Source organism: Streptomyces desertarenae (assembly GCF_042681365.1).
GTDB lineage: Bacteria > Actinomycetota > Actinomycetes > Streptomycetales > Streptomycetaceae > Streptomyces > Streptomyces desertarenae.
The window spans coordinates 1-57,671 of record NZ_JBHUFU010000014.1 but is presented as its reverse complement, the minus strand read 5'-3'; the positions used below and the strand labels follow the sequence as shown (position 1 = coordinate 57,671).

Annotated in this window: 22 protein-coding genes (1 of these 22 running past the window's edge); 15 read left to right on the top strand and 7 right to left on the bottom strand. The window is 76.1% G+C overall.

Going from position 1 to position 57,671, the window contains the following annotated elements; genetic code table 11:
• From ACFSJS_RS21630 to ACFSJS_RS21620, 3 genes are all read right to left on the bottom strand, one after another.
• Window positions 1-158, bottom strand: partial view of a DUF488 domain-containing protein gene (locus ACFSJS_RS21630; protein WP_380902938.1) — the start only. 388 nt of this gene lie to the left of the window's left edge; 158 of the gene's 546 nt are visible here — the first part of the coding sequence; its start codon is at window positions 156-158; its stop codon lies off the left edge, out of view.
• A 55-nt stretch (window positions 159-213) separates the two neighbouring features.
• Window positions 214-498, bottom strand: a complete 285-nt coding sequence (locus ACFSJS_RS21625; protein ID WP_380902936.1) for a hypothetical protein — start codon at window positions 496-498, stop codon at window positions 214-216.
• Between the two features lie 122 nt (window positions 499-620).
• Window positions 621-1,241 (bottom strand): L-threonylcarbamoyladenylate synthase, encoded by a 621-nt coding sequence (locus tag ACFSJS_RS21620; RefSeq protein ID WP_380902934.1) that lies wholly within the window; start codon window positions 1,239-1,241, stop codon window positions 621-623.
• A gap of 216 nt (window positions 1,242-1,457) precedes the next feature.
• On the opposite strand from ACFSJS_RS21620, the gene ACFSJS_RS21615 reads away from it, so the two are divergent.
• The gene (locus ACFSJS_RS21615) at window positions 1,458-2,312 is read left to right on the top strand and encodes an SCO6745 family protein (RefSeq protein WP_380902932.1); all 855 of its coding nucleotides are present in this window, start codon (window positions 1,458-1,460) and stop codon (window positions 2,310-2,312) included.
• Window positions 2,313-2,360: 48 nt separating this feature from the next.
• Here the strand turns inward: ACFSJS_RS21615 and ACFSJS_RS21610 are convergent, their stop codons facing one another.
• Entirely contained in the window at window positions 2,361-2,894 is a 534-nt protein-coding gene (locus ACFSJS_RS21610) for a DoxX family protein (protein WP_380902930.1), read from the bottom strand.
• Between the two features lie 602 nt (window positions 2,895-3,496).
• Here ACFSJS_RS21610 and ACFSJS_RS21605 point away from each other — a divergent pair.
• Both ACFSJS_RS21605 and ACFSJS_RS21600 read left to right on the top strand, forming a co-directional pair.
• On the top strand, window positions 3,497-4,030 hold the full coding sequence (locus ACFSJS_RS21605) for an EF-hand domain-containing protein (RefSeq protein WP_380902928.1): 534 nt from the start codon (window positions 3,497-3,499) through the stop codon (window positions 4,028-4,030).
• A gap of 263 nt (window positions 4,031-4,293) precedes the next feature.
• Window positions 4,294-5,190 carry an SAM-dependent methyltransferase gene (locus ACFSJS_RS21600; RefSeq protein WP_380902926.1) on the top strand — a complete coding sequence of 299 codons (897 nt, stop codon included), beginning with the start codon at window positions 4,294-4,296 and terminating at the stop codon, window positions 5,188-5,190.
• Window positions 5,191-5,321: 131 nt separating this feature from the next.
• On the opposite strand, the gene ACFSJS_RS21595 is transcribed toward ACFSJS_RS21600, so the two are convergent.
• Together ACFSJS_RS21595 and ACFSJS_RS21590 are read right to left on the bottom strand one after the other, a co-directional pair.
• Complete coding sequence (locus ACFSJS_RS21595; RefSeq protein ID WP_380902924.1) at window positions 5,322-5,678, bottom strand: STAS domain-containing protein; 357 nt, start codon at window positions 5,676-5,678, stop codon at window positions 5,322-5,324.
• Window positions 5,675-6,997 (bottom strand): PP2C family protein-serine/threonine phosphatase, encoded by a 1,323-nt coding sequence (locus ACFSJS_RS21590; RefSeq protein ID WP_380902922.1) that lies wholly within the window; start codon window positions 6,995-6,997, stop codon window positions 5,675-5,677. Before ACFSJS_RS21590 ends, ACFSJS_RS21595 begins: the two co-directional genes overlap by 4 nt.
• A 423-nt stretch (window positions 6,998-7,420) precedes the next feature.
• On the opposite strand from ACFSJS_RS21590, the gene ACFSJS_RS21585 reads away from it, so the two are divergent.
• The 4 genes from ACFSJS_RS21585 to ACFSJS_RS21570 all read left to right on the top strand — a co-directional run bounded on the left by ACFSJS_RS21585 (window position 7,421) and on the right by ACFSJS_RS21570 (window position 14,898).
• Entirely contained in the window at window positions 7,421-11,398 is a 3,978-nt protein-coding gene (locus tag ACFSJS_RS21585; protein ID WP_380903144.1) for a SpoIIE family protein phosphatase, read from the top strand.
• Window positions 11,398-11,760 (top strand): STAS domain-containing protein, encoded by a 363-nt coding sequence (locus ACFSJS_RS21580; RefSeq protein WP_380902920.1) that lies wholly within the window; start codon window positions 11,398-11,400, stop codon window positions 11,758-11,760. Before ACFSJS_RS21585 ends, ACFSJS_RS21580 begins: the two co-directional genes overlap by 1 nt.
• Window positions 11,761-11,935: 175 nt before the next feature.
• Window positions 11,936-12,163 (top strand): DUF5302 domain-containing protein, encoded by a 228-nt coding sequence (locus ACFSJS_RS21575; protein ID WP_380902918.1) that lies wholly within the window; start codon window positions 11,936-11,938, stop codon window positions 12,161-12,163.
• A 335-nt stretch (window positions 12,164-12,498) separates the two neighbouring features.
• Window positions 12,499-14,898, top strand: a complete 2,400-nt coding sequence (locus ACFSJS_RS21570) for an Orn/Lys/Arg family decarboxylase (RefSeq protein WP_380902916.1) — start codon at window positions 12,499-12,501, stop codon at window positions 14,896-14,898.
• A gap of 117 nt (window positions 14,899-15,015) precedes the next feature.
• Here ACFSJS_RS21570 and ACFSJS_RS21565 read toward each other — a convergent pair whose 3' ends face one another.
• The gene (locus tag ACFSJS_RS21565) at window positions 15,016-16,440 is read right to left on the bottom strand and encodes a M20/M25/M40 family metallo-hydrolase (RefSeq protein WP_380902914.1); all 1,425 of its coding nucleotides are present in this window, start codon (window positions 16,438-16,440) and stop codon (window positions 15,016-15,018) included.
• Window positions 16,441-16,627: 187 nt separating this feature from the next.
• On the opposite strand from ACFSJS_RS21565, the gene ACFSJS_RS21560 reads away from it, so the two are divergent.
• The 8 genes from ACFSJS_RS21560 to ACFSJS_RS21525 all read left to right on the top strand — a co-directional run.
• Window positions 16,628-19,264 (top strand): SpoIIE family protein phosphatase, encoded by a 2,637-nt coding sequence (locus tag ACFSJS_RS21560; RefSeq protein ID WP_380902912.1) that lies wholly within the window; start codon window positions 16,628-16,630, stop codon window positions 19,262-19,264.
• Between the two features lie 271 nt (window positions 19,265-19,535).
• Window positions 19,536-20,123, top strand: coding sequence for a PadR family transcriptional regulator (locus ACFSJS_RS21555; RefSeq protein WP_380902910.1), 588 nt, complete (start codon window positions 19,536-19,538; stop codon window positions 20,121-20,123).
• A gap of 59 nt (window positions 20,124-20,182) precedes the next feature.
• Window positions 20,183-21,904, top strand: coding sequence for an acyl-CoA dehydrogenase family protein (locus tag ACFSJS_RS21550; RefSeq protein WP_380902908.1), 1,722 nt, complete (start codon window positions 20,183-20,185; stop codon window positions 21,902-21,904).
• Window positions 21,905-22,854: 950 nt separating this feature from the next.
• Window positions 22,855-24,651, top strand: coding sequence for a fatty acyl-AMP ligase (locus ACFSJS_RS21545; protein WP_380902906.1), 1,797 nt, complete (start codon window positions 22,855-22,857; stop codon window positions 24,649-24,651).
• 164 nt (window positions 24,652-24,815) lie between these two features.
• Window positions 24,816-25,100, top strand: coding sequence for an acyl carrier protein (locus ACFSJS_RS21540; RefSeq protein WP_380902904.1), 285 nt, complete (start codon window positions 24,816-24,818; stop codon window positions 25,098-25,100).
• Between the two features lie 149 nt (window positions 25,101-25,249).
• Window positions 25,250-44,092 carry an amino acid adenylation domain-containing protein gene (locus ACFSJS_RS21535; protein ID WP_380902902.1) on the top strand — a complete coding sequence of 6,281 codons (18,843 nt, stop codon included), beginning with the start codon at window positions 25,250-25,252 and terminating at the stop codon, window positions 44,090-44,092.
• Window positions 44,089-50,496: an amino acid adenylation domain-containing protein gene (locus ACFSJS_RS21530; RefSeq protein ID WP_380902900.1), complete on the top strand. Its 6,408-nt coding sequence runs from the start codon at window positions 44,089-44,091 to the stop codon at window positions 50,494-50,496. The genes ACFSJS_RS21535 and ACFSJS_RS21530 overlap by 4 nt, the downstream gene beginning before the upstream one ends.
• Window positions 50,496-57,671: amino acid adenylation domain-containing protein (locus ACFSJS_RS21525; protein WP_380903142.1), on the top strand; the 7,176-nt coding region annotated here is incomplete at its 3' end. The genes ACFSJS_RS21530 and ACFSJS_RS21525, both read left to right, overlap by 1 nt.

Sequence of the window (57,671 nt, the reverse complement as noted above, 5' to 3'; positions counted from 1 at the left end):
CGGGCGAGCCGCTGCCGCAGCAGGTCCGGGTCGCGGCGGCTGCCGGGAGCCGTCCGCACGTCCACCACGGCGGCCACACCGGCGCGGTGCAGGAGCTCCGAGAGCGCTGCCCGGTCCGCGGTGCTGTGGCCGAACGTGATCAGCTCGAATCGGGACAAGGGCCGCCTCCTGCGGATCGCCGTGCACCGGGGCCGCGCGCCGGGCGGGGCGCCCTCAGGAGGCGGCCAGGCGCCGGCTCAGCTCGTCGACGTAGTCGTCGTAGGCGGCCGCGACGTCCTCCAGGTCCACCATCTGGGGGAGGTCGACGACCGACTGCCGTTCGGCGAGGTAGGCCACCGACTCGCGCACCACCCGCCGTTCGTCGGCCTCGGAGACCCGCAGCCGGTCGAGGACCGCCGGGTTGGCCCGGAAGCGCGACTCGACCACTCCGTCGCTGTGGCGGGCCCGCACGAGGTAGTCGTGATCGCCCATGGACTCGACCTGGAACTGTTCTGACATGGGTGATCTGATACCCGCACAACCGAGGTCCTACCGCCGGCGGTCCCCCCGATCGGCCGACGTGCCGCCCGCCGCAGCCCGCCGGCACACCCGTCCGGCGGTGCCGGCGGGCGGCGGCGCGGTTACTCGAACCGCGCGGGGTCGCCCGCTCCCCGCCGTACGATCTCGGCGTCGCCGCCGGAGAAGTCGACGACCGTGGTCGGCTCGGTGCCGCAGTCACCGGAGTCCACCACGGCGTCGATCACGTGGTCGAGGCGCTCCTTGATCTCCCAGCCCTGCGTCATCGGCTCGTCCTCGCCGGGCATGAGCAGGGTGCTGGAGAGCAGCGGCTCGCCGAGCTCGGCGAGCAGGGCCTGGGTGACGACGTGGTCGGGGATCCGGACGCCGACCGTCTTCTTCTTCGGGTGCAGCAGTTGACGCGGCACCTCGCGCGTGGCGGGGAGGATGAAGGTGTAGCTCCCGGGCGTCGCCGCCTTGAGCGACCGGAACACGTCGTTGTCGATGCGGACGAACTGGCCCATCTGTGCGAAGTCCTGGCACACGAGCGTGAAGTGGTGCCGGTCGTCGAGGTTCCGGATCGACCGGATCCGGGCGATGCCGTCGCGGTTGCCCAGCCGGCAGCCCAGTGCGAAACACGAGTCCGTCGGATACGCGACGAGTGCGCCGGAGCGGATGCTCTCCACCACGCTGCCGATGGTGCGCTGCTGAGGGTTGCGGGGGTGCACGTCGAAGTACTTCGCCATCCGCCGACTCTACGTGACCGCAGTGCCCCCGTCCCCGAGCACCCCCCGACACCCGCGACGCCCCCGCCCGCGGCACCCGCTTCCGCGCCCCGGCGGTGGGTCGCGGCCCCTCGGCCGGCGTCCACCGCCCGGCCGGGGTTTCCCCCCGGCCCCGCCGCGGGCAGCACCAGGAGGAGCACCCGGGGTGGCCGGAGGCGCGACGAGGAGGTGGCGAGGGTGGAGGAGGCGGAGCGGACGGCCCGCTCACTGTGGTCCGCGATCGAACCGGTGCACGCGGTGACCTACTTCGCACCGCAGGCCCGGGCCGCCTTCGAGGCGGCGGGGCTGCGCGGTTTCTGGCGGGGGTACTTCGCCGGGCGCGCCGCGCCGCTGGGCGAGGTGGGGCCGGGGCCGGTCACGGCCGCGTTCTTCGGTTTCGCCCCGGCCATGGTCGCGCGGGCGGTGCCCGGCGTCTGGGCGGCGGCGGCACCCGGGCGGGTCCTGGAGGCCCGGCGGACCGGCGCCGGCGCCGCCCTGGAGGGCCTGCTGTCCGGGTACGGCCCCCAGGTGGAGGAGGCCGCCGACCTCCTGGTCCCCGTGGCCGGGGAACTGGACTGCGCGGGGCGGGTGCTGGCGGCCGCCAACCAGGCCCTTCCGGTCCCGCGCACCGCCGTCGACCGCCTGTGGCACGCGGCGACCGTCCTGCGGGAGCACCGCGGCGACGGCCACGTCGCGGCCCTGGTCGCGGCGGGGCTGGACGGCTGCGAGGCCCTGGTGCTGCGGGCGGGCATCGACCTGCCGCGCGCCGAACTCCAGCCCTACCGGGGGTGGAGCGACGACCGGTGGCAGGCCGCGCGGGACCGGCTGGCCGCCCGCGGATGGCTGACGTCCGGCGGAACGGCGACACCGGAGGGGCGCCGGGCGCACCGCGCGGTGGAGGAGGCGACCGACCGGGCCGCCGCGCGCCCCTGGCAGGCCCTCGGCCCCACCGAGGCGGACCGCCTGGGCCGGGTGCTGGCCCCGCTGGCCCGCGCGTGCGCCGCCGTCCTGCGCTTCCCCAACCCGATGGGGCTCCCGGCCCCGGCCGCCTGAGGCCCCGCCGCCGGCGTCGGACGTCCGGTCCGCCGCGGGGGGCGGGGCTCAGCCGGGCAGCCTGGCACCGATGCGGCCCGCGGCCGCGGCCGGACGCGCGCCGGCACGGACGGAGCGGCGCACCAGCCGCACGTCGCGCCGCAGCGAGTCCGCGGCGTGGCGGCCGCGCCACACCAGCGACGGGGCACCGCCCGTGTCGTCGGCCGCGATCAGCAGCCCGCCGAGCATCGAGAGGTTCTTGAGGAAGTGGATGCGCTGCCGGGCGCGGTCGGAGGGGTCCTCGGCCTCCCAGAAGCGGTGCCCGGCCGCAGTGGTGGGCACGAGGGTGGCCGCGAGGGCCAGCGCGGACAGCCGGGGCATGCGCCCGAGGCCCAACAGGACGCCGGCCGCCACCTGCACGGCGCCGTTGAGCCGTACCATCTGCTCGGTGCGGTCCGGCAGGGCCTGGATCCTGTCGGCGACCGGCCGTACGACCGGCTCGGCGGCCGGTGCCACTGCTTCGGGGTTGCGGATGGAGTCCAGACCGCCGGCGATGAACATCGAGGCCAGCAGGGGGCGGCCGATCGCTCGCAAGAGACTCATGGGTCCTCTCCAGACATGTCGGTGCGGACGGCGCTTGCCGGGTTCCCCGTCCCAAGGGGAGCCAATCGACAGCCGGCGGCGCGGCCCCGAACGGCAGACCGCGTCCGTTCCGGCCGGATGGCGGGGAGGCCCGCCGCCGGAGGGCCGGATCCTTCGCGGCCGCCTCCGCGGACTCGCCGAGCGGGTTGCCGCGCGGACCCCAACGGCCCCGGAGCGCAGGCACGTCGCGGCCGACCCGGCCGACCCGGCTGACCCGGCCGATTCGGCGGTTCCGGGCCGGTGGCGGGCCGGAGCCCTCGGCCGGGGCGCGGACCGCGCCGGGGGAGTCCGGGGGCAACCGGCGTCCGCGCCTCCGGCCGCGGACGCCGGTGAGGGACGGTTCCGGCTCCCGGCCGGAGCCGGTGCGCAACCGGGGTCAAAATGCTTGCGTATCACGGTAGTTCACTCTTTCCGGTGAAAGGCGTGATGTGCCGTGTGCACGGGCCGGCAGCGGGACAGCAACAAGCGGGCCGGACACGGGATTCCGGCTGTGCCGGGCGGAGACGCCGGGACCGCCCGTCGAGGTCCGCACCGGAGACCGACCGAGGAAAGGTGACGGTGCCATGCGCACAGAGGCCACCCGGCGAGCCGCGCTCGTCTTCTCCCTGTTCGACGCCGACGGCAACGGCGTTCTCGAACCCGGCGACTTCACCCTCATGGCGGACCGCGTCGCCGCCGCGGCGTCCGGCTCCGACCAGGCGGCCAAGGACGCGATGCGCGCGGCCTTCCGGCAGTACTGGACGACCCTGGCCGCCGAACTGGACGCGGACGGCGACGGACGGATCACCCTCGACGAGTACACCGCCTGCGTCCTGTCGCCCGAGCGCTTCCAGGCGACGGTCGCCACGTTCGCCGAGGCCCTCGCCGCGCTCGGGGACCCGGACGGCGACGGGTTCGTCGAGCGCCCGGTGTTCATGGCGCTGATGAGGGCGATCGGCTTCGAGCGGGCCAACATCGACACCCTCTTCGACGCCTTCGCCCCCACGCCGGACGACCGCGTCCGGGTGGAGACCTGGGTGGCGGGGATCAAGGACTACTACGCCCCGGACAAGGCCGGCATCCCCGGGGACCACCTGGTCACCGGCCCGGCGGCCTGAGACCGGGCCGGGACGCCCGAGCACGCCGGAGCTGCTCGCCCGCCCGGGCACAGGGGCCCGCCCCGGGCGGGCCCCCGCCGGCACCCGTGCGGACTCCGCCGTCCGCGCGGGGTCCCGGAGGGACCGCCGCCGCACCGCCCCGGTGCCGCCGTCCCCGCCCTCCCGGCAGGCAGGCCCCGCCGTTCGCGCGCCGCGGCCGCGGCGCGCGCCACCGCCCGCGACCACGTGGCCGTCCGGCCACGGCAACCCGGAGAGGAAGAGGCATGGCCGACACCCCCGCAGAGACCGGCGGCGTGGAGGGAGGAGTCGGGCTGACCGCCCTCATGGTCGCCGCGGCCCGGGCCGTCGAGGCGGACCGCCCCGACGCGCTCGCCCGGGACGGCTACGCCGAGCACTTCGTCCGCGCGGCCCGGGCCTTCGCCGACTGGCCGGTGCGCCTGGACCAGGTGCCGGACGGGGACGCCGATCCGCTGTGGGGGCGGCTGGGCCGCTACTTCGGGCTGCGCACCAGGGTGTTCGACGACTTCCTGCTGGACCGGGCCGCCGAGGGGAGCCGCCAGGTGGTCCTGCTCGGCGCCGGGCTCGACTCGCGCGCCTACCGGCTGGAGTGGCCGGCCGGCAGCACGGTCTTCGAGATCGACCAGGCGGAGGTGCTCGACTTCAAGCAGCGCGTCCTCGACGAACTGGGCGACCCGCCGCGGGCAGGACGTGTCGCCGTCGCCGCCGACCTGCGTCTGGGGTGGGCCGAGGCGCTGGTCGGCGCGGGTTTCGTCCCGACGCGCCCGGCCACCTGGCTGGCCGAGGGGCTGCTGCTCTACCTGCCCGGGGCCGCGGAGCGGAGCCTCATCGACACCGTCGACGCGCACAGCGCCGCGGGCAGCGCCCTGGCCTACGAGGTGAAGACCGGCGCGGAGCCCGCCGCGGCCCGCCGCTCGCCCATCTACGCGGCGGCACGCGACCGGATCGGAATCGACCTGCTCGCCCTGTTCGACGGGGGGCCGCGGCCGGACTCCGCCGCGGAACTGGCCGCACGGGGCTGGTCCACGGCGGTCCGCACCCCGTTCGACTTCACCCGCCGCCACGGACGCGGACCGCTGCCGGAGGAGGACGACGCGCTGGCCACCAACCGGTGGGTCTTCGCCGTCCGGCCGCCCGCCTGACTTCCCCGCCACCGGCCCGCCGGGGCGGCACATCCGACGCGGGGGCAGGCGGGCGGTGCCGACCGCGCGCCGGGGGGCGGTCCCGCCGGGACGGTGCGGGGGGGGTGAACCCCGGCGGCCGCGGGGGCCGTTCAGGGAGCCAGGGCGTCGAGGGCCTGCTCGGCGGTGGGCATGAAGGCGAAGACCTGGTCGAGGCCGACGATGCGGAAGACGCGCAGCAGGTGGGGGTCGACCCCGGCCAGGAACAGGCGCGAGTCCGTGGCTTCGGCCCGCTGGTAGGCGGTGATCAGCACGGTGATGCCGGTGGAGTCGCAGTAGCCGAGCTCCGACAGGTCGATCACCAGGGGGGTGTCGGGGCCGAAGGGCGTCTCGTCGAAGGCGCGGGCGAGGCGGGGGGCGGTGTGGTGGTCGAGCTCACCGGACACGGTCAGCACGGTGGCACCGGAGGGGTGGTTCTGGCGGGCGACGGTCAGGGCGCGGTCGGTCACCGGTTCTCCTGGGCGGACGGGGCGGTGCGGTGGGACGGGACGGACAGGGCGAGCAGCGCGGTGTCGTCGCTGACTCCGGTGCCCAGTTCGGCGAGGAGTTTGTCCACCGTGTCCAGCAGGCCGTCGGCCCCCTGTGCGGCGGCGGCGGACAGCCGGCGGGCCAGCCCGTCCTCCCCGAGCATGGCACCGTCGGACGTACGGGCTTCGGTGAGGCCGTCGGTGTACAGCAGCAGGGCCTCACCGGGAAGGAGCCGCGTGGTGGCCTGCACGAAGTGGGGGCGGGGCAGCAGCCCGATCAACTGGCCGCCGGTGGTGGAGACCAGCTCGGCGGTGCCGTCGGCCCGCAGCGCCAGGGCCGGTGGGTGGCCGCCTCCGGCCAGGGAGACGGCGAAGGCCCCGCCGGGCGCGGGCTGGAGCACCCCGAACACGGCGGTGCAGTACCGGGGGGCGTCCCCCTGGTGCTCGCTCTTGAGGACGGCGTCGAGGTTGGCCAGCGCCGTGCAGGGATCGGGGTCGTAGATGGCGGCGGCACGCAGGGTGTAGCGGGTCAGCGAGGTCAGGGCGGCGGCCTCGGCCCCCTTGCCGCACACGTCGCCGATGAAGAACGCCCAGCGGCCGTCGTCGAGGGGGAACAGGTCGTAGAAGTCGCCGCCCACCTCGTCGACGGACGCGGGGTGGTACGCCGCGGCCGTGTCCAGACCGGGCACCACCGGCAGGGTGGGCGGCAGTAGGGCCCGCTGCAGGGCGCGGGCCAGGCGTTCCGCGGTGGTGCGCTGGGAGCGCTCGGCCGCGATGGTGCGGGCGGCGGACAGCCGCACCTCCAACTCGTTCATCACCAGTGAGGCCAGGTCCGCGAGGGCGGCCATCTGGTCTTCGGTCGCCTCACGGGGCCGGACGTCCAGCACGTTGACCGTTCCCAGGCACTCGCCGCGGGCGGTGGTGAGGGGGGCCGCGGCGTAGAAGCGTATGCCCGGCCCGCCGCGGACCAGGGGATGGGCCGCCGTGCGGGGGTCGCTGAGGGTGTCGGGCACCACGCACGGGGCGTCGTGCAGGAAGGCCGAGGCGCACCCACCCGGCTCACGGCTGATCTGGGTGACCCCGTCCAGCCCGTGCGCGGCCTCGAACCACACCCGGTCGGCGTCGACGATCGCCACGGAGGCCATCGGCGCGTCGAAGATGCGGGCGGCCAGGGAGGTGACCGTGTCGAACGCACCGTCGGACGGGGTGCCCAGGACGCGGTAGCGGCGCACCGCGTCCAGCCGGCGCCGCTCGTCGGCGGGGGGAGCTTCCGCACTCCGGCGGAGGGCGCTGTCCGTCACTGTCGTCTCCCGCCTGTCCCTGTGCAACCGACCCACGCGCCCACTGGTGGGGGCGGCTGACTTATCCTACGGACCACGTCACCGAGCTCCGATGGGAAGCCGGTCCGGTACCGGTTGCTTCTGGTGACGGCCGGACGGCGGTGCCGGTGCGCGCACCGCGAGCCGGCCATGAGCGGGGTCGGTGTGGGCGGTGGCTCCGGGAGTCGCCCGGAGCGAACGGGAGGATGTCGGGTGGCGCTTTCTGGAGACGACGAGCGCGAGTCGCCGGCAGCGGTGGGAGACGACGTGTTCGCCGTCGACCGTGAACACGTCGGCAGGGACCTCGCCGCGGTCGACTGGTCGGCGACCCCGCTCGGGCCGCCGGCCGGCTGGCCGCAGAGCCTGCAGACGGCGGTGAGCATCCTGCTGTCGTCCCGCTTCCCGATGTGGATGGCGTGGGGACCGGAGCTGACGTTCTTCTGCAACGACGCCTACCGGCGCGACACCCTGGGCCGCAAGTACCCGTGGGCGCTGGGCCGGCCGGCGAACGAGGTGTGGGCGGAGATCTGGGACGACATCGGCCCGCGGATCGACACCGTGCTGACCACGGGGAAGGCGACCTGGGACGAGGCGCTGCTGCTGTTCCTGGAGCGCTCCGGCTACCCGGAGGAGACCTACCACACGTTCTCCTACAGCCCCCTGCGGGACGACGCCGGCGCAGTGGTCGGCATGCTGTGCGTGGTCAGCGAGGACACCGACCGGGTCATCGGCGAGCGGCGGATGGCGACGCTGCGGGACCTGGGTTCCGACCTCAGCGTGGTCCGCACCGAGCAGGAGATGCTGGCCTTCGCCGGCCGGCAGCTCGAACGCAACCTGCGGGACCTCCCCTTCACGCTGACCTACCTGTTCCAGGACGACGGCTGCGCGCGGCTGGCGGACACGACCGGGATCCCGGCCGGCCACCCGGCCGCTCCGACGACGCTGCCGGCCGACGCCCCGGACGCGGTGTGGCCCGCGGCGGCGCTGGCCCGGGGGGAGGCGGCGCTGGTGGAGCTCGACGGGGCTCCCTTCACCGGCCTGCCGGCCGGGGACTGGCCGGAGCAGCCCGCGCAGGCCCTGGTGGTGCCGCTCCTCCAGCAGGGCAGCGCACCGTACGGGTTCCTGGTGGCCGCGCTCAACCGGTACCGGCTGCTGGACGACGGCTACCGCGGATTCGTCGAGCTGGCCGCCGGGCACATCGCGGCGGGGATCGCCAGTGCCCGCAGCTACCAGGCCCAGCAGCGGCGGGCCGAGGAACTGGCCGAGCTGGACCGCGCCAAGACCGCCTTCTTCTCCAACATCAGCCACGAGTTCCGCACCCCCCTCACGCTGATCATGGGACCGGTGGAGGAACTGCGCAACCGGCTCTCCGGGGCGGACGAGGAGGTCCGGGAGGAGCTGGAGGCCGTCCACCGCAACGGACTGCGGCTGAGCAAACTGGTCAACACGCTGCTGGACTTCTCCCGCATCGAGGCCGGCCGGATGCAGGCGAGCTACGAGCCGGTCGACCTGGCCTCCGTCACCGCCGAACTGGCCAGCGTCTTCCGCTCCGCCGTCGACCGGGCCGGCCTCTCCTTCGAGGTGGACTGCCCCCCGCTGGACGAACCGGTCCACCTCGACCGCGGCATGTGGGAGAAGGTGATGCTCAACCTGCTCAGCAACGCGCTGAAGTTCACCTTCGAGGGGTCGATCGGCGTCGCCGTGCGGGCCGAGGACGACCACGCGGTGGTCACCGTCACCGACACCGGCATCGGCGTGCCCGCGGCGGAGATGCCCAGGCTGTTCGAACGGTTCCACCGCATCGAGAACGCCCGCTCGCGCTCGAACGAGGGCAGCGGCATCGGGCTGGCGCTGGTGAAGGAGCTCATCGGCCTGCACGGCGGGACGATCACCGCCGACAGCACCGAGGGCGAGGGCACCTGCTTCACCATCCGCCTGCCGTTCGGCTCCGACCACCTGCCCGCCGACGCCGTCGTGGAGGCCGCGAGCACCAGCGCGGCCCCCGCCACCGCCGAACCGTACGTGCAGGAGGCCCTGCGCTGGCTGCCCTCGGACGACACCGGGGCGCTCACCGCGGACATCGCGGCGGCCTCCCCGGAGGCCGCCCAGGCCCCGGGACCGACCGCTCCGGCACGGGTGCTGGTCGCCGACGACAACGCCGACATGCGGGACTACCTCACCCGGCTGCTGCGCGGTGCCGGCTACCAGGTCAGCGCCGTCACCGACGGGCAGGAGGCCCTGGAGGCCGTCCGCGCGAACGAGCCCGACCTGGTGGTCAGCGACGTGATGATGCCCCGCATGGACGGCCTGTCCCTGGTGGCGGCGTTGCGCAGCGACTCCCGCACGGCGTCCGTGCCCGTGCTGATGCTGTCCGCCCGGGCCGGCCAGGAGGCGTCCATCGAAGGGCTCCAGGCCGGCGCCGACGACTACCTGGTCAAGCCGTTCGCCGCTGCGGAGCTGCTGGCCCGGGTGCGGGCGAACGTGGAGCTGGCGCGGCTGCGCAACCACCACGCCCGCTGGCGCACCGCGCTGGTGGACTCCCTCCAGGAGGCGTTCTTCGTCTGCGACGAGGAGGGCGCCGTCATCGAGATCAACACCGCCTTCACCGACATCCTCGGTTACGGAGTCGAGGGCCTGCCCTACCAGCCGATCCACCCGTGGTGGCCGGACGCCGCCACCGACCCCGACGCCCACCGGCAGGTCGCCGACGCGTTCGAGGGACTGCTGCGGGAAGGACAGGGCCACTACACCGTGCCCGTCACCCACCGCGACGGGCACCTGCTGTGGATCAGCGTCAACTTCAACTACACCCAGGACCCGGACACCGGGCGCCACGTGATCGTCGGCACCTTCCGCGACGTCACCGCCGAACACTACGCCATCCAGCGTGAGAGCGCCCTGGCCGCCATGAGCCTGCGGCTGTCCGAGGCCACGAGCCTGCCCGAGGCCCTGGCCGGCGCCTTGAGCGAGTTGAGGGACCTGTGGCGCGCCCGGAGCGTCGTGGCCGCGGTCTTCGGCCACGACGACGACCCCACGGTGGCCTCCACCGACGGGGCATCGGCCTGGCAACAGCTGCCCGCCGACCGCCGCGAGGCGCTCACCGGCCTGCGCGGGCGGCCCTCGCTCACCCCGACCTCCGACCACACCGGGGCCGGTGTCCTCCTGGAGCACCCCGACGGTCCGATGGCGCTCTGGCTCGACCTGGGCGAACACCGCCCCTTCTCGGAGGAGGACCAGCTGCTGCTGTCGCTGCTGGCCGGGCGCCTCGCCCAGGGGATGGCCCGCGTCCACCAGATCGACCAGCAGCGCGAGACCGCCATCGCGCTGCAGCGCGCCATCCTCGGCCCCTCCCAGCTGCCCGAGGGCTTCGCCGCCCGCTACGAGCCCGCCACCCGGCCCCTGGAGGTCGGCGGCGACTGGTACGACATCATCTCCCTGCCCGACGGGCGCATCGGCATCGTGGTCGGCGACTGCGTCGGCCGCGGTCTGGAGGCGGCCAGCGTCATGGGGCAGCTGCGCAGCGCCTGCCGCGCCCTGCTGCTGCAGGACGCCGGCCCCGCCCGGGCCCTCATGGCGCTGGACCGCTTCGCCGCCGGCATACCCGGGGCGATGTGCACCACCGTCTTCTGCGGCGTCCTCGACCCCGAGACCGGGCGCCTGACCTACTCCAGTGCCGGACACCCGCCGGGCATCCTCACCCACGCCGACGGCACCACCCGGCTGCTCGAGGACGGGCGCTCCATCCCCCTGGCCGTCCGCCCCGGCAGGGCCCGTCCGGAGGGCGAGTGCGTCATGCCCGCCCGCGCCACCCTCATGGTGTACACCGACGGGCTCGTGGAGCGGCGCCGCCGCCCGCTGAGCGCGGGCATCGGCCAGGCCAGCGAAGCCGTCCAGGAGGGCCGGAACACCGCCGTCGACGACCTGGCCACCCAGGTCATGGCACGGCTGGCCCCCACCGACGGCTACGACGACGACGTGGCTCTGCTGCTGTACCGCCACCCCGCCCCGCTGGAGGTGTCCTTCCCCGCCGAATCGTCCCAGCTCGCACCCGTCCGCAGGACCCTGCGCGGCTGGCTCGACCGGTGCGACCTCCCGCCCCACACCGTGCAGAACATCCTGGTCGCCGCGGGCGAGGCCTGCGCCAACGCCATCGAGCACGGCCACCGCCACGCTCCCGGGGACATCATCCATCTGCGCGCCGAGGCCTTCGTCGACAACCTGCGCCTCACCGTCGCCGACACCGGCCGCTGGAAAACCCCCCGGCCCGAGGCCAACACCCACCGAGGACGTGGCGTGGCCCTCATGCGTGCCATGATGCAGCAGGTCACCATCAACCCCGGCCCGGCTGGCACCACCGTCGAGATGCACACGAGGATCGCCTGATGACCACCCCTCTCACGCTCACCTCCGGCCGCCGTGCAGACGGGACCGCGATGCTCACGGTCGTCGGCGAGATCGACATGAGCAACACCGACGACCTCGCCGGCGCCCTCGACGGCATACAGGGGCCCCTCGTCGTCGACCTCACCGCCGTCGAGTACCTCGACAGTGCGGGCCTCAGCGTCCTCTTCCGCCATGCCGACCGCATCGAACTCGTCGCCACCCCGCTGCTGGCGCCCGTCCTGACCGTCTCCGGCCTCACCGACATCGCCACCGTCCACGGTCTGGACGCCGGCTCCTCCCACCCCGCGGCATCGTCCCGGCCCGACGGCGCCGGCCGCCTCGCCGAGGGGGAGGAGCGGTGACCGGGGGGCGGCCGGCGCCCCGCTGACCGCCCGTCCGGCAACCGCTTGTCCGGCCGCCGGTCCGCGCCGGCGGCCGGGTTCACGCCGCGGGCGGAAGCGGGGAAATGCCCTCGCGGGGCGGTATCGCCGTGTGCAAGGCTGGCCGGCGCAGCCGTTTCGATCGCGGGAGGTTCACATGCAGGACAAGCAGACCGGATCCGATGTCGGGAACCCTGAGACCGAGAACTCCGGGAACGGGGCCGCCGAAACCGAGAGCGACGTCAAGCGGAAGTTCCGGGAAGCACTGGAACGCAAGAAGCAGACCGGTCAGGAGCGCCGGGCGCACGAGGAGGGCCGCTCGAAGATCAACGGAATGCGCCGTCCGGCCGGGCAGAAGCGGAACTTCCGCCGCAAGGCCGGCTGACAAGAGCCGCGCCGCGCCCCGGCCGCGCGCGGCGCGGGGCGGCGCCGGCCGCGGCCGCCCCCGCGGCACCATCCGGCCCGCCGACGGCACCTGCACCGGCAACATCCGCGCCGGCGGCACCGCACCGGTCCCGGGCGTCCCCGTGACCGGGTGAGGCCCGGCCCCGGAGTGCGGAAGCGGCCGGCCGGCCCGGTCCACCGACCGGCGGCGTGAGTCAACACAAGGGTGACGCTGTCCCCCGATAGGGTGGTTTACCCCTTCGATGCCCCCATCCCCCGAGGCGGAGCCCCGGACACTGACCGGGGCGGCACGAGACCGCCGGGGAGGGGGACGGCATGGCCGACAGCAGCGTTCTGATCGCGGTTCCGGAGCACCTGCGGGGCGAGGGCGCCGGCGCCGGGCAGTTGGGGAAGGTCGGCGAGGCGATCGAGGCGGCGGGCCTCGGGGTGCGCTGGGCGGTCGGCGCCGCCGACGCCGAGGCGGTGCTCCGCACCGAGGCCGGGCTGGCCGCGGCCGTGGTGGCCTGGGACCTTCCGCCCGGCCGCGACGCGGGCGCCGGGACCGGCGGCGGCGCGGTCCTGCGCCGGATCGGCCGCCGCTTCCACCACCTGCCGGTGTTCCTGGTCATGGCGGACGAGGGCATGCAGGACCTGCCGCTGTGGGTGTCGGAGACGGTGGTGGGCTACGTGTGGCCGCTGGAGGACACCCCGGCGTTCATCGCCGGCCGGATCGCCACCGCCGCCCGCGCCTACCGGGAAGCCATCCTGCCGCCGTTCTTCCGGGCGCTGCGCCGCTTCCACGACGCACACGAGTACTCCTGGCACACCCCCGCGCACTCCGGCGGCGTCGCCTTCCTGAAGTCGCCCGTGGGCCGGGCGTTCCACGACTACTTCGGGGAACGGCTGCTGCGCAGCGACCTGTCGATCTCGGTGGAGGAACTCGGGTCGCTGTTCGAGCACACCGGCCCCATCGGCGACGCGGAGCGCAACGCGGCCCGGGTCTTCGGCTCCGACCTCACCTACTTCGTCCTGCACGGCGACTCCACCTGCAACCGTCTGGTCGGCCACTTCAGCGTCACCCGCGACGAGATCGCCCTGGTGGACCGGAACTGCCACAAGTCGGTCCTGCACGGCCTGGTCGTCTCCGGGGCCCGGCCGGTGTACCTGATCCCCACGCGCAACGGCTACGGCCTCGCCGGACCGCTGCCGCCGGCCGAGATCGGGGCGGACTCGGTGGCGGCCCGGATCGCCGCCAACCCGCTGACCCGGGACGCCCTCTCCGCGGAGGGCCAGTACGCCGTCTTCACCAACTCCACCTACGACGGCCTGTGTTACGACGCCGTGGCGGCGGCACGGGCGTTCGCCGCCAGCACGCCCCGGCTCCACTTCGACGAGGCGTGGTTCGCCTACGCCCGCTTCCACCCCCTCTACGCCGGCCGCTACGGCATGTCGGTGGGCCCGGACACCTTCCCCGGCCCCGAGCGGCCCACGGTCTTCGCGACCCAGTCCACCCACAAGCTGCTGGCCGCGCTGTCGCAGAGCGCCATGGTGCACGTCCGGCCCGCGCCCCGGGCCCCGGTGGAGCACGACCGGTTCAACGAGGCGCTGATGATGCACGGCACCACGTCACCGCTGTACCCGATGATCGCCTCGCTGGACGTGGCCACCGCCATGATGGACGGGCCGCAGGGCCACTGGCTGGTCGACGAGGCCGTGACCGAGGCGATCCGGTTCCGCCAGGAGATGGTGCGCATCCGACGGCGCATCGAGGCCGCCGGGGACCGGCCCTCCTGGTTCTTCGGGGTGTGGCAGCCCGAGGCGGTGACCGATCCGGCGAGCGGGGCGCGACTGCCCTTCGACGAGGCCCCGGCCGACCTGCTGCGCACCGAGCCGTCCTGCTGGCACCTCGAACCCGGAGCCGACTGGCACGGCTTCCCCGGGCTGGACGAGGGCTACTGCATGCTCGACCCGGTCAAGGTCACTCTGACCTGCCCGGGGATCAGCGCCACCGGCGTCGTGGCGGACCGGGGCATCCCCGCCCGGGTGCTCACCGCCTACCTGGGCACCCGGAGCATCGTCGTGGAGAAGACCGACAGCTACACCACGCTGGTGCTGTTCTCCATGGGCATCACCAAGGGCAAGTGGGGCACGCTGCTGGACGCCCTGATGGACTTCAAGGCCCTCTACGACGGCGACGCCCCGCTCGACCGCGTCCTGCCCGCCCTGGTCGCCGAGCACCCGAGGCGCTACTCCGGCCGGACCCTGCCCGAGCTGTGCCAGGAGATGCACGAGCACCTGCGCTCCGTTCGCCTGGTGGAGCTGCTGGACACCGCCTTCCGCGAGCTGCCGGACCCCGTGGCCCCGCCGCAGCTGTGCTACCAGCGCCTGATCCGCGGGGGCACGGAGCGCGTGCGGCTGGCCGAGGCGTCCGACCGCGTGGCCGCCGCCATGGTCACCGTCACCCCGCCCGGCATCCCGGTGCTGATGCCCGGCGAGAGCGTCGGCGCCCCGGACGGCCCGCTGCTGCGCTACCTCACCGCGCTGGAGTCCTTCGACCGGCGGTTCCCCGGATTCCGCAGCGAGACCCACGGGGTGACCCTCGACCCCGACACCGGCGACTACCTGATCGAGTGCCTGCGCCCGGAGGCGGAGGACCATCCGCGCGGCTCCCGGATCCGCCGGGCCTCCGCACCGGCTCAGCGGCGCGGTCCGCTGACGGCCGGACCACCGCGGTGAGGCGTCCGGGGCCGCGGCGGGCCGGGGTGGCGGTGCACACACCGGTCCGGGGCCGCGGCCGCCCCGGAGGGCCCGGCGGGCGTGCCCGCCGGCCCCGGGCCCCCGGGCCCGGGGCCGTCAGCGGGACGGGAGGGGGAACGCGACGGGGCTGCGGTTGCCCGCCCGGTTCACCGCGCGCACGCCGAAGAAGACGTTGTCCTTGGACAGGTCCACGGTGTGGCGCGTGGTGTCGCCGACCGCGATGACATGGGTCCACTCCGGTTCGGTGGTCTCGCGCCACACCACCTCGTAGCCCGCCAGATCCGGCTCGCTGCCGCGCTTCCACACCAGCTCCGTGGAGTTGGTCAGTTCGTCGGTGAGGACGGTCGCGCCCGCGGGGGTGCCGGGGGCCTGGGCGAGGGTCCACAGGGCCGCGGCGTTGACCCTGGCCACGCGGGTGATGTAGTCGAAGTCGCAGAACTCGGGGAGGTCGCCGTACTGCCTGCCGTCCTCCACGCGCACGTCCTGGTGCTGGTGGGCGAAGTCCTCGGCGGGCTCGGTGAAGCGGGCGGCCGGGTAGCCCTGTTCGAGGAAGGCGATGTGGTCGCCGCCGCGCAAGTAGCGGTCGCGGCGGTGGACGACCCGCACGTCCATGCCGGTCGCCCCGTTGTCCGCCACGTCGCGGACGAAGCGGGCGAGCTGGCGGGAAGGGGAGTCGTTCTCGCCGCCGACGGACCGCCGGACGGCCGCCTGCTCCTCGGTCTCGGAGGTGGGCACCCCCTCGGCGAAGAGCCGGACGGTGTACGGGTCGCGGCTGCCGTCGTCGGCGGTGGGACTGCCGACGATGTCGTTGGTGAACATGGCCTGCACATCGGTGCCGGCCGCCCTGAACCGGCCGGCCATGTGGCGGGCCCCGTACAGGCCCTGTTCCTCCCCGGCCACGGCCGCGAAGACGACGGTCGCCGCCGGCCGGCGGCCGGCCATCACCCGTGCCAGTTCCATGACGACGGCGACACCCGAGGCGTCGTCGTCGGCCCCCGGCGCGTCACCGGTGGCGTCCATGACGTCGGTCGCCCTGGAGTCGTAGTGGCCGGAGACGACGTACACCCGCTCGGGGGCGACCGAACCGCGCAGGGTGGCCACGATGTTGGTGATGCGGGTCGGGGAGGGGATCCGGGGGGCGGGCTGCTGGACGTACGACTGCAGTTCGACCGTCATCCGGCCGCCGGACGCGGCGGCGTACTCCCGCATCCGGGCGTGGATCCAGTCACGGGCGGCGCCGATCCCGCGCTCGGGGTCGTCCTGGGAGGAGAGGGTGTGCCGGGTGCCGAAGGAGGCGAGGGTGCGCACGGTCTCCTCGATGCGGTCCCGGTCGATCTCCTTCAGCAGTCGGCGCAGGTCGCGGCCCGGTGGTTGGGCGGTGGCGGGCCTCCTGCCGGAGGCGGCCCTCTCGGGAGGGGCCGCCGCGGCGGCGGCGGCCCCGGGTGCGACCGCCCCGGCGGCTGCGGTCGTGGCGACGGCCGCCAGGACTCCTCGACGGCCCACGCCTCCGTGCTGCGCCATGGCCTGCTCCTTCACTCTGCCGCGTGCATGACAGGCACAGGATCACGGCCGCGGCGTCCCGGGGCAAGACGGCGTTTGGGGAACCGTGCCGGTCCCTCACCCGGCCGGCGGGTGCCGGCACCGGGCTGACCAGGGCGTACGCCGGGAGCGTGGTTGCGGGACGAGCCGGGTGGGGGACACTGGTGACATGGGCGACCTCGATCCGCCGGGAGCAGTGTCGCGACGGTTCCCCCCGAGGCCGGAGAGCGTGGCGTCGGCCCGGCGATTCGTGCGCGCCTCCCTGGACGGTGCCGCGCCCGAGGTGGTGGACACCGCCCGGCTTCTGGTCAGCGAGCTGGTGACCAACGCGGTGCTGCACGCGCGCACCGAGGTGGAGGTGTCGGTCCGGGTCCGCGGTGGCAGGGTCCGCGTGCGGGTCGACGACCACCGGCCGAGCCGCGGGCTGGTGCCGCGCCCGTGCTCCCCGTACGCCGGTGCGGGACGGGGCCTGGCCCTGGTCGAGCGCCTGGCGTCCCGCCACGGGGCCGCCACCGGCGAAGGGCGCAAGACGGTGTGGTTCGAGCTGTGGCCCGACGGACCGCAGCCGCCGCCGTCGGAGTGGGGGGCCGTCGCACCGCCCCCCGGCCCCGACGGAACCGTGACACTGGTCGACGTGCCGGGCGCGCTCCACTCGGCCTCCCGGCAGCACCGGCACACGCTGCTGCGCGAACTCGCCCTCGCCGCGGCCGCCGGCCACGGGCTCGGCGTGCGGCCGGAGGAGCTCGCCACCGCCCACGACGCGGACAACGTGCTCAGCGCCTGCGTGGCGGCCGCGCTGGAGGAGCACCCCCCCGACGCGGACATCCGCTCCCTGTCGCTGCCGGTGCCGACGGACGCCGCGCCGGCCGTGCTCACCCTGCGCCGGGTGCTCGACCTGGCCGAGGAGGCGGCCCGGGACGAACGCCTCCTCACCCTGCCGGCCTTTCCGCGCAACCGGGCCTTCCACCAGTGGCTGTTCGACCAGATCACCGGCCAGCTCGCCGGCAGCCCCCCCACCGCGTGGACGGTGGTGCCCCGCGAGCCGGACACCGGCCCCCCGGAGCCGGTGCCGTGGGACGCCGACCAGGTGCGGGCCGGCAGGGTCCCGACCATCGCCGCCGACGAGGAGAACCGGATCGTCGCGGTGAACGGACCGGCGGCGGACATGCTCGGCTGGCACCCGGACGATCTCGTCGGACGGCGGCTCACCACCCTCATCCCCGAGCACCTGCGCAAGCGCCACATCGCGGCGTTCACCTCCCTGCTGCTCACGGGCCGGCCCCGCATCGTGGGCCGCTCGGTACCGCTTCCGGCGCTGCACCGCGACGGCAGGCTGGTCCCCGTCCGCCTGCTCATCCAGACCCAGGAGACGGCCGACGGCCGCACCGTGTTCGTCGCCCAGCTCACCCCCCGGGCGGCCGCGTCCGGTCAGCCGCCCCGCACTCCGGGCGGGAGCCGGTCCGCGGAACCGCGGGAGCCGAACGGGCCGCGTCCGCCGGCCGCCGCGGAACGCGGCGGGGGGACGAGCGGCACCGAAGCGGACATGTCGGCGCTGGAGTGGCTCTCCCTGCTGGCCGACACCGGAGGCGCGCTGAGCAACACCCCGAACCTGGACGAGGGGGTGCGCGGCGCGGGCCGGATCCTGACGCAGCGGCTGGCCGACTGGTGTGCGGTGGACCTGATCGGCGAACACGCCCGGGTGGACCGGGTCTGCGTCGTCCACCGCGATCCCGGGAGGCTGCGCCCGGAGGCGTACGAGGGCGGCCTCCCGCCGGTGTCCGGGACCGCGCGGGGGCCCCTGGCCCGTGCGCTGCGGGGCGCGGGCCCGCTGCTGCTCACCGAGATCCCCCCGCCGGGCCGGGCCGAGAGCCCCCTGGACGCCCACTACCTGGAGTTGTTCGAGCGGCTGGGGGCGGACAGCGCCGTCGTCGCCCCGCTGCGGGCCCGCCGCACGGTCTTCGGAGCCCTGACCGTGGCCCGCGCCGGCGGGAGGCAGCCGTTCACCGAAGAGGACCTGCCCCTGATCGGCGGCCTGGTCCGCAGCCTCGCCCTGGGCGTGGACAACGCCCGCCTGCACCAGGAGACCCGGAACATCGCCGAACGCCTCCAGCGCTCCCTGCTGCCCGTGCTGCCGGACGTCGGGCACCTGCGCCTGGCCGCCCGGTACGCGGCCTCCTCCACCACCGCGCAGGTCGGCGGCGACTGGTACGACAGCTTCGTCCTCCCCGGCGGGGCCATCGCGCTGGTCATCGGCGACGTGGCCGGGCACAACCTCGACGCGGCCATCACCATGAGCCAGCTGCGCAGCATGCTGCGCGGCATCGCCGTCGACCGCCAGGAGCCCCCCGACGCGGTCCTGCACCGCCTGGACATGGCGAACCACAGCCTGTACCGGGAGGCCACCGCCACCTGCGTCTACGGTCTCGTCAAGGGCCCCGAGGGCGGGCCCTGGACGCTGGAGCACTCCTCCGCCGGGCACCTGCCGCCCCTGCTGACCACCGCGGAAGGCGACACCCGCTTCCTGGAGGAGGGGGCGGGCATGCTGCTCGGCATGGACCCCGGCACGCCCCGCCCCAGGGCCGGGACCCCGCTCCCCGCCCACTCGACCGTGCTGCTGTACACCGACGGCCTCATCGAACGCCGCGGCGAGCCCCTCGACCGCGCCATGGAGCGGCTCCGCCGGCACACCGCCGCCCTGGCGCGCGAGCCCCTCGACACGTTCTGCGACGAGCTCCTCATCACGCTGGGGGCCGACAACGCCGACGACATCGCCGTCCTCGCCCTCCGGCCCGTGCCACCGTCCTGACGGCGCCGCCCCGACCGGCCCCGACCGGCACCGACCGGGGCGGCGGGACGGAAACCGGGCGCGGGCGGCAGGGCGGTGCGGGCCGGGAGCCCGGCGCGGTGCGCCTCCCCCCGGCGGCCGCCACCTCGATGAGGCCGGCCCCGCGCTCCACGGTGCGCCGGACCGCCTTCCGTGCGGCCCCGCTCCCACCGGGGCGGCGGGGCGCGTGAACTGCGTCTCACCCGGTCGACCCCGCTTGTATATGCAACGAGTTGCATAGCAAGATCGCGCCATGGCGCTCGACCACGCGATCCTCGTCTCCCTGCTGGAGAAGCCGGGCTCCGGCTATGAGCTGGCCCGCCGGTTCGACCGGTCCATCGGGTACTTCTGGACCGCCACCCACCAGCAGATCTACCGCGTCCTCAAGCGCATGGAGGCCGAGGGCTGGGTCGACGTGCGCGACGTGCCGCAGCAGGGCCGGCCGGACAAGAAGGAGTACTCGGTCTCGGCGTCCGGCCTGACCGCCCTGGCCGAGTGGCTCCAGAAACCGATCCAGCCGGAGAGCGTCCGGCACGAACTGGCCGTGAAGATCCGCGGTGCGGCCTTCGGCGACCCGGCCGCCCTGGTCGGCGAGGTCGAACGGCACCGGCGGATGCACCAGGAGCAGCTCGCGCACTACCTGGCGGGAGAGCGGAGGGACTTCGGCGGGAGCGGCGCCGCCGGGGCCCCGGAGCCCGAAGCGCCCGGCTCCGGGCGTCCCGACGCCGAGCGGGAACTGCAGCACGTGGTCCTCCGCGGCGGGATCGCCTACGAGCGGATGATGATCGCCTGGCTCGACGACGTCCTCGCCACCCTCCGCCGCCTCGGTCCCCGGCGGTGACCCGCCGCCCCGCGCTCCACCCGACACCCGACGACCCCGAGCCGGAAAGGCGAGCCCCCATGGCCGACCCGCTGCTGTTCGACCCCCGCACCTACGACCCCGGGCACTTCGACCCCGAGACCCGCAGGCTGCTGCGCGCCACCGTCGACTGGTTCGAGCAGCGCGGCAAGCGCCGCCTGATCGAGGACTACCGCACCCGCGCCTGGCCGGCGGACTTCCTCGCCTTCGCCGCGGAGGAGGAGCTGTTCGCCACCTTCCTCACCCCCGCCCGCGAGAGCAGCGGCCGGCGGGACAGGCGCTGGGACACCGCGCGGATCGCCGCCCTCAGCGAGATCCTCGGCTTCTACGGGCTCGACTACTGGTACGTCTGGCAGGTCACCGTCCTCGGACTCGGACCGGTCTGGCAGAGCGGCAACGCCGCGGCCCGCGCCCGCGCCGCCGAACTGCTCTCCCGGGGGGAGGTGTTCGCGTTCGGCCTGTCGGAGAAGGCCCACGGCGCCGACATCTACTCCACCGACATGCTGCTGGAGCCCGACGGCGACGGCGGCTTCCGGGCCGGCGGCTCCAAGTACTACATCGGCAACGGGAACGCCGCGGGGCTCGTCTCCGTCTTCGGCCGCCGCACCGACGTCGAGGGGCCCGACGGCTACGTCTTCTTCGCCGCGGACAGCCGCCACCCGGCGTACCACGTGGTGAAGAACGTCGTCGACTCCTCCAAGTACGTCAGCGAGTTCCGGCTCGAGGACTACCCGGTCGGCCCGGAGGACGTCCTGCACACCGGGCGCGCCGCCTTCGACGCCGCGCTCAACACCGTCAACATCGGCAAGTTCAACCTCTGCACCGCCTCGATCGGCATCTGCGAGCACGCGATGTACGAGGCGGTGACCCACGCCCGCAACCGGATCCTCTACGGCCGCCCCGTCACCGCCTTCCCGCACGTGCGCCGCGAGCTGACCGACGCCTACGTCCGCCTGGTCGGGATGAAGCTGTTCAGCGACCGCGCCGTCGACTACCTCCGCTCCGCGGGCCCCGACGACCGCCGCTACCTGCTCTTCAACCCGATGACGAAGATGAAGGTGACCACGGAGGGCGAGAAGGTCGTCGACCTGCTGTGGGACGTCATCGCCGCCAAGGGCTTCGAGAAGGACACCTACTTCGCCCAGGCAGCCGTCGAGATCCGGAGCCTGCCGAAGCTGGAGGGCACGGTCCACGTCAACCTCGCGCTGATCCTCAAGTTCATGCGCAACCACCTGCTGGACCCGGTCGAGTACGCGCCCGTGCCCACCCGTCTGGACCCGGCCGACGACGCCTTCCTCTTCCGGCAGGGACCCGCCCGCGGCCTGGGATCGGTCCGCTTCCACGACTGGCGGCCCGCCTTCGACGCCCATGCCCACCTGCCCAACGTCGGCCGCTTCCGGGAGCAGGCGGACGCCCTGTGCGAGTTCGTCGCCACCGCGGCCCCCGACGAGGAGCAGAGCCGCGACCTCGATCTGCTCCTCGCCGTCGGCCACTTGTTCGCGCTGGTCGTGCACGGCCAGCTGATCCTGGAGCAGGCGGGTCCGGCCGGTGTGGACGGTGACGTGCTCGACGAGCTGTTCGCCGTCCTCGTGCGCGACTTCTCCGCGCACGCCGTGGAACTGCACGGCAAGGACTCCGCGACGGCGCCTCAGCAGCGCTGGGCCCTGGACGCGGTCCGGCGCCCGGTCGTCGACGGTGCCCGGTCGGCGCGCGTGTGGGAGCGCGTCGAGGCCCTGTCCGGGGCGTACGAGATGACACCGTGAGCCACGTGGCGCCGCACGGGGAGGCGTTCGCGCCTCCGGCGGCCGGGCCCGTTCCGGGCGGACCGGAACGGGCCCGGCCGCGGCGCGCCGCCGGTCCTCCGGCGCCCGTCGGCGGGCGCGAGAATATCCGGCGAGTGATTTTCCGTATCTGGTTTTACATTGAACCGAAGATTTCATGCCGGTGAAGTAATTCGGAACCACTCGCGCGGCGGAATGCGGCGGCCGCGGCGCCGGCGTCGATCGCGTGATGGCGCGGAACGGAAAAAGGCCGCCTTCGCCACCCGTCGGCAGGGCGTGCTCCTCCGGGCCCCGAATGCTCCGGTACCCGGCCGAAACCGGCATCCGGCCCGCCTGCGAGAGAAGTGCGGCCCTCCTGTCAAGAGCGGCTCGTCGGACACCCTCTTGCGATGACGCCGAAGATCTGCATGTGGCCCCCGGGTGCGCCGGTCCCCGGCGCGGCCGCCGGGGCGGGAAACGGGCAAAAGGCGGGTTATGGTAATTTACGGTGCACCCGCTGGTGAATTGCGAGTATTTGGCGTGAAGTTTTGCGGGGTGGATCGGATCTTCAATTTATTTCGCTGTGACCCCTGATCAAAACGAGCTCGGGCCTGTATGGTGACTGTCGAGCGGCCCGATTTTTCGCACGGATGCACCGGGCCGGATATTCCCGCATCAGGATCAGAACGTACGCACAACCTGTGGAAGCCGCTTTACGGGGGAGGCCGGCAGAGGGTGTACGACCAGGAAGATCCGCAGCACAGAGCCGTCCGGCCGGTGTGCCGGAAACCGTCGGCGGAGCCGTCGCAGGCCCGCAGGGTCCGCGACGGCGCCCCCGCGGCGCCGGGGGCCCGGGGGAACGAGGGGGCGCGGTGCGCGCCGGCCGCGGGCGCGAGGCCGCGGCCCGGCGGAGCGCGTGCCCACCGAGGCCGCGAGGGGGGAGGGTGGCTCACGTGAGCAGACCTCCAGCAGACCCGCTGGCCGGCGCCCACCTGGTGGCCGCGATCCGCGCGACGGCCGGGGCCGACCCCGAGCGCAAGGCCGTCGGCTTCGTCCGGGATCCGGAGCGCGAAGGCGAGGAGGCGCTGCGGAGCTACTCCTGGCTCGACGACAGGGCCCGCCGCATCGCCGTCCTCCTCCGCGGGGCGCGGCTCGGCGCGGGCTCGCGCGTCCTGCTGCTCTTCCCGCAGTCCGCGGAGTTCGCGGCGGCCTACGCCGGATGCCTCTACGGAGGGATGGTCGCCGTCCCCGCGCCCCTGCCCACGGGAACCTCCCTGGAGACCGCACGTGTCGCCGGCATCGCCCGGGACGCCGGAGCGGGCGCCGTCCTCACCGTCTCCGACACCGAGGCGGAGGTCCGGCGGTGGGCGGCCGGGACCGGCCTGGGCGACCTGCCCCTGTTCTCCGTCGACGAACTGCCCGACGGCACCGACCCGGGGGAGTGGCGGGAGCCGGAGATCCGGGCCGGCACCGTGGCGGTGCTGCAGTACACCTCCGGCTCCACCGGCAGCCCCAAGGGGGTCGTCGTCACCCACGGCGCGCTCGCCGACAACGTCCGGAGCCTCCTGTCCGGGTTCGACCTGGGAACCGGTGCCCGGCTGGGCGGCTGGCTGCCGATGTACCACGACATGGGACTGTTCGGGCTGCTGAGCCCGGCGCTGTTCAGCGGCGGTGCCGCCGTGCTGATGAGCGGCAGCGCCTTCCTGCGCAGGCCGCACCTGTGGCCGACGCTGATCGACCGCTTCGGCGTGGTCTTCTCCGCGGCGCCCGACTTCGCCTACGACTACTGCGTACGGCGGGTGGAGCCCGAGCAGGTGGACCGGCTCGACCTCTCGCGCTGGCGCTGGGCGGCCAACGGCTCGGAGCCCATCCGGGCCGAGACGCTCCGCGCCTTCACCAAGGAGTTCGCCCCCGCGGGGCTGCCCCACGACGCGATGACCCCCTGCTACGGACTGGCCGAGGCGACCCTGCTGGTGTCCCTGTCGGCGGGCGAGCTGCGCACCCGGCGGGTGGACGCCGCGGCGCTGGAGGACCACCGCTTCGTCGAGGCGGCCGCGGGCCGCCCGTCCCGCGAGGTCGTCTCGTGCGGCCGGCCCCCGGCCCTGGAGGTCCGCGTGGCCGACCCCGCGACCGGAGAGCCCGTCGCGGGCGACGCGGTGGGCGAGATCCAGGTGCGGGGCGCGAGCGTGGCCGGCGGCTACTGGCGGAAACCGGAGGCGACCGCCGAGACGTTCGTCACGGCCGCGGACGGCTCCGGGCCCTGGCTGCGCACCGGCGACCTCGGCACCCTGTACGAGGGCGAGCTGTACGTCACCGGCCGCATCAAGGAACTCCTCATCGTGCACGGCCGCAACATCTACCCGCACGACGTCGAGCGCGAGCTGCGCGCCCACCACGACGAACTCGGCGCGATCGGCGCCGTCTTCTCCGTCCCCACGGAGGAGGGCGAGGCCGTCGTGGTCACGCACGAGGTGGTCCCGTCCGTCCGGGGCGACCGGGGCCCCGCGCTGGTGACGGCGGTACGGGCGACGCTCGCCCGGGAGTTCGGCCTGGCACCGGCCGGGGTGGTGCTGGTGCGCCGCGGCCGCACCCCGCGCACCAGCAGCGGCAAGGTGCAGCGCCGCCTGGCCGCCCGGCTCTTCCGCACCGGGGAACTCGCCCAGGTCCACGCCGACCCCGGTGCCCACCGGCTCATGGCGGCGCTCCGCGAGGCGGACGGCCCGCGCGACGCCTCCGCGTCCACGACATGACCTCCCCATCGTCCTGATCCGCTCACAACGTCGGACGGCTCCCCGAATCCCGGGCTCCGAGCACCTCGGAGCACCGGCCGGCCCCCAGCGGGAGCCGGCCGGCCGGGACGCCCTCCCGACGGCCGACCGGTTGCCCGCACACCGAAGACAGAGGTCCTACCCGCATGTCCCTGTCCCCGCCTTCCTCCCCGCCCCCTTCCCCGCCGCACAACCCCGACGCCCTGCGGCAGTGGCTGCGCGAGCAGTGCGCCGACTGCCTCGGCGTCCCCCCGGCGTCCCTCGCCACCGACGTCCCCCTCACCGACTACGGCATGACCTCCGTCACCGGGACCGCCCTGTGCGGCATGGTGGAGGACCACCTGGACGTCGAGTGCGACCTGACCCTGCTCTGGCAGGAGCAGACGATCGACGGCATCACCTCCCGGCTGGCCTCGCGCACCGCGCGCTGACGGCCGTCCGGCCCCTGTCCCCACACCACGCACACGTACACGCACACGCCGAGGCACCCGTGCGTGCGGACGCCGCTGCGCGATCGGGCGTGCCGACAACCTTTCAGTCCTAGGGCGGGAGAAGCATGTTGGAGTCCCCGGTAGACCGTGTGGCCGCCACCTCGGCCCAGTCCGGGATCTGGACGGCACAGCGGCTGCGCTCGGATGACCGGCTCTACACCTGCGGCCTCTACCTCGAACTCGACCACGTGGCGGAGGAGGTGCTGGGCGAGGCGATCGGCCGCGCGGTCGCCGACACCGAGGCGCTGCGCACCGCCTTCGGGGAGGGCGGGGACGGCGCGCTGGAGCAGCGCGTGCTCGCGCGGCCGCCGGACACGCAGACACGGCTGTTCCGGCTGGACCTGGGCGGAGACGACCGGCCCCGCGCCGAGGCCCTGGACTGGATGGACCGGCAGCAGGCGGAACCGTGGGACCTCGCCGCCGGCGACACCTGCCGGCACACCCTGATCCGCCTCGGCGGCCACCGCGCCGTCCTGCACCTGCGCTACCACCACCTCGCCCTGGACGGGTTCGGCGCCGCGCTCTACCTGGACAGGCTCGCGGCGGTGTACCGGGCGCTGCGCACCGGCCAGGAACCACCCCCCTGCACCTTCGCGCCGCTGGCCCGCCTCGTGGAGGAGGACCGCGCCTACCGGCGGTCCACCCGCCACCGCAGGGACGCCGACCACTGGCGGACGCGCTTCGCGGACCTCCCCCGCCCCACCAGCCTCGCCGGCACCGCCGCGCCCGCCGCGCCCGTCGCGCTGCGCCGCACGGTCCGCGTGTCCGCGGCCGACACCGCCGCACTGGGCCTGAGGGCGGACAAGAGCGGCAGCACCTGGCCGGTGTTCGCCACGGCCGCGGTGGCCGCCTTCCTGAGCCGCCTCGCGCCGGGGGAGGAGGTCGTCGTCGGCTTCCCGGTCACCGCCAGGGTCACGCCCGCCGCGGTGCGCACGCCGGGGATGCTGGCGAACGTCGTGCCGCTCCGGATCCGGGTGCGGCAGGGGATGCCGTTCGCCGCGCTGCTGGACCGGACCGCGGCCGAGATCGGCGCCACGCTGCGGCACCAGCGCCACCGCACCGAGGACATCGGCCGCGCGCTCGGCCTCCCCCCGCACGGCGGCCGGCCGGCCCCGACCCTGGTCAACGTCATGGCCTTCGCCCCGGTGCTCGACTTCGGCGACTGCCTCTCGCCGGTGCACCAGCTGTCGGCCGGCCCGGTCGAGGACCTGGCGGTCAGCCTGCTCGGCACCCCCGGGGACGGCCGGGAGCTGGAGATCACCGTCGCCGCCAACCCCCTGCTCCACTCGGCGGACGCGGTGGCGTCGCTGGCCGCGCGGCTGGCGGAGTTCCTGGCGCGCGCGGGCGAACACGCCGACGCCCCGATCGGCCGGACGCGCCTGCTCGGCGCGGCGGAGGAGGCCGGGGCGCTGGCCGCCGGGCGGAGCCCGCGGCGGGACCTCCCCGCCCGCACCCTGCCCGAGCTCTTCGCCCGGCAGGCCGCCCGCACCCCCGACGCCCCGGCGGTCGCCTCGGACCGCACGACCTGGACGTACGCCCGGCTCGACGCGCACGCCGGCAGGGTGGCCCGGCGGCTGGCCGCCCGGGGCGTGGGGCCGGAGAGCGTCGTCGCCCTCGCGGTGCCGCGCGGGGTGGAGCTGGCGGCGCTGGTCATCGGAGTGCAGCGGGCCGGGGGCGCCTACCTCCCCATCGACCCGGAGTACCCGGCCGAGCGCATCGGGTTCCTGCTGCGCGACGCCCGCCCCGCCCTGGTGGTCTGCGAGCCCGGGACGGACCTTCCGGACACCGGGTGCCCGCGGGTGCCGGCCGGCGACCTCCTCGACGCCGGAGTGCGGTGCGCGGAGGCGGAGGAACCGGCGGCCGGGGACCTCCCGGCGGACCTGCCCGCGTACGTCGTCTACACCTCCGGCTCGACCGGGCGGCCCAAGGGGGTCGTGGTCACCCACGCCGGCATCGCCGCCCTGGCGGCGGAGCAGATCGACCGCTACCGGCTGGGCCCCGGCTCCAGGGTGGCGCAGCTCGCGGCCCTCGGCTTCGACGTCGCGGTCGCCGAACTCGCGATGGCGCTGACCTCGGGAAGCTGCCTCGTCCTCCCGCCGCACGGACTCGCCGGCGAGGAACTGGCCGAGTTCCTGCGCAGCCGGCGCATCACGACGGCCCTCACCACGGCCTCCGTGCTGGCCACGGTGCCCCCCGGCGACTTCCCCGACCTGTCCGACCTGGCCACCGGCGGCGAGCAGCCCCCGCTCCCGCTGATCGCCCGCTGGGCGCCCGGCCGGCGGATGTTCAACGTCTACGGACCGACCGAGGCGACCGTCCAGGCCACCTCCGGACGCTGCGCGGCGGGCGGGGAGCGGGTGCCGGACATCGGGAACACCGAGGCGGGCGTGGACGCCTACGTCCTGGACGGCGCGCTCAGACCCGTGCCCGACGGGGCGACCGGAGAGCTCTACCTGCGCGGCAGGGGGCTGGCCCGCGGCTACCTGCGCCGCCCCGGCCTCACCGCCGCACGCTTCGTCGCCGACCCCCACACCGGGACGGGCGAGCGGATGTACCGGACCGGGGACCTGGTGCGCCGGGTGCCCGGGGAGGGCCGCACCGTGCTGGAGTTCGTCGGCCGGGCGGACGACCAGGTGAAGATCCGGGGCTTCCGGGTGGAGCCGGGCGAGGTGGAGGCGGCCCTCGCCGAACTCGACGGGGTGGCGCAGGCGCTGGTGACCGTGCACGAGGAACGGCCGGGCGACCGCAGGCTCGTCGGCTACCTGGTGCCCGACCCCGCGGGCCGGGACGGCTCCGCGCGGGGCCCGGGCGTCGAGCGGTGGCGGAGGCTGATCGCCGCCCGGCTGCCCGCCCACCTGGTCCCCTCGGCGCTGGTGGAGCTGGCGGAGATCCCGCGCACGGCCAACGGCAAGGTGGACCGCGCGGCGCTGCCGGCCCCCGGCGGCACGCCCCCGCCCGCGGGGCGGGCACCGCGGAACGCCCGCGAGGAGGCCCTGTGCGCGCTCTTCGCCGAGGTGCTGGGCGTCGGGGAGGTCGGCGCCGACCACGACTTCTTCGCCCTGGGCGGCGACTCCCTGCTGGCCGCCCGGCTGGCGAGCCGCATCCGGAACCGGCTGGGGAAGGCGGTCACGGTACGGGAGGTCTTCCGGGCCCCGACCGCCGCACGCCTCGCGGAGGCGCTCGGCGAGGAGGCGCGGACGGACGGCCGCATCCGTCCGGTCCGGCCGCGACCGGAGCGGGTGCCGCTGTCGGCCGCGCAGCGCCGGCTGTGGTTCATCGACGAACTCCAGGGGGCCTCGGCCGCCTACAACATCCCGACCACCCTGCGCTTCGACGGACCGCTGGACGTCCCCGCGCTGCACGCCGCGCTGAGCGACGTGGTGGACCGGCACGAGACCCTGCGGACCACCGTCCGGCCCGCGGCGGAGGACGCCACCGGTGCGGCCGCACCCGAGCAGCACATCGCCCCCCCGGGCGGCCACCGCATCCCGCTGCCGGTGCGCGACATCGCCCCCGAGGAGCTCGCCGGGGAGCTGCGCGCGGCCGCAGGCCACGTCTTCGACCTCACCCGGGACCTGCCGGTGCGCGCCCGGCTCTACCGCACCGCCGAGCGGGAGCACGTCCTGCTGCTGCTGGTCCACCACATCGCCGCCGACGGCGCGTCGACGGGGCCCCTGATCGGGGACCTGGCCGCGGCCTACACGGCCCGGCTCGCGGGCCGGGCCCCCGACTTCCCCGCGCCGGAGGTGACGTACGCCGACTTCGCGCTGTGGGAGCACCGGGGCGGGGAGCACGCCGCGGCGCAGGCCGAGGGGCTCGACTACTGGCGCCGGGCCCTGGCAGGGCTGCCGGACCGGATCCGGCTCCCCGCCGACCGGCCCCGGTCGCAGGAGCCGGTCCGCCGGGGCGGAGCGGCACGCTTCGAGGTGCCGCCCGCGCTGTACGCCCGGCTGGCGGAGCTGGCCGGAAGCGTGCGCGCCACCCCGTTCATGGTGCTGCAGACCGCGGTCGCCGTCCTGCTGAGCCGCATGGGCGCCGGCCCGGACGTCCCCCTGGGCACGCCCGTGGCCGGCCGCCCGGACGAGGCGCTCGACGAGGTCGTCGGCTGCTTCGTCAACACCGTGGTCCTGCGCACCGACGTCTCGGGCGACCCGACCGTGGCCGAGCTGCTGGCGCGGACGCGGGACGGCGACCTCGCGGCCCTCGCCCACCAGGACGTGCCGTTCGACCGGGTCGTGGACGCGGTCAACCCCGTGCGCTCCATCGCGCGGCACCCCCTCTTCCAGGTCATGCTCGTCCTCAACGGCGCGGAGCAGCGCCGGGGACGGGCCCGCTTCCCCGGCCTGGACAGCCGGATCGGGGCGGTGGACTCCGGCGAGACGAAGTTCGACCTCTCCTGGCACTTCACGCACCGGGACGGGCCGGAGCGGGCGCTGGAGGGAACGCTCGTCTACGCCGCCGACATGTTCGGCGCCGCCACCGCCCACCGGCTCACCGAGCGGCTGCTCGGCGTGCTGACCGCGATGGCCGACGACCCCGGCCGGCCGGTCGGGTCCATCGACGTCCTCAGCGCCGCCGAGCACCGCGCGGTACGGGCGTGGGGCACCGGCGCGGCCCGGGACCGCACCCGCCGCCCCGAGCCGGTGGCCGGGAGGATCGCCGCCCAGGCGGCCCGCACCCCCGGCGCGCCCGCGGTGACCGAACCCGGCCGGGTGTGGACGTACGCCGAACTCGACGCCCGCGCCAACCGGCTGGCGCGCGCCCTGGCCGCCCGGGGCGTCGGCGCCGAGGACCTCGTCGCCGTGCTCCTGCCCCGCGGGGCGGACCTGGTCGCCACCCTGCTGGGAGTGCTGCGGGCCGGCGCCGCCTACCTCCCGCTCGACACCGGGCACCCGTCGGACCGCAACCGGTGGGCCGTCTCGGACTCCGCCCCGGCGCTGGTGGTGACCGACGGCGCGCACCGCGGCACGCTCCCCGGGGGGACCGGGTGCGCCGTGCTGGTCCTGGGCGAGGAGGAGGCCGAGGCCGAACTGGCGGGCCACGCCCCCGCCCCGCCGGACGGGACCGGTCTCGCCCGGCCGGTGGCCGGGGCCAACGCCGCCTACACCATCCACACCTCGGGTTCGACGGGCCGCCCCAAGGCCGTCGTCGTCACGCGCGACGCGCTGGACGCGTTCGTCGAGCGCACCGTCGACACCTACGGGGAGGCGCTGCGGGGCACCTCCCTGCTCCACTCCCCGGTCGCCTTCGACCTCACGGTCGCCACCCTCTACGGACCGCTGGCCGCCGGCGGGCGGATCCACGTCGAGGACCTCGACGAGACCGGGATCGCGCGGTGGGAGCGGGAGTGCCCGGCCTTCCTCAAGGCCACGCCCTCCCACCTGGCGCTGCTGGAGGAGTTCGGCGGCTCCGCGGCCCCCGGAACGGTCGTCCTGGCGGGCGAGCAGCTCCTGGGCGCGCGGCTGGACCGCTGGCGGACCCGCCACCCCGGCACCGCCGTCTTCAACAGCTACGGACCGACCGAGACCACCGTCAACTGCCTGGAGTACAGGATCGCCCCGGGCGCGGAGACGGCTCCGGGGCCCGTGCCGGTGGGCCGCCCGGTGGCGGGCGTCCGGGTGCACCTGCTCGACGCCCGCCTCCGCCCGGTCGCCCCGGGTGTGACGGGCGAGCTGTACGTCTGCGGGCCTGGGGTCGCCCGCGGGTACCGCGGCCGGCCGGCGGCCACCGCGGAGCGGTTCGTCGCCTGCCCGTTCGGGGAGCCGGGGGAGCGGATGTACCGCACCGGGGACCTGATGCGGTGGACCGCGGACGGCGCACTGCTCTACGAGGGCCGGGCCGACGCCCAGCTGAAGGTGCGCGGCTTCCGGGTGGAGCCCGGCGAGGTGGAGGCCGCGCTGCTGGACCTCCCCGGCGTGCGGGAGGCGGCCGTGGCCCTCGTCGGCGGACCCGGCCGGGAGCCCGACCCGGCGAGCGGCTCCGCCGCCCCCGCCCGCCTGGTCGGCTACGTCGTCGGCGGGACCCCCGACCCGGCCGCCCTCCTGGAGCGGCTGCGCGTCCGGCTGCCCGACCACATGGTGCCCGCCGCGCTCGTGGAGCTGGACGCCCTGCCGCTCACCCCCAACGGCAAGCTCGACCGCCGGGCCCTGCCGGCGCCCGACTTCGGCCGCCACGCGGGCCGCCGCGCGGCGCGCGGACCGCGGGAGGAGCTGCTGTGCACGCTCTTCGCCGAGGTGCTGGGGCTGCCCGAGGCCGGCGCCGAGGACAGCTTCTTCGCGCTCGGCGGCGACAGCATCGTCAGCATCCAGCTCGTCGGACGCGCCCGCCGGGCCGGACTGCACTTCACCGTGCGCGACGTCTTCGAGCACCCCACGGTCGCCGGGCTGGCCGCCGTGGCCCGGGCCGCCGACCCGGCCGGGGACCCGGGCGCCCGGCCCGCGCCGGGACTTCCCCCGAGCGGGCCGCTGCCCTACGTCCCGGCCGCCGCCCGGCTCGTCGCCAGGACCGGGTCGATCCGCGCCCGGGGCGCCGACCGGTTCCACCAGTCGGTGGTCCTCACCGCCCCCGCGGCCGCCGGCCCGGACGACGTCCGGCGCGTGCTGCAGACGGTGATCGACCACCACGGGGCGCTGCGCCTGCGGGCCGCCGCGGACCGGGACGGAGCGCCGGACGGCCTGGTGGTCGGCGAACCGGGGTCGGTCGCGGCCGCGGACCTGCTGCACTGCCGCGACGCCGCGGGGCTGCCGGAGGCGGTGCTGCGCGAAGCGGTGGAGCAGGAGGCCCGGCAGGCCCGGGACGGCCTCGACCCGAGCACGGGATCCGTGCTGCGCGCGGCCTGGCTGGACCGCGGCCCGGACCGGGGCGGCCTGCTGGTGCTGGTGGCCCACCACCTGAGCGTGGACGGCGTCTCCTGGCGGATCCTGCTGGACGACATCCGCCACGCCTGGAGCACGCCCGCCGGCCCCGCCGGAGGGACCCCCCTGCCGCCGGAGGGCACCTCCCTGCGGGAGTGGGCCACCCGGGTCGCCGGGGCCGCCGCCGGGGCCGCCGTGACCGGCCGGCTCCCCCACTGGCGGCAGACCCTGGCGGGCCTGGAGGACCCGGACGGCGAGGTGGTCGCCCTGGAGGTGCGGCTCGACCCCGCTGCCGACACCCACGGCTCGGCGCGCGAGACCGCGCACAGGCTGCCGCCCGACCTGACCGACGCGCTCGTCCGCACCGCGTCGGCGGCGCTCCGCGCGGAGCCCGGGGAGCTGCTGCTGGCCGGGTACGCGCTGGCCGCCTCCCGGGTCCTGGGCGGCCGGCCCGTGTTCGTGGTGGAGACCGAGGGCCACGGCCGGCAGGACGCGCTCCTGCCGGGGATCGACCTGTCCCGCACCGTCGGCTGGTTCACCTCCGTCCATCCGGTGCGGCTCAGGCCCGGCGCCGGGGCCGCGCGGCTGCTGAAGGAGACCAGGGAGCGGCTGCGCACCGTGCCGGACGCCGGGCTGGGCCACGACCTGCTCCGCCACGGCGGCGCGGCGCCGTCCTCCGGGGAGGGCGGCCGCGGGCTGCCCCGCCCGCAGTTCGGCTTCAACTACCTCGGACGGGTGGCCGTGGCCGACGCCGGCGCGGACCCGGGCGGGACGTGGGCGTTCGCGGGCCACAGCGTCGCCCCGCAGCCGCCCGAGCTGCCGCTGGCGCACGAGGTGGAGCTGACCGTCGCCCTGGAGGACGGCCCCGGAGGACCGGTCCTGGCGGCGCGCTGGAACGCCTCCGCCCGCTGCCTGTCCCGGGCGCGGCAGGACGAGCTGGCGCGGGAGTGGGAGAAGGCCCTGCGCGAACTCGTCGCCCTGGCCGGCACCGCCGGGGGCGGCGGCCTGATCCCCTCGGAGACCGGCGCCGGCGGCCTGGACCAGGACGAGATCGAGGAGTGCGAGGCGGCGGCCGGCTTCGAGGTCGCCGACCTGCTCGGACTCGCGCCCGCCCAGGAGGGGCTGCTCTTCCACAGCACCTTCGACGACGAGGCGGAGGACGTCTACGTCGGCCAGCTGGCGCTGGAGCTCCACGGGGAGCTGTCGGGCGCCCGCCTGCGGGACGCCGCCCAGGGCGTCCTCGACCGGCACGACGCGCTGCGCGCGGCCTTCCTCCAGCGCCGCTCCGGCGAGTGGATCCAGGCGATCGCCGCACGGGCGCCGGTCGGCTGGGAGGAGCACGACCTGTCCGGACTGGGCGGGGAGGAGCGGCAGCGGAGGCTGGAGGGGCTGCTGGCCGGCCAGCGCACCCGCCGGTTCGACCTCTCCAGGCCGCCGCTCGTGCGCTTCCTGCTCGTGCGGACCGCGGCGGACCGGCACGTCCTCGCCCTGACCAACCACCACCTGGTGCTCGACGGCTGGTCGCTGCCGCTGGTGGTGCGCGACCTCATGGCGCTGTACGGGGCGGACGGCGGCGCGGCCCCGCCGGCCGCGCGGCCGTACCGCGACTACCTCGCCTGGCTCGACGGGCAGGACCGCGGCGCGGCCCGGGAGGCGTGGACACGGGCGCTCGCCGGGCTCCAGCCCTCGCTGATCGCCCCGAACGCCCGCCGCGACGGCGCGGCGCCGCTCCCGCACTACCGCACCATGGACCCGCAGGTCGTCTCCCGCCTCACCGCCTGGGCCCGGCGGCACGGCGTCACCCTCAACTCGGCGGTCGAGGCGGCGTGGGCGCTCCTCCTGGGCCGGCTCACCGGTCGGGACGACGTGAGCTTCGGCATCGCGGCCTCCGGCCGGCCCACCGACCTGCCCGGCGCCGCGGAGATCGTCGGCCTGCTGATGAACACCGTGCCGGTGCGCGTCTCCCTGGACCCCGGCGAGCCGCTGGAGGCCCTCGTCCGGCGCGTGCAGCGGGAGCAGGCCGGCCTGCTGGACCACCAGTTCGTCCCCCTGGCGCAGGTGCAGCGCTGGGCGGGAGGAGGCGACCTCTTCGACACCACGCTCGTCTTCGAGAACTACCCGCTGGACCCCGCCGCCGGCCTCACCGCCGGCGAGGCCGGCGGCGACGGGCCCCGGCTGCACGACGCGCGCGGCCACGACAGCAACCACTACCCGCTCAGCGTCACCGTCGGCCCCGCCCCCGGCCTCCAGCTCCGCTTCACCTACCGCCCCGACCTGTTCGCACCGGAGTGGGTGGAGGAACTGGCGGCGCGGTTCGAGCAGGTGCTCGACACCATGGCGGCGTCCGGCGCCACCCCGGCGGGCCGGCTGGGCGTCCTGCTCCCGCACGAACGCGCCACGCTGCTGGGCGACTGGGCGCGCGGCGAGGCGGCGAGCGGGCGGGAGTGCCCCGTCGCCCTCTTCGAGGAGCAGGCCGCCCGCACCCCGGACGCCCTCGCGCTGGTCGAGGGCGGCGACGGCGGACTCCGCCTGACCTACGCCGAGTTCGACGCGCGCGCCAACCGCATGGCGCGCTTCCTCACCGCCCGCGGGATCGGGGCCGAGGACCTGGTCGGCCTGGTCTTCCCGCGCGGCGCCGACCTGCTCACCGGCCTGTGGGGGGCGCTCAAGGCCGGCGCGGCGTACCTGCCGGTGGACGTGGACTACCCGGCCGAGCGGATCGGGCTGCTCCTCTCCGACGGCGCCCCCGCCCTCGTCCTGACCACCTCCGCCCACGCCCACCTGGTGCCCGAGGCGCCGGGGCGGCAGATCCTCTGCGTCGACCTGCCCGGACCCGCGGACGAACTGGCCCGCGCCCCGCAGGGGCCGGTGACCGACCGGGAGCGTCCGCGCCCGGTCGGGGCCGACACCCTCGCCTACGTCCTCTACACCTCGGGCTCCACCGGCCGCCCCAAGGGCGTGGCCATCAGCCGCGGTTCGCTGGCCGCGCACGCCGTCCGGTCCCGCGACCGCTACCCGGACGCCGCCGGGGTGTCGCTGCTGCACTCCCCGGTGGCGTTCGACCTCACGGTGACGGCCCTGTTCACCACGCTCGTCTCCGGCGGGACCCTGCTGCTGGCGGAGCTCGACGAACACGCCCAGGGCGCCGGCGTCACCTTCGTGAAGGGCACGCCCTCCCACGTCGCGCTCCTGGACGAGCTGCCCGGCGTCCTCGACGCCACCGGGGAGCGCCCCGGCACGCTCGTGCTCGGCGGCGAGCCGCTCACCGGCGAGATGCTGGAGCGCTGGCGCGCACGCCACCCGCAGGCCAGGGTCTTCAACGACTACGGGCCCTCGGAGACCAGCGTGAACTGCTCCGACCTGGTCTTCGAGCCCGGTGACGAGGTGCCGGCCGGCCTGCTGCCGATCGGCCGGCCGCTGCCCGGCAACCACATGTTCGTGCTCGACCACCTGCTCCAGCCCGTGCCGGTCGGCGTCGTCGGCGAGATCTACGTCTCCGGTGTCGGCGTGGCCCGCGGCTACCACGGCAGGCCGGGCCTGACCGCCGAGCGCTTCCTGCCCTGCCCGTTCGACGCCCCGGGCGCCCGGATGTACCGCACCGGGGACCTGGGCCGCTGGCGGCCCGACGGGATCATGGAGTGCCTGGGCCGCACCGACGACCAGGTCAAGGTGCGCGGCTTCCGGGTGGAGCTGGGAGAGGTGGAGGCCGCCCTCGCCGCCCGCGCCGACGTCGCCCGCGCCACCGTCGTCGTGCGCGAGGACGAACCGGGGGACAGGAGGCTGACGGGCTACGTGGTGCCCGAGGGAGGGCCGGAGGCGGACTTCGACACCGCCGCCGTGCTGCGCGACCTCGCCGCACAGCTGCCGGAGTACATGGTCCCGGCCGCGGTCGTGGTCCTGGCGGAGCTGCCGCGCACCGAGAACGGCAAGCTCGACCGCAGGGCGCTGCCCGCCCCCGAGTACGGCACCAGGTCCGCCGGGCGGGCGCCGCGCACCGCCGCCGAGACCGCCCTGTGCGCCCTGTTCGCGGAGGTCCTGGGAGTGCCCGGGACCACCGTGGGCGACGACTTCTTCGCCCTGGGCGGCCACTCGCTGCTGGCCGTCCGGCTCGCGGGCCGCATCCGGGCCGAGCTCGGCCTGCGGCTGGACATCCGCACGATCTTCGACCGCCGCACCGTCGCGGACCTCCTGGCCGACCCGCAGATCGCCGCACAGCTGGCGGACGGCGAGGTCCCCGGGGCCCCGTCGCGGCCGGCGGAGCCCGCGCCGGGCGGGCAGCCCCCGGCCGGGGAGCGGGGCGGCGCCGGGGCCGGGCCCGGGCGCCTGCCCCTGTCCCCCGCCCAGCGCAGGCTGTGGTTCCTCAACCGCTACGACAGGGAGGCCGGCGGCTACCACATCAGCGTCGCGCTGCGCCTGACCGGCGACCTCGACGCCGGCGCCCTGCACGCGGCACTGGGCGACCTGGCCGCCCGGCACGAGAGCCTGCGGACGGTCTTCCGCGAGGACGAGGAGGGGCCGTACCAGGTCGTCCTGCCCGCGGGGCCCCCGCCGGCGCCGGCCACCGTCCCCGCCTCCGCTCGGGAGCTCGACGCGCTGGTGCGCGAAGCCGTCCGCCGGCCCTTCGACCTGGCCGAGGACACCCCGCTGCGGCACACCCTGTTCGCGCTCCCGGACCGCGAGCACGTCCTGCTCCTGGTGATCCACCACATCGCCGCCGACGGCTGGTCGATGGGGCCGCTGGCCCGGGACCTGGCCGCCGCCTACCGCGCCCGCGCGGCCGGTGACGCGCCCCGGTGGCCGGCGCCGGCGCCGAGCCACACCGACCACGTGCTCCGGCGGCACCGCGCGCCGGAGCACGGTGGGGACGCCGGCGACCCGGCGGACCGCCGGCTCGCCCACTGGGCCGAGGAGCTGCGCGGACTGCCCGACGAGCTCCCGCTCCCCTACGACCGGCCGCGGCCCACGACACCCCCGGGGTACGCCGAGCGGATCGGCTTCCGGATCGACGCCGGACTGCACCGGGACGTGCTGGCACTGGCGGCCCGCCACCGGGCCACCCCGTTCATGGTGCTCCACGCCGCCCTGGCCGCCCTGCTGACCCGGCTCGGCGCCGGCACCGACATCCCCGTGGGCACCCCGTCGGCGGGCCGCGACCGGCCCGAGACCGCCGACCTCGTCGGCTTCCTGGTCAACACCCTGGTCCTGCGCACGGACACCTCGGGCGACCCGACGTTCGGGGAACTGCTGGACCGGGTGCGCGAGACCGACCTGAGGGCGTACACCCACCAGGACGTGCCCTTCGAACGGCTGGTGGAGGCGGTCAACCCCGCCCGCTCGCCCAGCAGGCACCCGCTCGTGCAGACGATGCTCACCTTCGACAACGCGGCCCGGGGAGCGCTGGACCACCTCCTGGACCTGCCGGGGGTGCGCGCGGAGCTGCTGCCGACCGCCGAGGGCACCGCCCACACCGACCTCGACCTGACCTTCGCCGAGACCGGCTCCGTCCCGCCCGCGGGCGGGACGGGACTCGACGGGACCCTGCAGTACCGCCCCGACCTGTTCGACCGCGCGACCGCGCAGGCCCTGGTGGAGCGGTTCGTGGCGCTGCTGCGCACGGTGACGCGCGAGCCCGGCCTGCGGCTGGGCCGGCTCGACGTCACCACCGGCGAGGAGCGCCGGCGGCTGGCCGAGGAGGATGCCGCCGCCCGGCGGGCGCGGGCCGGAACCACCGTCGCGGACCTGCCCGCGCTGTTCGCCGCCTGGGCCGAGCGGACCCCCTCCGCCCCCGCCCTCACCGACGGCGGGACGACCGTGGACTACGCCGAACTGGACGCCCGCTCCAACCGCCTGGCCCGCGCACTGCTGGAACTCGGCGTGGGGCCGGAGGACTTCGTCGCCCTGGCCGTGCCCCGCTCGGCGGACCTGGTGGTGGCCGTGCTCGCCGTGCTGAAGTCGGGCGCCGCCTACCTCGCGGTGGACCCCGACTACCCGGCCGAGCGCACCTCCTACATCCTCGGCGACTGCCGGCCGGCCGCGGTGCTCTCCACGACCGCGGTCCGGGCGGCCCTGCACGGCACGGTGGGCGAGGCGGCCGGCGAGGTGCCGTGGCTGCTGCTCGACTCGCCCCGGACCCGCGCCGCGGCGGCCGGGCTGCCGGCGGCGCCGGTCACCGACGCCGACCGCCGGTCGCCCCTGCTCCCCGACCACCCCGCCTACACCATCTACACCTCGGGATCGACCGGGCGGCCCAAGGGCGTGGTCGTCAGCCACGCCAACGTCTCGCGGCTGCTGGACGCCTGCCGCTCGGCCGTGGACTTCGGGCGGGACGACGTGTGGACGCTCTTCCACTCCAGCGCCTTCGACTTCTCGGTGTGGGAGATGTGGGGAGCCCTGGCGCACGGCGGCCGGCTGGTGGTCGTCCCGCACGACGTGGCCAGGTCCCCCGGGGACCTCCTGGAACTGCTGGGCCGCGAGCGCGTCACGGTGCTCAGCCAGACGCCCTCGGCCTTCCTCCAGCTCCTGCGGGCCGAGACCGAGCGGGGCGTCCCCGCGGAGGCCACCGCCGCGCTGAGGTACGTCGTCTTCGGCGGCGAGGCGCTGGACACCGCCCAGCTCGCCCCCTGGCGGGGCCGCCCGGTCCGCCTGGTCAACATGTACGGGATCACCGAGACCACCGTGCACGTCACCCACCTGGAGCTGGACGACGCCGCCCTGGAGCGCGGCGGCAGCCCCATCGGCTCCCCCCTGGACGACCTGCGCGCCCACGTGCTCGACGAGCGGCTGCGCCCCGTGCCGTCGGGCGTCGTCGGCGAGCTGTACGTCGCCGGCCCCGGCCTGGCCCGCGGATACCGGCAGCGCCCCGGCCTGACGGCCGCCCGCTTCGTCGCCGACCCGTCCGGCGCCGGCGGGCGGATGTACCGGACCGGCGACCTGGTCAGGCGCGCCCCGGACGGCGGCCTGCACTACGTCGGCCGGTCCGACGCCCAGGTCAAGCTGCGCGGCTACCGCATCGAGCCGGGGGAGGTCGAGGCCGCCGCACGGCGCCACCCGGACATCGGCCAGGCGGCCGCGGCCGTGCACGGGGACGGACCGGACGACCGGTACCTGGTCTGCTACGCGGTGCCGGACGGGGACGCCGACCCCGACCCGCACGAGGTGCGCGCCCACCTGGCCGGCGCCCTGCCCGGCTACATGGTCCCCGCCGCCGTGGTGCTGCTGCCCGCCCTGCCGCTGACCCCCAACGGCAAGCTGGACCGCGGGGCGCTGCCCGCCCCGGACCGGGCGGCACTGGCCACCGGCGGCGCTCCGGCCGGACCGCGCGAGGAGGCGCTCTGCGCGGCCTTCGCCGACGTCCTCCGCGTCGAGGAGGTCAGCCGGGACGCCGACTTCTTCGCCCTGGGCGGCCACTCCCTGTCGGCCGTGCGGCTCATCAGCCGGATCCGGTCGGCGCTGGGGGTGGAGATCGGCATCCGCACGCTCTTCGAGGCGCCCACGCCCGCCGCGCTGGCCCGGCGGCTGGACACCGCCGGAGCCGGACGGCCCCGCCTGGTGCCGCAGCGGCGGCCGCACCGCGTCCCGCTCTCCTCCGCCCAGCGGCGGCTGTGGTTCCTCGGGGAGCTGGAGGGGCCCGGCGCGACGTACAACATCCCGCTCGCCCTGCGGCTGCGCGGTCCCCTGGACATCGGCGCCCTGCGCGCCGCGCTGGCGGACGTGGTGGCCCGGCACGAGGCGCTGCGCACGGTCTTCCCGGCCGAGAACGGCGTCCCCCACCAGCACGTGGTCGCCCCCGAGGAGGCCGCGCCCGGACCGGCCGTCGTGGACGTCACCGAGGAGGAGCTGCCCGCGGCCCTCGCCGAGGCCTGCCGGTACGCGTTCACGCTGACCGAGGACCTCCCGCTGCGGGCGGTGCTGCTGCGCACCGGCCCCACCGACCACGTGCTCTCCCTGGTCCTGCACCACATCGCCGGCGACGGCTGGTCGCTCGCCCCGCTCGCCCGCGACCTGAGCACCGCCTACGCCGCACGCCTGGAGGGCCGCGCCCCGCGGTGGCGGCCGCTGCCGGTGCAGTACGCCGACTTCACCCTGTGGAAGGAGCGGCTGCTCGGCGAGGCGGACGACCCCGACAGCCTCTTCGCACGCCAGCTCGCCTTCTGGCGCGACGCCCTGGCGGGGGCGCCGGAGCAGATCGAACTGCCCACCGACCGGCCGCGCCCCGCGGTGGAGAGCCACCGCGGCGCGACCCACCGCTTCACCCTGCCGCCACGGCTGCGGGACCGGCTGCGCGCGCTGGCGCACTCCCGGCAGGCGACCTTGTTCATGGTCCTGCAGGCGGGCCTGGCGGCGCTGTTCGCCAAGCTGGGAGCCGGCCGGGACATCGTCCTGGGCACCCCGGTCGCCGGCCGCGGGGACGAGGCGGTCGACGACCTCGTCGGCTTCTTCGTCAACACCCTGGCGCTCCGCACCGACCTAGGCGGCGACCCCACGTTCGAGGAGCTGCTGGACCGGGTGAGGGAGACGGACCTGTCCGCCTTCGCCCACCAGGACATACCGTTCGAGCAGCTGGTGGAGGCGCTCAACCCCACCCGCTCCCTCTCCCGGCACCCCGTCTTCCAGGTGCTGCTGGCCCTCCAGAACAACGAGCTCGGCGAGGCCGTCATGCCGGGTCTGGAGGTCACCGTGGAACGCCCCGCCCAGGTGTCGGCCAAGTACGACCTCTTCGTGAACCTGGTGGAGTCCCGGGACCCGGCCGGCGGCGCGACCGCCATCGAGGGCGCCGTCGAGTACGCCACCGACCTCTTCGACGCCGGAACCGTCGCACGGCTGGCCGAGCGCTACCGGGACCTGCTCCTGGCGGTCGCCGAGGAGCCCACGACGCGGCTCAGCCGGATCCCGGTGCTGAGCGGGGCCGAACGCGGCATGCTGGCGGCCGAGTGGGACGGCACCGCCGCGGGCCCGGCCGAGGACGTGGCCGACCTCTTCCGCGCCCGCGCCACCGCGACGCCGGAGGCGGTGGCGGTCCGCTGCGCCGGGGAGAGCCTCACGTACGCCGAGCTCGGCGAGCGGGCCGACCGGGTGGCGGCGGCGCTGGCCGGGCAGGGCGCCGGCCCCGAACGGCGGGTCGCGGTGTGCCTGCCGCGCACCGCCGACCTGGTGGCCTGCCTGCTCGGAGTCCTGCGGGCCGGCGCCGCCTACGTGCCGCTGGACCCGGAGTACCCGGACGAGCGCATCGCCGCGATCCTGTCCGACACCCGCCCGGTGGCGCTGCTCACCACGGCGGACTGCCGCCCCGCGATCACCGGTGCCGCGGCCGCCTGCGGTGCCGCCACCCTCCTGGCGGCCGACGCCGCACGGGGTGCCGGGCCCCTGCCCGAGGCGCCCGCGCCGCTGCCGGACCAGGCCGCGTACGTACTGCACACCTCGGGCTCCACGGGACGGCCCAAGGGCGTGGTCGTCAGCCGGGGCAACCTCGCCAACCTGCTGGCCGACATGCGGGAGCGGCTGCGCCTCACCGCCGGGGACCGGCTGGTGGCCGTCACCACGGTCAGCTTCGACATCGCCGCCCTGGAGCTGTTCCTGCCCCTGGCCGGCGGCGCCGAACTGGTCCTGGCCGACCGCGGCACCGCGCGGGACCCGGAGGCACTGGCGGCCCTGCTCACCGGGAGCGGCGCCACCATCCTCCAGGCCACCCCGACCACCTGGCAGCTGCTGGCCGAGACCGCGCCCGACGCCCTGCGCGGGCTGCGCAAACTGGTGGGCGGCGAAGCGCTCCCCGCGTCCCTGGCCTCCCGCCTGCACGGCCTGGGCGGCGAGCTGGTCAACGTCTACGGGCCCACCGAGACCACCATCTGGTCCACCGCCGCCCACCTCGACCGGGCCACCGGGAGCGCACCGCCCATCGGCCGGGCGCTGCGCAACACCCGCGCCTACGTGCTGGACGAGTGGCTCGACCCGGTCCCCGCCGGCGTCCCCGGCGAGCTCTACCTGGCCGGCGCCGGCGTGGCCCGCGGCTACCTGGGCCGCGGCGCCCTGACCGCCGAGCGCTTCACCGCCGACCCCTTCGGCGCGCCCGGCAGCCGCATGTACCGCACGGGCGACCTGATCCGCCGGCGTGCGGACGGGGAGCTGGAGTTCCTCGGACGCACCGACCACCAGGTCAAGGTCCGGGGCTTCCGCATCGAGCTGGGCGAGATCGAGACGGCTCTCGGCGCGCACCCGGACGTCTCCGGGGCGGTCGTGGTCGCCCGCGGCGCGTCCGGCCCGGCCCCCGCACCGGACGACGGCGGCACCGCCGGCCCACCCCGGCAGCTGGTGGCCTACGTGGTCGCCGAGCCCGGCCGGACCGGCCACGACGGGAGCCGGGAGCGGGCCCGGCTCGACGAGTGGCGGGAGACCTACGACACCCTCTACGGCAGCTCCGGGCCGGCCCCCCTGGGCCGGGACTTCGGGATCTGGCGGAGCAGCCACGACGGGCGGCCCATCCCGCTGGAGGAGATGCTCCAGTGGCGGGCGGCCACGGTGGACCGCATCCGGGCGCTGCGGCCCGCGCGGCTGCTGGAGATCGGGGTGGGCACCGGACTGCTGCTGTCGGAGCTGGCACCGGACTGCACCGCCTACCACGGAACCGACCTGTCCGCGCGGGTGATCGAGACCCTGCGCGAGCAGGTCGCGGCCGAGCCCGCGCTGAAGGAGAAGGTGGAGCTGCACGTCCGCCCGGCGCACGACTTCACCGGTCTGCGCAGGGGTTCCTACGACACCATCGTGCTCAACTCCGTCATCCAGTACTTCCCCGGCGCCGACTACCTCTCCCGGGTGCTGCGCGGCGCGCTCGACCTGCTGGAGCCCGGCGGACGGCTCTTCGTCGGCGACGTGCGCAGCCTGGCGCTGCTGCGGGCCTTCCGCGCCTCGGTGGAGATCGGCGACGCCGCCGCGGGCGACGCCCCGGGCACGGTGCTGGCGGCCGCCGACCGCAGGACGGCCGCGGAGAAGGAACTCGCGGTGGACCCGGGCTACTTCGCGCGGCTGCGCCGGGAGACCGGCGAACCCCTCGTCCTGGACGTGCGGGTCCGGCGGGGGAGGCCGCTCAACGAGCTGACGCGCTACCGCTACGACGTCCTGCTGGTCAAGCCGGAGGCCGGGGCCGCCGCTCCGGCTCCGGCCGCCGGGATGCGCTGGGCGGAGGAGGTCGGCGACCGCGCGCGGCTGGCCGAGGTCTGCGCGGCGCACCGCGGCGCGCTGCGCGTCACCGCGATCCCCAACGCCCGGGTGCGGCGCGAGACGGCCGCCCTCGCCGCACTGGAGGACGGGCGGCCGCTCGCCGCGGCGCGGCGGCTGCTGGACGGCCCCGCCGGCGGAGTGGACCCGGAGGACCTGTACGACGTGGCGGCGGCGGCCGGCCGCACCGCGTGGGTGTGCTGGTCGGCCGAGGGACCGCCGGACACCGTGGACCTGGTGCTGGCCCCGGCGGACGGGGGCGGCGCCGCGGAGGTGGCACCGCCGGCCGAGCTGTGGCCGTACGAGCCGGATGCGGACCGGCCGCAGGCCAACGACCCGTCCGCCGCGCTGCGCAACCGGGAGCTGGCCGCCGGGCTGCGCGCGTACCTGGCCGGACGGCTCCCGGACTACATGGTGCCCTCGGCCGTCGTCGTCCTCGGCGCCCTCCCGCTGACCGCCAACGGGAAGGTGGACCGGGCCGCGCTGCCCGACCCCGACACGGCGGGCGCGGCCGGCGGCCGGCCGCCGCGCACGCCCCGGGAGGAGCTGCTGTGCCGGCTCTTCGCCGACCTGCTGGGCCTGAACCGGGTGGGCACCGAGGACAGCTTCTTCAGCCTGGGCGGCGACAGCATCCTGTCCGTCCGCCTCGTCAGCCGCGCACGCGAACAGGGGCTGCCGCTGACCACCCGCGACGTCTTCGAGCACCACACCGTGGCCGCGCTGGCGGCGGCCCTGGACGGCAGGGAGCCGGAGCAGACCGCGGCCGACGGCCGGCCGGACCCCGTCGCCGGACCGCGGCCCGTCAGCGCCGAGGAACTCGCCGAGCTGGAGGAAGAGCTCGGCGCGGACTGGGAGGAGATGCAGTGAGCGGCCCGCAGCGCATGGTCGAAGAGGTCCTTCCGGTCACCCCGCTCCAGGAGGGGCTGCTCTTCCACGCGGTCTTCGACGAGGACGTCCCCGACGCCTACGTCAGCCGACTGGTCCTCGCCCTCCGCGGCGACCTGGACGCCGGCCGGCTGAGACGGGCCGCCCGGGCGCTGGTGGGACGGCACCCGGCGTTGCGCTCGGCCTTCCGGCAGCGGCGCTCGGGGGAGTGGTTCCAGCTGGTCGCGTCCCGTCCCGCGGTGCCCTGGGAGGAGCTGGACCTGCGGTCCGCCGGGAGCCCGGCCGAGGCGGACAAGCACCTGGAGGCGCTCCTGGACGAGCACCACCGGACCGGGTTCGACCTCGGCCGGCCGCCCCTGCTGCGCTTCCTGCTCGCCAGGACCGGGGAGGACCGCCACCGGCTGGCGGTGACCTACCACCACATCATCCTCGACGGCTGGTCGATGCCCATCCTGATGAGGGAACTGGTCGCGCTGTACGGCAGCGGGGGCGACCCCTCCGCGCTCCGGCCGGTCCGCCCGCACCGCGACCACCTCGACTGGCTGGCCCGGCGCCCGTCCGAACGGAGCGCCCACGCCTGGCGGCAGGCGCTGGCGGGACTGTCCGGACCCACGCTGGTGGCGCCGGGCGCGGACCGCAACGGCCCGCCGCCGCAGCAGGTGTGGACGCGGCTGACCGAACGGGACACCGGGGCGCTCACCGCGTGGGCGCGCGCCCGCGGTGTGACGGTGAACTCGGCGGTGCAGGCCGCCTGGGCGACGGTGCTCGGCCGCCTCACCGGCCGCGACGACGTCGTCTTCGGGACGACCGTGTCGGGGCGGCCGCCGGAGCTGCCCGGCGCCGAGGACATGGTCGGGTTCTTCATCAACACGGTGCCGCTGCGGGTGCGGATGCGGCCGGACGAACCGGTCGGCGACCTCGTCGTCCGGATCCAGCGCGAGCAGACCGCCCTCATGGAGCACCAGCACGTCAGGCTGTCCGACATCCAGCGCTGGTCGGGACAGGCCGAACTCTTCGACACCTCCACGGCGTTCGAGAACTACCCCGCCGACGACCTCGCCGCCGTCGGCTCCCGCGACCACGCCGGCCTGCGCGTCGAGGGGGGCTCCGGGGTCACCACGAACCACTTCCCCCTCTCCCTCTACGCACTGCCCGGACCGGCGCTCCGCCTGCGGCTGGACCACCGGCCCGACGCGGTGGACCACGACACCGCACGGCGCGCGGCGGACCTGCTGGGACGGGCCCTGGCCGCCGTCCACGGCGCCCCCGCCACCCCGACCGCCGCGGTGGCCGCCCCGCGGCAGGCACCGCAACCGCGGGAGCGGCGCGCCGGCGCCGCCCCGCAGGGCCCCCGGACCACGATCGTGGCGGCGTTCGAGGCGCAGGTGCGCGCGGCGCCCGGCGCCCCCGCCGTCCTGGCCGGCGGCCGGGAGCTCACCTACGCCGAGCTCGACGCCCGCGCGAACCGGCTGGCGCGGCTGCTGATCTCCCGCGGGGTCGGCCCCGAGAGCCGGGTCGCCCTCACCGTCTCCCGGAACGCGTGGCTGCCCGTCGCCGTGCTCGGCGTCCTCAAGGCGGGCGGCTGCTACGTCCCCGTGAGCGCCTCGCTGCCGAGGGAGCGCGCCGACTTCCTCCTCCGCGGGACCGCACCGGTCTGCCTGCTCACCGACCCCGGCGCGGAGGCCGCCCGGCACGCCGCCGCCGGAGCGCAGGACCCGCCGGGGACCGCCCGGAGCGGCGTCGAGCGCATCGTCCTGACCGAGGAGCTGCTCGACCGGTACGACCCGGGCGCGCCGACCGACGCCGAGCGGACCGCGCCGCTGCTGCCGGGCCACCTCGCCTACCTCCTCCACACCTCCGGCTCCAGCGGCCGGCCCAAGGGGGTGGCGGTCGAACACGCCCAGGTGGCCGCACTGCTGTCCTGGGCCGCCACCGGGCTCGGCGCCGACCTGCTGCGCCGCACCGTGGCCGCCACCTCGGAGAGCTTCGACGTGTCGGTCTTCGACACCCTCGTCCCGCTGCTCGTGGGCGGCCGCATCGAGATCGTGGAGAACACGCTGGCCGTCGCCGACCGGACCGGCGGCGAACCCTCCCTGCTGAACGCCGTCCCCTCGGCCCTGCAGGCGCTGCTGGAACGCGGGGCGCCGCTCGCCGTCGACACCTTCCTCTGCGCCGGCGAGCCCTTCCCCGCCTCGCTGGCAGCGGCCCTGCGCGCCGCCTGCCCGCGGGCGCGCGTCGGCAACCTCTACGGCCCGACCGAGACGACCGTGTTCGTGACCGCCCGGTTCCTGGACGGCACCGAGGACGGGGCGCCGCCCATCGGCCGGCCGCTGCCCGGCGTGCGGATCCACGTGCTCGACCCCTGGCTCCGCCCGGTGCCCGAGGGGGTGGTGGGCGAGCTCTACATCGCCGGGGACCACGTCACCCGCGGGTACTGGAGGCGCCCGGCGACGACGGCCGAGCGCTACGTCGCCGACCCCTTCGGAGCGCCGGGCGAGCGGATGTACCGCAGCGGCGACCTCGGACGCCGGCTCCCCGGCGGGGAGATCGACATGGTCGGCCGGGCCGACGGCCAGGTGAAGGTGCGCGGCCACCGGGTCGAGCTGGGGGAGGTGGAGTCCGCGCTCGCCTCCCACCCGGACGTCCGGCAGGCGGCGGCCACCGTGCACGACGGCGGTCCCGCCGGACCGCGCCTGGTGGGCTACGTCGTGCCCGGCGACACGGCGCCCGACACCGGCGCGGTCCTCGACCACCTGCGGCTGAAGCTGCCCGCGTACATGGTGCCCTCGGCCCTGGTGGTGCTGGACGAGCTGCCGCTGACGGGGAACGGCAAGCGGGACCGCGCCGCGCTGCCGCCCCCGCCCGACCGGAGCGCCGCGACGCAGGCGCGCGCTCCCCGCGGCCCGCACGAAACGATCCTGCTCGCCCTGTTCGCCGAGGTGCTCGGGGTGCGCCCGGCCGGCATCGACGACGACTTCTTCGCGCTGGGCGGCCACTCGCTGCTCGCCACCCGCCTGGTCAGCAGGGTGCGCACCACCCTCGGCGCCGAACTGGGGGTGCGGGACCTCTTCGAGCACCCCACGGTGGCGGCCCTGGGCGCCAGGATCACCCGGGCCGGGACGGCCCGGCCGCCGGTCTCCCGCGTCCGGGAGCGGCCCGGCCGCATCCCGCTGTCGTTCGCCCAGCGGCGACTGTGGTTCCTCCACCGCCTGCAGGGCGGCAGCGCCGCCTACCACGTCCCGCTCGCACTCCGCCTCACCGGGCGCCTCGACACGGCCGCGCTGCGCGGCGCGATCGCCGACGTGGTGGCCGGGCACGGGAGCCTGCGCACGTCGTTCCACGAGGACGCCGAGGGTCCCCACCAGGTCGTGCGGGACGCCGCGCAGGCCGCCGAACTGATCACCCTGGTCCCGGAGCCGGTCGACGATCCGCTCCGGGCGGCGGACGAGGCGGTGGCCGAGCCCTTCGACCTGGCGGCCGGCCTCCCGCTGCGGTGCCGGCTGTTCACCCGGGCCGGAACGCCCCGGGCACCGCGGGACCCGGCGGAACCGCCCGCCGGCGGGGAGCCGGAGGACCACCTGCTGCTCCTGGTGGTGCACCACATCGCGGCCGACGGATGGTCGCTGCGGATCATCGCGCGCGACGTGGCCGCCGCGTACGCCGCCCGCGTGGACGGCCGGCGGCCCGTGCCCGCCCCGCCCCCCGTCGACTACGTCGACCACACCCTGTGGCAGCACCGGGTGCTCGGCGGCCCCGACGAGGAGGGCGGCCCGCTCGGCGAGCAGCTCGACTACTGGCGGCGGCAGCTGGCCGCGCTGCCGCCGGAGCTCGCGCTGCCCGCCGACCGGCCGCGCCCGGCCGTCTCCTCCCACCGCGGCGAGGACCTGGACTTCGCCGTTCCCGCCGCGGCGGCCGCACGGGTGCGGGAGCTGGCGGGGACCACCGGCACCACGCCCTTCATGGTCCTCCAGGCCGCGCTGGCGGTCCTGCTGCACCGGATGGGCGCGGGCACGGACATCCCCCTGGGCACCCCGGTCGCCGGGCGCACGGACGGGGCGGTGGAGGGAGTCGTCGGACTCTTCGTCAACACCCTCGTGCTGCGCACGGACCTGAGCGGGTCCCCCACCTTCAGACAGCTCCTGGACCGCGTGCGCAGCACCGCCCTGGACGCCTACGCCCACCAGGACGTGCCGTTCGAGCGGCTGGTGGAGGTGCTCGCTCCCGAGCGCTCCCTGGCCCGCCACCCGCTCTTCCAGGTCTCCCTCGCCCTGCAGAACCTCGACGACGCGGCGGCACCGGTGGGCGAGCTGCCCGGGCTGCGCGCCGAGGCGGTCCGCACGCGGCGGGACGGCGCCAAGTTCGACCTGTCCTTCGTGCTCGCCCCGGGCGGCCCGGAGGGCGGCGACATGCCCGGAGTGCTCACCTACAGCACCGACCTCTTCGACCGCGCGACCGCGCAGGGGCTGGTGGACCGGCTGCTGCGGGTGCTGGACGAGGTGCTCGCCGCCCCCGCCACCCCGGTGGGGAAGGTGGACGTGTTCCTCCCCGGCGAGGCGCAGCGGGTGCTGGAGCACGGCCGCGGACCCCGGAGCGGGAGGGCGGCGGACGACCCGCTGGCCCGCTTCGAGGAGTGGGCGGCGGCCACTCCCGACGCCCCCGCCCTGCGGTGGAACGGCGGCCGGCTGACCTACGCCGAGCTGGACCGGAGGGCGGGCGCGGTGGCCCGGGTGCTCCTCGGACGGGGCATCGGGCCCGAGGACGTGGTCGCGGTGGCCGCCCCGCGCCGCCCGGAGGTGGTGGCCGCGCTGCTGGGAGTGCTCAGGTGCGGCGCCGCCTACCTGCCGGTGGACGAGGCGTGGCCGGCCGAGCGGCGGCGGCAGGTGACGGCCGACGCCGGGGCGCGCCTGCTGCTGGCCCCGGGGGGCACCGACGCCGCCCGCGCCGCCCTCGCCCCGTCCACCGGGCCGGGCACGGAGGTGCTCGGCCTGGCGGACCCGGTCTTCACCGCCGCCGGCGGCTCCGCCCTCCCGGCGGTGCGGACCCACCCGCGCGCGCTCGCCTACGTCATCTACACCTCGGGCTCCACCGGCCGGCCCAAGGGCGTCGGCGTGGAGCGCGGGGCGCTGGCCGACTACGTGGACGGGGCCGTCCGCCGCTACCCGGACGCGGCGGGCACGGCCCTGCTGCACTCCCCGCTGACCTTCGACCTCAGCGGCACCGCCCTGTTCACCCCGCTGGCCGCGGGAGGCTGCGTCGTGCTGGGGGAGGTGGACCGGGAGGCGGAGGGGAGCCGGGCGACGTTCGTCAAGGCGACACCGTCCCACCTGCCGCTGCTGGAGCGGCACCCGGGGCTGCTGGAGGAGGCCGGCACCCTGGTGCTGGGCGGTGAGGCGCTCGACGGGCGCGCCCTGCGCGACTGGCGCGCCGCCCACCCGCGCGCCACGGTCGTCAACGCCTACGGCCCCACGGAGCTCACCGTCAACTGCGCCGAGCACCGCATCCCCCCCGGCGGCCCCGTGCCCGAGGGGCCGGTGCCGATCGGCCGCCCGTTCGCCGGCGTCCGCGCGATGGTGCTGGACGCGGGGCTGGCCCCGGTGCCCCCGGGCGTGGTCGGGGAGCTGTACGTCGCGGGGCCGGGAGTGGCCCGCGGCTACCTCGGCCGCCCGGGCCTGACCGCGGAGCGGTTCCTGCCGTGCCCGTTCGGGGAGCCGGGGGAGCGGATGTACCGCACCGGTGATCTGGCCCGCCGGCTGCCGGGCGGTGAACTGGAGTACGCCGGTCGAACGGACGAGCAGGTGAAGCTGCGCGGCTTCCGGATCGAGCTCGCCGAGGTGGCGCAGGCCCTGGCCGCGGCGGAGTCGGTCGCCCGGGCGGTCGCCGTCATACGGGAGGACCGCCCCGGGGACCGGCGGCTGACCGGCTACGTGGTCCCGGCGGCGGGAGCCCGCCCGCAGGAGGACGAGCTGCGGAGCACGGTGGCCCGCACGCTGCCCGAGTACATGGTGCCCTCGTCCGTGGTGGTCCTCGACGAGCTGCCCACCACGCCGCACGGAAAGCTGGACCGGCGCGCCCTGCCCGCCCCCGCGCACCGCTCCCGGGGCGGCCGGCCGCCGCGCGACGAGCGCGAACGGGCCCTGTGCCGGATCTACGCCGAAGTGCTCGGCGTACCCGAGGTCGGCGCCGAGGACGACTTCTTCGCGCTCGGCGGCCACTCGCTGCTCGCCACCCGGCTGGTCAACCGGATCAGGTCGGAATTCGCCGACGAGCTGGACGTACGGGCCGTGTTCGAGGCCCGCACGGTCGCCGCGCTGGCAACCCGGCTGCGGACCAGCCGCCCTAACGCCCGCCCCGCGTTGCGACGGATGTCGCGGTCGGAGAACTCGTGATGCTTCCCCTTTCCCTCGCCCAGCAGAGACTGTGGTTCCTCCACCAGATGGACGGCCCCAGCGCCACGTACAACATCCCCACGGCGCTGCGGATGACCGGCGCGCTGGACGTCGCCGCGCTGCGCGAGGCGCTGCGCGACGTCGTACGGCGCCACGAGACGCTCCGCACGGTCTTCCCCGACGCCGGCGACGGCGCCCGGCAGCACGTCCTGCCCGCGGCCGAGGCCGCCGTGGAGCTGGCCGTCACCGGGACCACCGAGGCCGACCTGCCGGCCGTCCTGGCCCAGGAGGCCGGCCACGCCTTCGACCTGGCCCGCGAAGTGCCCCTGAGGGCACGGCTCCTCGCGCTCGGCGAACGGGACCACGTGCTGTGCCTGGTGATCCACCACATCGCCAGCGACGGCTGGTCGCGCGCCCCGCTCGCACGCGACCTCACCACCGCCTACGCCGCCCGCAGCGAGGGCCGCGCCCCGCAGTGGGAGGAACTCCCCGTCCAGTACGCCGACTACACCCTCTGGCAGCGGGAGCTGCTCGGCTCCGAGGAGGACCCCGAGAGCCTGCTCAGCCGCCAGACGGCGTACTGGAAGCAGGCGCTCGCCGGTCTGCCGGACGCCATCGAGCTGCCCTTCGACCGCCCCCGCCCGCCGATCGCCGGCCACCGCGGCGACACCGTGCCGATCACCCTGTCGCCGCGGACCCACGAGCGGATCGCCGCGCTGGCCGGCCGCCACGGCGCGAGCACGTTCATGGTGGTGCAGGCGGCGCTGGCCGGCCTGCTGTCCCGGCTCGGCGCGGGCACGGACATCCCCCTGGGCACACCGGTGGCCGGACGCACCGACGAGGCGCTGGAAGGGCTCATCGGCTTCTTCGTCAACACCCTGGTACTGCGCACCGACACCTCCGGGAACCCCACCTTCGACGAACTGGTCGCAAGGGCCCGCGAGACCGCCCTGGACGCCTACGCCCACCAGGACGTGCCGTTCGAGCGGCTGGTGGAGGCACTCGCCCCCGAGCGCTCCCTGGCCCGCCACCCGCTCTTCCAGGTGAGCCTGAGCCTCCAGCACGCCACCGAGCAGACGGCGGTCCTGGACGGGCTGGAGATCGCCCCGCTGGACACGGGCTGGCGGGCGGCCAAGTTCGACCTGTCCTTCGACCTCCTGGAGAAGCACGGCCCCGGCGGCCGTCCGGACGGCATCACCGGCACCGTCGAGTACTCCACCGACGTCTTCGACGCCGCCACCGTCCGCGGGATCGGCGAGCGCCTCGTCCGCTTCCTCGAGGCCGCGGTGGACGCCCCCGGGGCGCGCCTGCTCTCCGTCGACCTGCTCTCCGCCGGTGAACGGCGGCGCCTGCTGGAGGAGTTCGGCGCATCGCGGTCCGGAGCCGACGGGACGGCCGGGGCCGAGGAGGAGCCGGAACCGGTCTGCGACACCTTCGCGCGGCAGGCCGCCGCCACCCCGGAGGCCGTGGCCGTCGTCGGCGGCGGCACCGCGCTCACGTTCGCCGAGGCCGACGCCCGGGTCTCCCGGCTGGCCCGGCTGCTGATCTCCCGCGGGGCCGGCCCCGAGACCCGGGTGGCCGTCTGCCTGGGCCGGAACGCCCTGTGGCCGACGGCCGTCCTGGCGGTGCTGCGGAGCGGCGCCGCCTACGTGCCGCTGGACCCGCGCTCCCCGGCCGAGCGCCTGGCCGCCGTCGAACGCGACGCCACCCCCCTGATCGTGCTCGCCGAGCGCGGCACCGAGGCCGCGGTCGCCGGCCTCACGGCCCCGCTGCTGGTCCTGGACGACCCGGCCACCGAGGCCGGCATCGAGGCGCGGGACCCGGCCCCGGTCACCGACGCCGACCGCACCGCGCCCCTCCTGCCCGGCCACGCGGCGTACGTCATCCACACCTCGGGCTCCACCGGCCGGCCCAAGGGGGTCGTGGTGGACCACCGCGGTCTGGCGCGGCTGCTCCAGGCCCACCGCCGGGTCACCTTCTCCCGCATCCGCCCCCACGGAGCGGGACCCGCCCGGGCCGCCCACGTCTCGTCCTTCTCCTTCGACGCCTCGTGGGACCCGCTGCTGGCGATGGTCGCCGGACACGAACTGCACATGATCGACGAGGAGCTGCGGCTCGACCCGCCGGGAGTGGTGGCCTACTTCCGCGACCGCCGCATCGACTACGTCGACCTCACCCCCACCTACTTCCGCAGCCTGCTCGACGCCGGACTGCTGGAGGAGACCGCCCCCTGCCCGTCGCTGATCGCCCTGGGCGGCGAGGCGATGGACGGCGAGCTGTGGGAGCGGCTGCGCGCGGCCGCCCCCCGGGTGACGGCGATGAACACCTACGGCCCCACCGAGACCGCCGTCGACGCGGTGGTCACCGAACTGGGGGACCTGCCGCACGGCACGATCGGGCGGCCGGTGCCGCGGTGGCGGGCCTACGTGCTCGACGCCGGGCTGCAGCCGGTCCCGCCCGGTGTGCTGGGCGAGCTGTACCTGGCCGGGCCCGGAGTCGCCCGCGGCTACCTGGGGCAGCACGGCCTGACCGCGGAGCGGTTCGTGGCCTGCCCGTTCGGGGAGCCGGGGGAGCGGATGTACCGCACCGGCGACCTGGCGCGGTGGCTCGACGACGGCAACCTGGTCTGCGCCGGACGCGGCGACGAGCAGGTCAAGATCCGCGGCTTCCGCATCGAACCCGGCGAGGTGGAGGCCGCCCTGCGGGAGCTGGAGGGCGTCGCGCAGGCCGCCGTGGCCGTCCGCGAGGACACCCCCGGAGCACGCAGGCTGGTCGGCTACGTGGTGGGGGCCGACGGCGCCGACCCCGGCCTGCTCCGGCCCGCCGAGGTGCTGGCGCGCCTGCGCGACCGGCTGCCCGACCACCTGGTGCCGTCCGCGCTCGTACGGATCGGCGAACTGCCCGTCAACGCCAGCGGCAAGCTGGACCGGGCCGCGCTGCCGGCGCCCGACCCCGCGGCCTTCCCCGCCGGCCGGCAACCGCGCACCGACCTGGAGCGGGACCTGTGCGCGCTGTTCGCGGACGTCCTGGGCACCGGGAACGTCGGCATCGACGACGACTTCTTCGTCCGGGGCGGCGACAGCATCCTCTCCATCCAGCTGGTCGGCAGCGCCCGCCGGGCCGGCCTGGAGTTCAAGGTCCGGCAGGTCTTCGAGCTGCGGACCCCCGCGGGCCTGGCCGCCGTGGCCCGCCGGACCGGCGCGGGACGGCAGGAGGAGCCCGGCGCCGCCGTCGGGCCGCTGCCGCCGCTGCCCGTGGTCGCCGAGACCCTGGCGGCCGGCGGGCCGGTCGGCGAGTACAACCAGTCGGTCGTCCTCGCCTCCCCGCCGGGCGCCGGGCCCGACGACGTGCGCGACGCGCTCCAGGCGCTGCTGGACCGGCACGACGCGCTGCGGATCCACGCCGCCCCGGCGGCGGAACCCGGCCGCCTGTGGGACCTGAGGGTGGAGCGGGCCGGCACGGTCACGGCGGAGCGGTGCCTGCGCAGGATCGACGCGGCCGGGATGTCCGAGGAGGAGCTGGCGGAGGCGGTGGCCGCCGAGGCCGTCGCGGCCCGGGAGGCCCTCGACCCCGTCGCCGGGGCCCTCGTCGGAGCCGTCTGGTTCGACCGGGGCGGGGAGCCGGGCCGGCTCGTGCTGGTGATCCACCACCTCGCCGTCGACGGCGTCTCCTGGCGCATCCTGCTCGGCGACCTCCGCGAGGCGTGGCGGGCGCTGCGGGACGGCCGCCGCCCGGAACTCCCCCGCACGGGCACCTCGCTGCGCACCTGGGCCACCCGGCTCGCCGACCGGGCCGCCGACCCGGCCGTCACCGCCCAGCTGGACCACTGGACGGCCGCGCTCGCCGACGCCGGCCCCGAGGTGGGCAGCCGCCCGCTGGACCGGACCCGGGACACCGCGGCCACCTCCGCCGTCCTGAGCGGCGAGCTGCCGGAGTCCGTCACCGCCGCACTGCTGGGCCCGGCCCCGGCGGCCTTCCGCGCCGGGGTGAACGACCTGCTGCTGACCGCCTTCGCCCTGGCCGTCAACCACTGGCGGGGCGAGGAGGGCGAGCCGGTCCTGGTGGACCTGGAGGGCCACGGCCGGGCGGAGGACCTGGTGCCGGGAGCCGACCTGTCCCGTACGGTCGGCTGGTTCACCAGCGTGTACCCGGTGCGGCTGGCCGCCGGAGCGGTCACCGCCGCCGAGCTCGCCGGGCGCGGCCCGGCCGTCGGCGACGCGATCAAGCGGGTCAAGGAACAGCTGCGGGCGGTCCCCGACGAGGGACTGGGGTACGGCCTGCTGCGTCACCTCAACCCCGAGACGTCCCGGCGCCTTGCGCACGGCGCCCGGGCACGCTTCGGCTTCAACTACCTCGGCCGGTTCGCCGCCGAGCAGGGCGGGGGCGAGGACGGCTGGCAGCTGCTCGGCAGCGGCCCGGCGGGCCGGCACCCGGACACCCCGCTCGACCACGAGATCGAGGTGAACGCCGTCACGGCGGAGGGCCCGGACGGGCCGCGGCTGATCACCCGGTGGACCTACGCCACCGGCCTGCTGACCGAGGAGGAGGTGCGCCGGCTCGCGCGCTCCTGGTCGCTGGCGCTGCACGCGGTCGTCGGCCACGCCACCGGCGCCGGAGCCGGCGGGCTCACCCCCTCCGACGTGGCCGTCCCCGACCTCGGCCAGGCCGAGATCGAGGAGCTGGAACGGCGCTGCGGCACCGCCCTGGAGGACGTGCTGCCGGTGGCCCCCCTCCAGGAGGGCCTGCTCTACCACAGCGTCTACGACCGGCGCGCCCTGGACGTCTACGTCGGCCAGCTCGCCTTCCGCCTGGACGGCGAGATCGACGAGGACGCCCTGCGGGCGGCGGCCGGGGCGCTGGTCGCCCGCCACACCAGCCTGCGGACGGGCTTCCAGCAGCGGGAGTCGGGCCAGTGGGTGCAGACCGTGGCCGCCGCGGCGGAGCTGCCGTGGCGCTCCCGCGACCTGCGCGCCCCGGGGGAGGCGCCCGCGGACGCCGGGGCCGTGCAGCGGCGGCTCGACGAACTGACCGCGGCCGAACGCACCGAGCGGTTCGACCTCACCCGCCCGCCGCTCGTCCGCTTCCTCCTGGCCCGCACCGCCCCCGAGCAGTACCGGTTCGTGATCACCACCCACCACACGATCGTGGACGGCTGGTCCATCCCCATCCTGCTGCGCGAGCTGCTCGCGCTCTACGGCGGCGCCCCGCTGCCGGACGCCCCCGGCCACCGCGCCTACGCCGACTGGCTCGCCGGCCGCGACCTCCGGGCGGCCCGGGAGGCGTGGACGCGGGTACTGGAGGGCGTGGACGGGCCGACCCTGGTCGCCCCCGGCGCCCCGCGCGTCGGGGAGATCCCCGAGTCGGTGCGGCTGAACCTGCCCGAGGACGTCTCGGCGCGACTGCGGACGCGGGCCCGGGAGGCCGGAGTCACCCTCAACTCCGTCGTGCAGGCCGTCTGGGCGCTCGTCCTCGCCCAGGAGACCGGCCGCGACGACGTCACCTTCGGCATCACCGTCTCCGGCCGCCCCGCGGAACTCCCCGGCGCCGAGGACATGGTCGGCATGCTGGTCAACAAGATCCCGCTGCGCGTCCGGCTCCGCCCGGCCGAACCGCTGCTGGAACTGGTCCGCCGGCTGGAGAAGGAGCAGCTCGAACTGCTGGAGCACCAGCACGTCCCGCTGACCGCCCTGCACCGCTGGAGCGGACTGCCCGAACTCTTCGACACCACCATGGTGTTCGAGAACTACCCGGCGGAGATCACCGCGCGGGAGGCGCCCTTCCGCGCGTCGGGCACGGCCGGCTACAGCCGCAACCACTACCCGGTCACCCTGGTCGGGGCGATGCGCGGGAGCGAGCTGACCGTCCGCATCGACTACCGCCCCGACCTCTTCGGCGAGGACTGGGCCCGCTCCCTGGGCCGGAGGGTCGTCGCCGCGCTCACCGAGGCCGCCGACCGCCCCGCCGCCCCGTCCGGCACGCTGGACCTGCTCGACGGCGAGGAGCGCGCCCGGCTGCTGGAGGACTGGGGCACCGGCGCCGCCCCGCAGGACGCCCCGCGCGGCTACGTCGAGCTGTTCGAGGAGCAGGTCGCCCGCACACCGGACGCCCCCGCGGTCACGTCGCCCGGCGGCACGCTGACCTACGCCGAGCTGGACCGGCAGGCGAACGGCGTCGCCCGGTGGCTGGCCGACCGCACCGCGGGCACCGGCGGTGCCGAGGTCTACGTGGGCGTGCTGGCCCCGCGCCGGCCGGAGGCGCTCGCCGTCCTGCTCGGCGTCCTGAAGTCGGGCGCCGCCTACGTGCCGCTGGACGAGCAGTGGCCGGCCGAACGCACCCGCAGGGTGCTGGAGGACTGCCGCCCCGCACTCGTGGTGGCCCCGACCGGCAGCCGGCCCGACGGCGCGCGGGAGGCCGGGGCGGAGGTGCTCGCCGTGGACCCGGCCGCCCTCGCCTCCCGCGGCGCGCACGCCCCGGCCGGCGGCGAACGGGTGCGCCCCGCGGCGCCGGGCGGCGCCGCGTACGCCATCTACACCTCCGGTTCCACCGGCCGGCCCAAGGGCGTGGTGATCGACCACAGCGCCCTGGGCGCGTACGTCGGCGGCGCACGCGGCCGCTACCCCGACGCGGCCGGGACCTCGCTGGCCCACACCTCGCTCGCCTTCGACCTCACCGTCACCACCCTGCTCACCCCGCTCGCCGCCGGGGGCACCGTGCGGCTGGGCGAACTGGACGAGTCCGCCCAGACCGCCGGGGCCACCCTGGTCAAGGCGACGCCCTCGCACCTGCCCATGCTGCGCGAGCTGCCCGGAGTCCTGCCGGACGGGGGCACCCTGATCCTCGGCGGCGAGGCGCTGACCGGCAAACAGCTGCGCCCGTGGCTCGAACTGCACCCCGCCGCGCAGGTCGTCAACGCCTACGGGCCGACGGAACTCACGGTCAACTGCACCGAGTTCCGGCTGCCGCGGGGGGAACCGGTCGGCGACGGACCGGTGCCCATCGGCCGCCCGTTCCCCGGCGTGCGGGCCTACGTGCTCGGCCCCGGCCTGCGCCCGGTCCCCACCGGGACCGTCGGCGAGCTGTACGTGTCGGGCACGGGAGTGGCCCGCGGCTACCTCGGCCGGCCGGGGATGACCGCGGAGCGGTTCGTGGCCTGTCCCTTCGGGGAGCCGGGGGAG

Excerpts from the sequence above, each read along its gene's own strand:
- ACFSJS_RS21625 (WP_380902936.1), bottom strand. The coding sequence starts at position 498 with ATGTCAGAACAGTTCCAGGTCGAGTCCATGGGCGATCACGACTACCTC.
- ACFSJS_RS21620 (WP_380902934.1), bottom strand. The coding sequence starts at position 1,241 with ATGGCGAAGTACTTCGACGTGCACCCCCGCAACCCTCAGCAGCGCACC.
- ACFSJS_RS21610 (WP_380902930.1), bottom strand. The coding sequence starts at position 2,894 with ATGAGTCTCTTGCGAGCGATCGGCCGCCCCCTGCTGGCCTCGATGTTC.
- ACFSJS_RS21605 (WP_380902928.1), top strand. The coding sequence starts at position 3,497 with ATGCGCACAGAGGCCACCCGGCGAGCCGCGCTCGTCTTCTCCCTGTTC.
- ACFSJS_RS21600 (WP_380902926.1), top strand. The coding sequence starts at position 4,294 with ATGGCCGACACCCCCGCAGAGACCGGCGGCGTGGAGGGAGGAGTCGGG.
- ACFSJS_RS21585 (WP_380903144.1), top strand. The coding sequence starts at position 7,421 with ATGTGGATGGCGTGGGGACCGGAGCTGACGTTCTTCTGCAACGACGCC.
- ACFSJS_RS21580 (WP_380902920.1), top strand. The coding sequence starts at position 11,398 with ATGACCACCCCTCTCACGCTCACCTCCGGCCGCCGTGCAGACGGGACC.
- ACFSJS_RS21575 (WP_380902918.1), top strand. The coding sequence starts at position 11,936 with ATGCAGGACAAGCAGACCGGATCCGATGTCGGGAACCCTGAGACCGAG.
- ACFSJS_RS21570 (WP_380902916.1), top strand. The coding sequence starts at position 12,499 with ATGGCCGACAGCAGCGTTCTGATCGCGGTTCCGGAGCACCTGCGGGGC.
- ACFSJS_RS21565 (WP_380902914.1), bottom strand. The coding sequence starts at position 16,440 with ATGGCGCAGCACGGAGGCGTGGGCCGTCGAGGAGTCCTGGCGGCCGTC.
- ACFSJS_RS21560 (WP_380902912.1), top strand. The coding sequence starts at position 16,628 with ATGGGCGACCTCGATCCGCCGGGAGCAGTGTCGCGACGGTTCCCCCCG.
- ACFSJS_RS21555 (WP_380902910.1), top strand. The coding sequence starts at position 19,536 with ATGGCGCTCGACCACGCGATCCTCGTCTCCCTGCTGGAGAAGCCGGGC.
- ACFSJS_RS21550 (WP_380902908.1), top strand. The coding sequence starts at position 20,183 with ATGGCCGACCCGCTGCTGTTCGACCCCCGCACCTACGACCCCGGGCAC.
- ACFSJS_RS21540 (WP_380902904.1), top strand. The coding sequence starts at position 24,816 with ATGTCCCTGTCCCCGCCTTCCTCCCCGCCCCCTTCCCCGCCGCACAAC.